Genomic DNA, 56,072 nt, shown 5'->3' with positions numbered 1-56,072 from the left:
TGATCGGGCTGCAGGCGGGCTTCGATATCCTGCGCACCAACCCCTATGCCGGCGGTCATCGCGACCATGCCGGCGTCTATGTCGCCTACACCGACTACAACGCGCCGAATGTCTCCGGCTTGGCGAGCGGCCGGCAGCAGCGCGTCGGCCGCCTGCTGATGAGCGGCCCTTCGGTCGGCGCCTATTGGACGCATTTCGGGCCGAGCGGCTGGTATGTCGACGCGGTGTTCCAGGCCAATTGGTTCGACGTGAAGGCGAGCTCGGATTTCGGCACCACGATGAACACCAACGGCGTGGGCTACACGGCGTCGCTGGAAGCGGGCTACCCGATCCGCTTCGGCGGCGGCTGGCAGGTGGAGCCGCAGGCGCAGGTGATCTGGCAGGGGGTCTCGGTCGACCGCGCGCGCGACCAGTTCTCGAGCGTCGACTGGGACGAGGATGACGCGGTGACGGGGCGCCTCGGCGCGCGGCTGCAATACACCGGGCGCGACGAACGCACCTTGTGGCAGCCCTATGCCAAGGTGAACCTGTGGCACGCCTTCTCGGGCAGCGACCGGATCCGCTTCGGCAGCAGCGCGCCGATCGAGAACCGGTTCGGGGAGACGGCGCTGGAGGTCGGCGCCGGCGTCACCGCGCGGGTCAACCAGACCACCAGCCTCTACGCGCATGCCGATTACCGCTGGTCGCTCGGCGGCGACAGCCGCCAGACCGCGACGCAAGGCAGCATCGGCATCCGCTTCAACTGGTAGCCGATGGCAAGGCTCGCGCGTCTGCGGCGCGCGAGCCGGCCCGTGCTGAACAAACAGGCCGCCGCCTAGCGCGCCCTGCTTTGGCTTGGCGACCGTTCGGGCGCGCCGGTCGCTCAGGTCATCGCATGAACAAGCGCCACATCCCGAAGAGAAAGCCGACGATGATGGTGGCAAACTTCAGCCAGCCCATGAACGACGGGTGACGGACCCCTACGGCCAGGAGACCGGCACCGATCCCGATCAGGACGACCTCAAGCACGTCTTCACCTCCGCGAACGGCGCGCGAGTAGCACGGCCTTGATGCGGAGGGAGCGACCTAAGTCACGCAGCGGATGGGCAGGCTCCGAAGGCGGTGGCTGGGGCATCCTTCAGCCCCGGGCGGCTAGGTTTGCTGAGTGCCGCTCGCGACCTCACGAACGAGCCGCGCCAATGTCTCCGCCTTGTCGAGCTGTTCGAGCGCTGCTTTGGCGAATTCGGCTTCATCTCTCGTCTGGTACCGGCAACTCAGGACGCTCTGGGACGAGCCCGCTTCACTGACTTCGGTTTGGACCAGCGTGAACGCGGATTTTCCCGCGACGCGCACGACGTCGACTCGGTAGATCCTCTTGGTCATCGGGGCTCCTCCGGGTGGAGACCGCACGGACAGTCCTGGGGGCGTTCGGGGGCGCTGGCAGCGCCAACGCGGCGGCTGATGGCCGCGGGGCAACGCAGCCCGCGAAAAGGCTGAAGCGCGACATCGAAACCTCCGTCACGATCAACGCAATTGAGCGCTCCCTTCGTGGGGATTCTGTGGCAACCGCGCTACAACCTCCGATGGCAGTCGCTCGGCGGTGACAGCCGGCAGACCGCGACGCAAGGCAGCATCGGCATCCGCTTCAACTGGTAGCGGCCCCGCTGTTTCGCGACCGCCACGCGGCGGCCCGCCCTGGGTGGTCTTGTTGCTGCAGCGCAACACCGTCGCGATTTCCCGAATATTGCGCCGTGTGATCGGCCTGGCCGGCTTGTTGCGCGGTTGCATCCCTGCAAGACCAGCAACTGAGAAGCGCAGCTTGTCAGGGAAGACTCATGGACGCGAGTGTCGTTGCCGGTTCTCCGGGTCCGTGGGTCACTCGCAGGGCAAGGCTGCTCGCCGGCGCCTCCGGCGCCGCGCTGGCCATCGCCTGCTGGCTCGCGCCGCCGGTAGCGGCCGCCGAGTACACGGCGGACAGCGACGCGACGCTGCGCGCCGCCATCGGCGCGGCGAATGCCGGCCCCGATGCAAGCTCGACCATCACCCTGACCGGCAGCTTCGCCGTCCTGTCGCAGCTCACCCCGCCATCCCGGGAAATCACCATCATCACGCAGGGCTTCACCCTGTCGGGGCTCGACAATGCGGCTGGCGCGGGCGTTAGCATCGCATTCGGCAATACCTTCCCAAGCGGCACCCTGACGGTTGCCGGGACGCTCGTCGGCGGCGCCGGGACCGGGGGGAGCGGCGGGGTTGGTCTGTTCGTGAATTCCGGGAGCCAGACCGCGACCGGCACCATCGTCAACAACGGCACGATCACCGGCGGCAGCAGCGCCGGCGGCGGCGGCGGCAACGGCGCTCAAACCAACAACGGCGTCACCCTGGTCAACAACGGCACGATCACCGGCGGCGCCTCGAGCACGGGAGGCGGAGGCGTTGGCGCGCAGATCGCCAATGCCGGCACGCTCGTCAACGCCGGGACGATCCGGGGCGGGATCGGCCAGACGGCCGGCGGCCAGGGTGTCTTCTTGTCCGGGACGACCAGAGCGGTCACGCTCCTCAACACCGGCACCATTCTCGGCGGTTCGGACGTGACCGGCACGGTCGGCGCCGCCGCGATCAGGGTGACCGCCCCCAACACGCTCACCAACGTCATCACCAACGCCGGCAGGATCGAAGGCGGGGCCGGCGCCGTGGCGATCTTCGCAAGCTCCATTGCGACGAACATCACCCTGGTCAACAGCGGCACGATCCGCGCCGGCACCGGTCAGGCCGACGCCATTCAGTTCGCAAGCACAGGCACCGGCACGCTGGAACTGCAGCCGGGATCGGTGATCGTCGGCAACGTCGTCGCGGGCTCCGGGGTCAATGACACGCTCCGCCTCGCCGGGACCGGCACCGCCATCCTCGACGGCGCCATCGGCGCCGGCGGGCAGTATCGCGGCTTCGACATCGTCCAGAAGACCGGCGCCGGCACCTGGATCCTGACCGGGGACAGCACCGTTACCAGCGCCTTCCAGCTCCAGGACGGCATGCTGCAGATCGGCAATGGCGGCACCAGCGGCAACCTAACCGGCGCCATCGCCAATGCCGGCACGCTCGTCTTCAATCGCAGCGACACCCTGACCCACGCGGGCCTCATCTCCGGCAGCGGCGCGGTGCAGCAGAGCGGCAGCGGCACCCTGATCCTGACCGGCGCCAACACCTACACCGGCGGCACCACGATCAATGCCGGCACGCTCGCCATCGCCCAGGACGCGGCGCTTGGTGCGGCGACCGGCGCGCTCGCCTTCAATGGCGGCGCGCTGCGCTTCGATGCCGGCTTCGACCTGGCGGCCACGCGCGCAATCAGCATCGCCGCGGGCGGTGGCGCCATCGACACCAACGGCTTCACCACGACGATCGCCCAGGGCATCACCGGCGCCGGCGCGCTGACCGTCACCGGCGCCGGCACCCTGATCCTGACCGGCGCGAACAGCCATGCCGGCGGCACCATCCTGACCGGGGGGACGCTGGCGATCGCCCAGGACGCGGCGCTCGGCGCCGCAAGCGGCCCGCTCACCTTCAATGGCGGCACGCTGCGCTTCGATGCCGGCTTCACCGTCGCTGCCTCCCGCGCGATCGGCATCACCGCGGCCGGCGGCACCATCAACACCAATGGCCAGACCGCCACCGTGGCCGGGTCCATCGCCGGGCCCGGTGGGCTGATCGTCACCGGCGGCGGCACCGTGATCCTGACCGGCGCGAACAGCTACACCGGCGGCACCACGATATCAGCCGGCACCGTGCAGCTCGGCGCCGGCGGCACAAGCGGCAGTATCACCGGCAATGTCCTGAACAACGGCACGCTGACCTTCAACCGCAGCGACGCGCTGGTCCTCGCGGGCGCCATCTCCGGCAGCGGCGCCGTCCGGCAGGAGGGCACCGGCACCACCATCCTGACCGGCGAGAACACCTACACCGGCGGCACCACCATCACCCAGGGCACGCTGCAGCTCGGCAATGGCGGCACGTCCGGCAGCATCCTCGGCAATGTCGTCAACAACAGCCTGCACAGCCTGGTCTTCAACCGCAGCGACACGCTGGTCTTCCCTGGCGTGATCTCCGGCGTGGGCGCCGTCCGGCAGGAAGGCACCGGCACCACCGTGCTCACCGGCGCCAACACCTATTCCGGCCCGACCTCCGTCAATGCCGGCGTGCTGCGCGCCGGCGGCACGAACACCTTCAGCCCGGCCTCCGCGGTGACGGTCGCATCCGCCGGCACGCTGGCGCTGGCCGGCTTCGACCAGACCATCGCGGGCCTCGCCAATGCCGGGCTGGTCACGCTCGGCGGCGCGCCGGGCACGCGGCTGACGGTTGCCGGCAACTATGTGGGGCAGGGCGGCATCCTCGCGCTCAACACCGTCCTCGGTGGCGACAGCTCCGCCACCGATCGGCTGGTGATCCAGGGCGGCACCGCCACCGGCAGCACCGGCCTCCGCGTCACCAATATCGGCGGGCCGGGCGCGCTGACCACCGAGGGCATCCAGGTCGTGCAGGTGGCGAGCGGCGGCACCACCGCGGCCGGCGCCTTCCGCCTCGACACCCGCGCCGCTGCCGGCGCCTTCGAGTACCAGCTCTTCCGCGGCGGCAATGCCAGCGCCGACGACTGGTATCTCCGCTCTTTCCTGACGGACACGCCGGTCTCGCCGGGCACGCCGGCGCTGCCGGGCTCCCCCGGCATTCCGCTGTACCGGCCGGAGGTGCCGCTCTATGCGCCGGTCGCGGCACTCGGGCGGCAGATGGGCCTGGCGACGCTCGCCTCGATCGGCAGCCTGCATGAGCGGGTTGGCGAGCAGGAGAATATCCGCGACCTCGCCGGCGCCAGCCCCTACGCCAACGGCGCCTGGGCCCGTGCCTTCGGGGAGCGTGCGCGCAGCCGCTGGGACGGCCCGGCGGCGTCCCGCGCCACCGGCAACCTGGTCGGGCTGCAGGCCGGCTTCGACATCCTGCGCACCAACCCCTATGCCGGCGGCCACCGCGACCATGCCGGCGTCTATGTCGCCTATACCGACTACAACGCGCCCAATGTCTCGGGCTTCGCGGTCGGCCGGCAGCAGCGGGTCGGGCGTCTCCTGATGAGCGGCCCCTCGGTTGGCGCCTATTGGACGCATTTCGGGCCGAGCGGCTGGTATGTCGATGCGGTGTTCCAGGCCAATTGGTTCGACGTGAAGGCGAGCTCGGATTTCGGTGCCGGGATCAGCACCAACGGCACGGGTTATGCGGCGTCGCTGGAAGCGGGCTACCCGATCCGCTTCGGCCAGGCCGGGCGCTGGCAGATCGAGCCGCAGGCGCAGGTGATCTGGCAGAGCGTCTCGGTCGACCGCGCGCGCGACCAGTTCTCGAGCGTCGACTGGGACGAGGATGACGCGGTGACGGGGCGCCTCGGCGCGCGGCTGCAATACACCGGCCGCGACGAGCGCACCTTGTGGCAGCCCTACGCCAAGGTGAACCTGTGGCACGCCTTCTCGGGCTCTGACCGGATCCGCTTCGGCAGCAGCGCGCCGATCGAGAGCAGCTTCGGGGAGACGGCGCTGGAGGTCGGCGCGGGGGTCACCGCGCGGGTGAACCAGACGACCAGCTTCTACGCGCATGCCGACTACCGCTGGTCGCTCGGCGGCGACAGCCGCCAGACCGCGACGCAAGGCAGCATCGGCATCCGCTTCAACTGGTAGCCGATGCGGCCAGGCTCGCGCGCCTGCGGCGCGCGGGCCGATCCGCGCCCCCTTCGCTCCACCGACGCGTGCGCGTTCACGCTTTCCCAGGCGATTGCCATCACCATGACAGACGAACGGGCCGAAGGCGGCGAGCCTCGGCACCACAGGAAACGCGACGCCTTCAAGATCGCGCCTGTCTTCCGGGAAGCGGCGCTGGTGGGCTACCAGCTCGTCGAGATCCGTGCCGACGGCTCGCGCGCGCCGCTGCGGATCGAGTTCCCGACGCGGTTCGAAGCCCTCGAAGCGCGCGAGGCCATGGAGAATCTGAACGCGGTTGCGCGGCTGCGCGAGGTGTTCGGGACGGCGTTGGAGCCTGAGGCCGAGGAAGTGCTGCGTCTCTGGCGCGTCCTCGGCGAGGCGGACCGGACCTCCGTGCTGGCGATGATGCGCGCCGCCGCATCCCGGCGTGCAGGTGACGCCGAAGCCGCGACGATCGCCGCCGCGGGCGTTGCACGCCCAGGACATGGCGGCGCATGAGAGCCCCCGAACGGCGAAGCTCCATGATCGCGCGCAGGACCGGCTGACCCGGAACGAAGCCGGGCGTTCGCCTGCGGGATTGACGGGCTACCTACTAGAAGGTAGGAAAGGGCATGACCAACCTCTCCAGCACTGCGGACGACATCCTCCGCTGCGCGCGCTCGCTGATCATCGCGGGCGGCTACAACGGTTTCAGCTATGCCGACATCGCCGAGGTGATCGGCATCCGCAAAGCCAGCATCCACCACCACTTCCCAACGAAATCGGATCTGGTCCGCACCCTGGTGTCCCGCTACCGCGACGAGGCTGCCGAAGGGATCGCGGCGCTGGAGCGGGAGGTCACTGACCCACTCGGGCAACTCCGCGCCTATGCAGGCTACTGGGAGGCATGCATCGCGGATGCGACGGCGCCGTTCTGCGTCTGCGCCCTGCTTGCGAGCCAGATCCCGGTTCTCCCCGAGCCGATCGCGCTGGAGGTCCGGGCGCATTTCCGTGCCTTGTCGGCCTGGCTGGCTTCGGTTCTGGAGCGCGGGGCCCGGCAAGGCACCTTCCGGTTGACGGGAGAGGCCAAGGCGGAAGCCGAGGTCTTCATGGCGTCCGTCCATGGCGGCATGCTGTCCGCCCGCGCCTACGGCGACCCCAGGATCTTCGGCGCCATCATCCGGCCGATGCTCGAGCGGCTGATCCCTGCCGGCGGCCCCGGCGAAACGGCCTGACCCTCATCCAGAAACCTACCGACCAATAGGTAGCCTCAACCGCGCTGCGACAGTCTGGCCGCGCGCCATGCAAAGGACATTCGGATGTTTGGAATCTCACCGCTCGGCTGGCTCCACACGCTCGGCAGCCTCCCGGCCATTCCCCTGGCCTTCTACATGTTCGCGCGCCATGGGCGGATCGTGCCGCGGTCGGTCCCGGGCATGGCCTATTTCGCTTTCATGCTGATCGGCGCCCTGACGGTGTTCCTCGTCGCGCATCAGCCGGTCAGCAATGTGATCGGCGCCGTCACGCTCCTGCTGCTGCTCGTCGGCTACGGCATCGGGCGCCTCCCCTCGCTGGGGCGCGCCGCCCGATACATCGAGACGATCTGCCTGAGCCTGACGGCCTTCCTGCTGATGGTTCCGACCGTCAGCGAGGTGCTGCGCCGCGTGCCGGACGGGCATCCCTTCGTCACGGACCCCAAGTCGCCGCTTCTCCTGGGATCCCAGGCCATCCTTCTCGTGGCGCTCGTCCTCGGTGTGACGGCCCAGATCATCTATCTGCGCCGGCATGGCAAAGCGGCCGGCGCAACGGCCTCCTGACGGGCAAGGTGACCGGCCCGCCTGGTGCGGGCAACCTCTGCGGCGAGTGCGACGTTGCCTTGGCGATGTGGCCTGTATCGGGCCACGCGATGGAGGAATGGAGCAATGCTGCGTGGTGGTCTGCTCTGGCTGATCGGCATTCCGCTGCCGATCATCCTGCTGCTCTGGCTCTTCGGCGCCTTGAACTGACATGCGGAGCGCTGCGCGGAAGCCCGCCATCCCCGTGGCTGGCGCGGCTTACGCCGGCGCCCTCGCGGTGAGCCTGCTGCTCTGGGCAGCGATCTATGCCGCGAGCAAGCTGGCCTTGGCCGCGCGCGCCAAACGCGCCTGATCCGCCCGGCCTAAACCTTCGCCCTAAACCTTCGTATGGTGTTCATCCGGCGCCGGGCGGCGCAGATAAGGGCTCCGGGCCATCGTCCGGCCCCCAACGCCCGCAAGGTGACGCGCAGTGCCCGATGCACCCGTGATCGGCATCGTCGATGATGACAGCAGCATGCGGGAGGCCCTGCAGGGCCTGGTGCAGTCGCTCGGCTGCCGCGCCGTGGCCTTCGCCTCGGCCGAGCATTTCCTGGCGGCGGCCGAGCCCGCCGCGCTGGCCTGCCTGATCCTCGATGTCCGCATGCCCGGCCTCGACGGCATCGCGCTGCAGGCGCTGCTCCGCGACCGCGGCCATCGCCTGCCGATCCTGTTCATGACCTCCTATGTCGATGCCCGGACGCGCGCGCGGGCGCTCGAAGGCGGCGCGATCGGCTTCCTCGGCAAGCCCGTCGATGACGACGCGCTGATCGCCTGCCTGCGCGGCGCGCTCGCGGCCCAGGAGGTCTAGGAGCGTGATGACTTGAGGCGGCCTCGCCGAAAAGTCTGAATCACGCGACCAAACGCTCAGGCACCCGCCGAGCCTGTGAGCCGCGCCTGCTGCAGCTCATTCAAGAGGCCCTGCAAGGCGCGCTCACCGAACGGCTTCGAAAGGAGCAGGCAGCGCGCAAACCGGTCCGGCAGGTCCTGCCGGCTGTAGGAGGTCACGAAGGCGAAGGGGATGCCGCGCCGCGCCAGTTCGTCGGCCACGGGGTAGCTGGTTTCCCGGCCAAGCTGGATGTCGAGGAGTGCCAGGTCAGGGCCGCCGTCGATCATATCCATCGCGACGCGGACGGTGGGAGCCTCCCCCAGCACCTCGTAACCGAGGCGGCGCAGGATGTGCGCGATCATCTCCGCGATCGGCCACTCATCCTCCACGACAAGGACTGCAGCTTTTTTTTCCAAGGCTCCCCCTCCGCTCAAGGCGAGCAGGTGAGAACCTCAAAGGCAGGAAACGGGGCGGAAGTTTAGGTCAAAGGACAGGGAGCCGGCGGACCAGCGGCAGGAAGATGTCGTCGACCCAGGCGGCCCGCAGCTCCGGCGGCGGCGCCGAGAAGGTCATGATGGCATGGTGCCGGAACAGGTCGCCCAGCAGCGTGCCGACCGGCGGCGCCAGCTTCGCCGGCGCGATCTCGCCACGCTGCACGGCACGGTCCAGGATCGCGGCGAGCGTCCCCCTGTTGCCGGCGGTCAGCAACGCCCGCAGGTCCTGCGGCGTCGACGCGGTCTCCCGGAAATACTCGCTGGTGAAGAGCGTGAAGATCGCGGCGGTCGCCATGGCCAGCGCGGAGGCACGCTCCAGGAATTCCAGCAGCTCGGCGCGCAGGTCGCCGCGATCGGCCACGTCGAGCGGATGCTTCTCCCGCTGCAGGCGGATCGCGGCGATCGCGAGCGCCGCCTTCCCCTCCCAACGGCGGGAGACCACCGGCCGGCTGGTGGCAGCCCGGGCGGCCACGCCCTCCATCGTCAGCCCCGCATAGCCATGCTCGACCAGCTCGGCCCAGGCGGCTTCCAGGATGGCCTCCTCCAGGGACGCGCCACGGCGGCGACTCTTCATGCGACCAACAGCTCCATAAGATGCATCGATGTATCTTGACTCGGGCATGTCCAGCCAATTAAGAAGCGGTCATGCATCTTATGGGCAGGGCCAGCCGATGATAACAGCTCCATCGCGGTATCGACTGGCGGGCATCGTCCTGGCCTGCGGGCTGCTGGGCGCCTGCGCGCAGGTCCCCGCCGACCCGGCGGCCCGCGCTGCCCATGCGGAGGCGAATGATCCGGCAGAGCCGACGAACCGCGCGATCTTCGCCGGCAACCAGTGGGTCGACCGCAATGCGATCCGGCCCGTCGCCCAGGTCTATACGGACCATGTGCCGCAGCGCGTCCGCAGCAGCGTGCGGAATTTCGCGCGCAACCTTCAGGGGCCGGGCACCCTCATCAACGATGCCCTGCAGGGGAATTTCGAACGCGCCTGGATCACCGCGCAGCGCTTCGCGGTGAACAGCACCCTGGGCGGCCTCGGCCTGTTCGACGTCGCCACGGATTGGGACCTGCCCGGCCACCAGTCCGATTTCGGCCAGACCTTCGGCGTCTGGGGCGCTGGCCCCGGGGCCAGCGTGCAGCTCCCGCTGTTCGGCGCCTCCAACCTGCGCGACACTGCGGGCAGGGTCGTGGGCATGGTCGCCAACCCCCTCGGCTTCGTCTCGGGCGAGACGTTCCAGACCGTCCAGGCCGTCGGCACCACCATGGGCATGGTCGGCCAGCGCGCGGATGCGCTGCCCATCACCAACGACCTGGAACGCAGCTCCCTCGATTACTACGCCGCGCTCCGCAGCCTCGCCGCGCAACGCCGGGCAGCGCTCGTCGCGGAAGGCAGGGCCGGCGTTCCGGCGCGGGCCGGCGCACCGGCCGCGCCGGAGAGCCTTGCGGAGGAGAGCCACCGATGACCCGGGACTGCAGCCATGCGGCGCCGCGGGCGGCGGCGGACCATGAGGGGGGCGAGGATGCGATCGACCTCGTCTGGATCGTCGTGTTGCTGGTCCTCGGCATGGTCCTTGCCCTCCGCCTGGTCTCCGCCTGGGCCGCCGAGGAGTTCCTCCTGCGCGGGACCTGGGGAGGTGCGCTCGATGCCGTGGCCTTGCCGTGGCCCGATCATGAGGGCGCGGATCGCCACGCCATGGATTGCATCGCTTCGGCTTATGGCACCTGGCTGGACGGCGTCCTGCTCCACTGGGCCGAGTGAGCCGGGGCGGGATGCGCACCCGCTGACCGCTCCCGGCGCAGCGCCGGATCCGCACCATGCCGAGCGCATCGACGAAGCGCCCCGCCCGGAAGGCGAAGTTGCGCCGGATGCCCTCGGCCTCCCCGGGGATCGGCCGGCTTTCGCCGGAGGGCCCGGCGCTCGGCGCCTATTGGGCGCATGGCGGGCCGGGCGGCTGGCGAAGAGTATCGGCACGCCGCGCCACAACTGTGACGAGCGGGCAACAGGCCGGCACAAACGTGTTTTCCTCGGAAACACGTGCATTGTCATTCCGAGTTTATAACATTGGACTGGCCCCCATCGGGTGTTGTTGTCAGGAATCGGGGCGGTCCATGGTCGAGGGAATTGCAGGGATGCGCCCGGGGCCGTGGCGGGCCGCGCGGCCCTGGCTGCTGGCCTCCGCCGCCGCGGTGGCGGTGCTGGCGGCCGTCAGCCGGCCGGCCTTGGCGGTCGATTGCGACCCGGTGCCGGTCGCCGGCACGGCCACCTGCAGCGCCGGCAGCCCTCCCCAACCCGGCGGCGAAATAACGTACAATTCCGCCGTTCCCATGACCCTGGTCCTGGACGGGACGACGCAAGGTCCCCTCATCATCGAAGCCCTTACACCGATCGGGCCGCCGACCGGCGCCATCACCCTGGTCACGGGCAGTGCCGCCGGTCCCAGCCAGATCATCACGACCGGCACGGTCGACATCAATGTCGCGGGCTACCAGAGCGCCCTCTTCATCAGCGGCAGCGCCGGCGCCGATGTCGGGATCACCGTGGCGAGTGGCACCACGATCACCTCCTCCTTCAGCTACGGCGCCTATGCCACCACCGACGGCGGCGGCTCGGCCACGGTGACGCTCACCGGAGGCAGCATCAGGACCACTGGCACCGGTTCCCAAGGCGCCTTCGCCGAGAGCGCCGGCGGCGCGGCGACGGTCACCGTCACCGGCAGCATCACGACCCAGGGCCTCGGCGCCGTCGGCGCCGTCGCCTCCGGCACGACCGGGGCTACGGTGACGCTCATCGGCGCCGGCATCGCCACCACCGGTCAGAACAGCTATGGCGGCTACGCCACCCTCCATGGCGCCGGGCTGGCGACCGTCTCGATCGATGCGGCCAGCACCATCGCGACCCAGGGCTTCGGTGCCCATGGCGCCTATGCCCTGGTCGATGCCGGGACCGGCAGCGCGCTGGTGGTCAATGCCGGCGGCGTCGCGACCACGGGCCTCGGTGCCGCCGGTCTCTACGCCTCCGTCCTGGCGAGCAGTGCCGAGATCCGCAACACCGGCAGCATCACGACCGCCGGCTCCGGCGCGCCCGGCATCCTGGCGGTGGCCAATGGCGCCGTGACCATCCTCAGCAGCGGCAGCATCGTGACATCAGGCGCCAGCGGCATCGGCGCCTTCGCCGCCAGCCTGGCGGCCGCCTCGGCAACGGCGTCCATCACGGTCTCCGGCAGCATCCTGACCGGGAACGCGGGCGCGGCCGCCGGCGCCTACGGCGCCTATGCCAGCCTGAACGGCGCGTCGTCGGGCCTGGCGAGCGTCACCCTGCTCGGCGGCGGCAGCATCGCGACGACCGGTCTCGGCGGCATCGCCGCCTTCGCGGACAGCCCGTCCGGCGGCGATGCGGAGGTGCGCAACGCCGGCACCATCACGACGCAGGGCGAAGAGGGCCGCGGCGCCTTCGCGCGGGTCTTCCTGGGCACTGGCAATGCGCTGGTGGTCAATGCCGGCAGCGTCGCAACCGCTGGCGCGGAGGCGCATGGGCTGGTGGCCTCTGTCGAGAGCGGCGCCATCGGCAGCGCCACGATCGTCAACAGCGGCAGCATCGCGACCTCAGGCGTCGGCGCGCATGGCATCCTGGTCGAGGCGAGCGGCGCCGCGACCATCACCAGCAGCGGCAGCATCACGGCCTCGGGCGCCGCCGCCTCCGGCATCCACATCAGGACCGCGGCGGGCGGTTACAGCATCGCCGTCACCGGCGGGACCATCACCGGCGGCAGCAGCTTCGACGCGACGCTCGGCACCGGCGCCGGCATCTCGATCGGCGGCGGCGCCAGCGGCACCATCGACATCGCGGCCGGCGCGACCGTGCAGGCGGCGTCCGGCGTCGCGATCCAGGACGGCGCCGGCGCCCTGGCGCTGACCAGCAGTGGCAGCATCCTCGGCAGCATCGCCGCGGGCGGCGGCAATGATCAGGTGACGCTCGCCGGCGGCAGCGTGACCCAGGGCCTGGCCGATGGTGGCCTTGGCACGGATCGGATCACCCTGGCCGGCGCGCGTTTCATCGGCAGCTTCGCGGGCTGGGAGAGCCTGGGGATCACCCAGGGCAGCCATGCCACCCTCAATGGCGACATCGTCATGGGCGACAGCGCGACGCTGACCGGCCCCGTCACCATCGACGCCACCAGCACCTTGGCGGCCCCCGGCAACCGCACCATCCGCGCCTTCGATGCGGCGAGCCTGGTCACCGTCACCAATGCCGGGCTGATCGCGATCGCCAGCGGCGGCATGGCGGGGAACACGCTGACCATCGCCGGCAACTATGTCGGCCAGGGCGGCACCATCGCGCTGAACACGATGCTCGCCGGCGACGGCAGCGCCTCCGACCGGCTGGTGATCAGCGGCGGGCGCGCCTCGGGCGACACCGCGCTTCGCATCACCAATGTGGGCGGCGCCGGCGCGCCGACCGTGCAGGGGATCCGGGTCGTCGAGACCACCAATGGCGGCACCACCGATGCCGGCGCCTTCCGGCTGAACACCCGCGTCACCGCCGGGGCCTTCGAATACCAGCTCTTCCGCGGCGGCAGCACGAGTGCCGAGGATTGGTATCTCCGTTCCTTCCTGATCCCGGAGGAGCCCGGCACGCCGGACCAGCCCGGCCCGGCGATCCCGCTCTATCGGCCGGAGGTGTCGCTCTACGCGCCGGTCGCCGCGGTGGCGCGGCAGATGGGGCTCGCGACGCTCGCGACGCTGCGCGACCGCCGCGGCGAGGAGGAGGGGATCGGGGATGGTGCCATCGTCGCCAAGGCCACCAGCCCCTATGCCAGCGGCGCCTGGGCGCGGGTGATCGGCGAACGCAGCCGCAGCCGCTGGGACGGCACCGTCGATGCGCGGGCCACCGGCAACCTGATCGGCTTGCAGGCCGGCTTCGACATCCTGCAGACCCAGCCCTACGCGGGCGGCCACCGCGACATCCTCGGCGTCTATGTCGCCTATACCGATTTCAACGCACCCAACGTCTCCGGCTTCGCGCTGGGACAGCGGAACCTCCGGGTGGGACGGCTGCTGATGAGCGGCCCCGCGGTCGGTGCCTATTGGACGCATTTCGGGCCGAGCGGCTGGTATGTCGATGCGGTGTTCCAGGCGAACTGGTTCGACGTGACGGCGCGGTCGGATTTCGGAGCCGGGCTCAGCACCAATGGCGTCGGCTACACGGCGTCACTGGAAGCGGGCTACCCGATCCGCCTCGCGCCGCGCTGGCAGATCGAGCCGTCGGCGCAGCTCGTCTGGCAGGGCGTCTCGGTGGACCGCGCGCGCGATCAGTTCTCGACGGTCGACTGGGACGAAGGCGACGCGGTGACCGGGCGCATCGGGGCGCGCCTCCAATACACGGGGCGCGATGCGCGGACGCTGTGGCAGCCCTATGCCAAGCTGAACCTCTGGCACGCTTTCTCGGGCAATGATCGGGTCAGCTTCGGCAGCGGCGCGCCGATCGAGAACCGGTTCGGGGAGACGGCGCTGGAAGTCGGCGCCGGCGTCACCGCGCGGGTGACGGAGGCGGCGAGCTTCTACGCCCATGCCGATTATCGCTGGTCGGTGGCCGGCGACAGCCGCCAGACCGCGGTCCAGGGCAGCATCGGCATCCGCGTCACCTGGTAGCGGCCCGCGCCGCGGATCGGGCCCTCGGCCGCCGGCGCGGCGCGACGTCGGCGAGGTCGATCCATGTCGGCGCGTGGTCGCTCGCCTTCTCCCAGCCGCGCACGGCGCGGTCGACATCGGCGGCGGCCAGGCGCTCCGCGAGGGCGGGGCTGAGCAGCAGGTGGTCGATCCTGAGGCCGGCGTTCCGCCCGAAGGCGTTCCGGAAATAATCCCAGAAGGTGTAGATGCGCTCCTCCGGATGCAGGGCGCGCAGCGCGTCTGTCCAGCCCTGTGCGACGAGTGCGCGGAAGGCCTCACGGACCTCCGGCCGGAACAGCGCATCGTCGCGCCATCGCTCGGGCTTGTAGACGTCGAGCTCGGTCGGCATGACGTTGTAGTCGCCCACCAGGGCGACCGGCACCTCGAGCGCGAGCAGCTCCGCGGCATAGGCGGCCAGGCGCGCGAACCATCGCAGCTTGTGGTCGAATTTCGGCCCCGGCGCCGGATTGCCGTTCGGGAGATAGAGGCAGCCGATCAGGACGCCGTCGATGACGGCTTCGATGTATCGGCTGTGGCTGTCATCGGGATCGCCCGGCAGGCCGCGCCGCGTCTCGAGGGGGACTTGGCCGCGGGCGAGGATGGCGACGCCGTTCCAGCTCTTCTGGCCGTGCCAGATCGCGCCATAGCCCGCCTCGCGCAGCGCGGCTTGCGGGAACTTCTCCTGCGGCGCCTTCAGCTCCTGAAGGCAGACCACATCGGGCGAAGCCTCCGCGAGCCAGCGCAGCAGGACCGGCAGGCGGCCGTTGATCCCGTTGACGTTGAAGGTCGCGAGTTTCACCGCGGTGCTTCTGAACGCCCTTGGGCATCACGGCGGACACGCCGCTGGCCGGTGCCGGGGTCGGGGTCGCGCTGCGGCATGATCGCCTCCTCCTGCCGGGCGTAACGCGACGGTTGGCAATTCGCTTCAGCTGGAAGAATCGTCGGCTCCATGCGGCGCCCGGTGCGGCAGGAGCCGCCGCGGGCCGGGCGCCGCGCCTCAATGGAAGATACGCCCGGCGTCGATAACGACGGTCTGCCCGGTCATGGTCTCGGTGCGGCACATGGTGACGACCATGTCGGCGCAATCGTCCTTGTCGGCGGGCTTCTTCAGGAGCGAGGCGGAGGCCGAGCGCTCCACCTGGTCGGGCTGCAGGTTGGCGGTCGCGCGCGTCCCTTCCAGCAGCCCGGGGGCGACGCAATTCACCAGCGTCTCCGGCGCCAGCGCGACCGCCATGCAGCGCGTCAGGTGGATCAGCCCCGCCTTCGACACCGCATAGGCGATGGAGGACCCGGTCGGCCCGAGCCCCGCGACGGAGGCGATGTTGACGATGCGCCCGCGCCCCTGCGCCTTCATGACGGGCGCCACCGCCTTGGTCAGCAGCATCGGCCCGGTGAGGTTGACGGCCATGATCTTCTCCCAGACCTCGGGCGTCAGGCCATCGAGGTCGGCGAAAGGGATCGCCTTGTTGTAGGCGGCGTCGTTGACGAGGATGTCGAGCCGGCCGAAGCGTCGCGTCACCGCACCGACCAGCGCCGCCACCGCCGCGCCATCGGTGATGTCGCAGGCGAAGGCCTCGGCCTGGACCTGGTAGGTCGAGGCCAGCTCCCGCGCGACGCCTTCCGCCTGGTCGCGGCTCTGCGCGTACATCACCGCGATATCAGCGCCTTCGCGCGCCAGCGCGTGTCCGATGCGCTGGCCGAGCCCACCATTGCCGCCGGTCACCAGCGCGACCGCACCCTTGAGCTCCATGCGCATCCTCCCTGCGGCGCGCGACTGCCGGCGCGCCTCTTCGCCCAGAGTGCTACCCGATCGCGGCGGCCGGCAAGCTGGCGCCCTCGCTGCGTTGCGCCAGGATGCCGGCGATGGTGGCGAGCCCGGTGGTGAGCTCCGCCATCGACGGCGCGCCGATGCAGAGCCGGACGCCCGCCCCCGCCACCTCCGGGGCGGCGGTCGTCGAGGCCGGCGGCGTGACCACGACGCCGAGCGCCCGCGCCACCGTCTCGAGCTGCTCCGCCTCCGGCTGCGGCATCGGCAGCCAGACATGGTGGCCATCCTGCCGCGCCGGCGCGATTGCGGCACCGAGGAAGGACCGGGCGAGGGCGTTGCGCCGCCGCGCCTCATCCTGGATCGCGCGGCGCACCGTCTCCGCGGTGCCGTCCAGCAGCCATTGCTGCATGACCGCGCAGCTCATGGAGGAGACCATGAGCGCGGTCGCCCGCAGCACCGCCTCGGCGCGGCCGCGCAGGCCCTCCGGCAGCAGCAGGGCACCGATGCGGAGCGCCGGGTTCAGCGTCTTCGAAAGGCCGTTGACGTAGATCGTGCGCTCCGGCGCCAGGGTGACCAGCGCGGGCAGCTCCGGCGCCGCGGCCAGCGTATAGACGTCATCCTCCACGATGACGGCGTCGCGGGCGCGGCAGATGGCGATGATTGCCTCGCGCCGCGCGCGGGTCATCGTGCTGGTGGTCGGGTTCTGCTGCGTCGGCATGAGGTAGACCGCGGCCTGGCCGCCGGCATGGCGCGCCAGCGCCCGGTCCAGCGCTTCCGGCAGCAGGCCTTCCGCATCCATCGCCAGCCCGGCCAGCCGCAAGCCCTGATGCCGCGCCAGCGCGATGGCGCCGGCATAGGTCTGCGCCTCGGTGTAGATCGCCCCGTCCCGGCCGCAGGCGGCGGAAAAGGCGACGGCGATCGCGTGCTGCGCGCCGACGGTCAGCAGCAGCCGCGCCGGGTCAGCCGCGATGCCCAGCCCCGCGAACCAGCGCGCCATCTGGCGCCGGTGCTCGTCATGGCCGCCGACCGGCGGATAGGCGTTGAACAGGCCGGAATCGACGCGCCGCGCGATCGCCGACAGGGTGCGGGAGAGCAGGCGTTCGCGTAGCACCGCCGCCGGCACGTTCTGCGACAGGTCGATCAGCGGCCCGCGCCGTGCCTCCGCCACCGCGACGAAGGTGCCGCTGCCCCGGACGCTCCGCACCAGGCCGCGCCGCTCCAGCACCGCATAGGCCTTGGTGACGGTGCCGACCCCGATGCCGAGGCGCCAGGCGAGGTCGCGATGCGCCGGCAGCCGCGCGCCGCTGCCGAGGCGCCCGTCGATGATGTCGGCCGACAGCGCCGCGACCAGCCGCTCTGACGGCGCGCCCGGCTCGGGCGCCAGGCGCGGCGCCCAGGGGGAGGGAAGGCGCATGGGAGGGTTCCGAAAAGTGTCGCGTGACACTTTAGCGCATGGCCCGAAGCGTCACAGGGCCTATCTTGCGCCGGCCCCTTTCCGCTGGGAGAGCCGAGCGATGCTCAAGGATTTCCTGCAGGTCGATGCCTTCTCCTCCCGCCCGCTCTTCGGCAATCCGGCGGCGGTGGTCTTCGATGCCGACGATATCCCGACGGCGCTCATGCAGAAGATCGCGCAGGAGATGAACCTCTCCGAGACGGTCTTCATCTGCACCCCGACCGTGCCGGGCGCCGATTACCGCGCCCGCATCTTCACGCCGCGGAGCGAGCTGCCCTTCGCGGGACACCCGACCATCGCCGCCGCCCATGCCGTGCTGGCCCGCGACTTGGGCAGGGGGCGCGGGCTGCTGCGCCAGGAATGCGGCATCGGCATCATCCCGGTCGAGGTGCTGGCCCATCCCGCCGGGCGGCTGCTGCGCATGACCCAGGGGGCGCCGAAGGCGCGCGACCCCGGGCTGCCGCGCGCGACCGTCGCGCGCATGCTGGGCTGCGCGGAAGCCGACCTCGCGGATGCGCCGATCGAGGTGGTCTCGACCGGCGCGTCCTGGCTGGTGGTCGAGCTCGCGAGCCAGGCTGCGCTCACCGCGCTTGAACCCGATCTCGGGCTGATCCAGCGGGAATGCGCGGCGATCGGGGCGCCCGGTGTCACGGCCTTTGCGGAGAAGCGGGATGGATCGCCGGTGCGGCTCCGGCTCCGCACCTTCGCGCCGGGCGAAGGCGTCGCGGAGGATCCGGTCTGCGGCTCCGGCAATGGCTCGGTGTGCGCCTTTCTCGCGCGGCACAGGCATGCCGGGGACGCCGCGGGCAGCTATATCGCCGAGCAGGGCATCGAGATCGGCCGCGACGGGGAGATCCATGCCTCCTGGCGGCGGGATGGCGAGGCGCTCCGCATCATGATCGCGGGCGATGCCGCGACAGTCGCCAGCGGGCAGCTCCATCTCTGAGCGGCCGCACCGCGGCGCGGAAATCCGGCGCGGCCTGAAGGATGTGCTGCCGGTGCTGATCGGCGTCCTGCCGCTCGGCCTGGCACTCGGTGCGCAGGCCTCGCACAAGGGGCTGGGCCCGGGCGCGGTCGCTGTCATGACCGGGCTGAATTTCGCGGGCGGCTCGGAATTCGCGGCGGTCGGGCTCTGGGCGAACCCGCTGCCGGTGGCGCTGATCGTGCTGATGACCGCGCTGGTCAACAGCCGGCATTTGCTGATGGGCGCGACCTTGGCGCCGCTCCTCGCGCATCTGCCGCGCTGGAAGGCCTTCGCGGCGCTCTTCTGGATGTGTGACGAATCCTGGGCGATGGCCTATGCGGATGCGCAGAAGCGCCGCGCCGCCGGCGCCCTCCGCGGCTTCAGCCTGCCCTACTACGCGGCGGTCGCGATCGGCGTCTGGATCGCCTGGATCGGGAGCTGCACGGCGGGTGCCGCGATCGGCCCCGCGATCGGCGACATCCGCGCCTTCGGCGTCGACATGGCGCTGCCGGCGGTGTTCCTCGCGATCATGAAGGGCCTCTGGACCGGCGCCCGCGCGGCGCGGCCCTGGCTGGTCAGCCTCGTCGTCGCGGCGCTCACCTACCTGCTGGTGCCGGGCGCCTGGTATGTCGCGGCCGGCGCGGTCGCGGGCCTCATCGCCGCCTGGTTCTGGGCGCCGCGGGCATGACCGACGCGACGACGGTGCTGACCATCCTGCTGATGGCGCTGGTCACCTACGCGACGCGGATCGGCGGTTATGTCGCGTTGCGCAACCGCAGCCTCAGCCCGCGCGCCAGGGCGATGCTGGAAGCGACGCCGGGCTGCGTGCTGATCTCGGTCATCGCGCCCTTCTTCGTCACGGGCGAGCCCGCCGGGCTGCTGGCGCTCGCGGTGACCTTGCTGGCGGCGACCCGCCTGCCGCTGCTGCCGACGGTGCTGGTCGGCGTCGGTGCCGCGGCGCTGCTGCGGGCGGTGATAGGCTGACCGGATCGAGAGCGGGAGAAGACATCATGCCGGATCGGAAAGGCGGCTGCCTATGCGGGGCAGTGCGCTACGTGCTGAAGGGTGAACCGCGGCTCATCGGAATATGTCATTGCACGCACTGCCAGAAGCAAAGCGGAAGCTTGTTCTCCTTCAACCTCCTCATCAGGGACGCTGACTATGAGCAGTCGGGCGAGACCATGGTCTATGTGGACAAGGGCGATAGCGGGCAACCAGTCCATCGCCATTTCTGCGGGCGCTGCGGGTCCCCTATCCTGGCGACGGTCGCGGCGGCGGCTGGAAAGGTCGTGGTGAAGGCCGGCACGCTCGATGACAAGGAGGGGTTACAGCCTCAGACCGAAGTCTATACCGATCATGCGGCGAAATGGCTCGCACCGGTCCCAGGCGCTGCGCGCTTTGCGCAGAATCAATGACCGCTCGGCTGTCGATAGGCTGACCGCCCTGGGTCGCGGCTGGTTCGCCTAGATCCGCATCCACGGGCCGATCGAGGCCGGGTCATCATCAGGCGTGGCGCCCATTGCGATGGCGCGGATCGGGCCGCCATCCCCGCAGAATTCAGCCCCTTTCAGAGCGCGCCCAAGGACGTTTCAGGCCGGCGATGCGCAGCATCGGCCATCGCCTCCTTCCGTCCCTGGAGCAGCCATGCCGCCGATCGAGCTCTTCACCGCGCCGCTCTGCCCCTTCGCGCACCGCGCGCGGCTCGTCATCGCCGAGAAGGGGCTCTCCGCGACGGAGGTCGACATCGACCTGCGGAACAAGCCGGCGTGGTTCCTCGACATCGCGCCCCGCGGCGAGGTTCCGCTGCTGCGCCACCGGGGGCACTGCGTCTGGGGTGCGGCCGCCATCGCCGAATACCTGGAGGAGGTCTTTCCCGAGCGCCCCCTGCTTCCCCAGGCACCGGCCGCGCGGGCCAAGGCCCGCGCCTGGATCAATGTCGCCGACACCAGCCTCTACGCCGCGACCAGGGCGATGCTGCACAGCGCGAATCCGGGCTTCCGGATGCAGTGCGCGCTGCGCCTGGAGGACGAGCTCCGCTTCATCCAGCACCGCGTGTTCGGCCAGGGGAAGCGGGATGGCAGGTACTGGTTCGGCGCGGAGCTGAGCCTGACCGACCTGGCCTTCTTTCCGTGGTTCGAGCAGCTCGCCGTGCTGGAACGGTTCTGCGGGTTCCGCTGGCCGCCCGAATGCCACGGCCTCCGCAACTGGGTGGAAGAAGTCGCGGCGCGCGACGCCGTCCAGGCCATTGCGACATCCGCGGAGGCTTATCTCGAGGCCTACGGCGGTCTGGCGGCGACCCTGGCGCGGGCATCGTAGCGCCTGCGTCTCTCCATGCCCGGCAAGGGCATTACGCTCCCGCAGCGCGCTCACATCCTCGGGCGCCTGGGCGGAGAGCAGGATCGCGCCCGGATGCCTGGGCCTAGAATGCCAGGGATGACCGCGGATTCCGACCTCAAGGATTTCATCGAACGCCATGCGCGCCTCTTCGTCCTGACGGGCGCCGGCTGCAGCACCAATTCCGGCATCCCCGACTACCGGGATGGCGATGGGCAGTGGAAGCGGACGCAGCCGGTGACCTACCAGGCCTTCATGGCCGGCGCCGCCACGCGGCAGCGCTACTGGGCGCGCAGCCTGGTGGGCTGGCGGCATATCGGCACCGCCCGGCCCAATCCGGCGCATCGCGCGCTCGCCAGGCTCGAGAGCGCGGGTCGCAGCGAGATGCTGGTCACCCAGAACGTCGATCGCCTGCATCAGGCGGCCGGCAGCGCTGATGTCATCGACCTGCATGGCCGGATCGACATCGTGCGCTGCATGGCCTGCGATCACGTCCTGCCGCGCGAGGCCATGCAGGATGCGCTGACCCGGCTGAACCCGGGCTGGACCGGGCGCGACGCGGCCCGCGCGCCGGACGGCGACGCGGATCTCGAAGCCGCTGACTTCGCCGATTTCGCCGTGCCCGACTGCGCGCGCTGCGGGGGATTGCTCAAGCCCGATGTCGTGTTCTTCGGGGAATCCGTGCCGCGCGACCGTGTGGAAGCGGCCTTCGCGCATCTCGCCCGGGCCGATGCGGTGCTGGTGGTGGGCACCTCGCTGATGGTGCGGTCCGGCTTCCGCTTCGTCGAGGCCGCGGTCGCCGCGGGCAAGCCGGTCGCCGCGGTCAATCTCGGCCGCACGCGGGCGGACGCGCTGCTGACCCTGAAGGTGGCGCAGCCCTGCGAGACGGCGCTGGCCTTCCTGCTGATGGAAGGAAAGTAAGCGCCGCCGGCGGCGCCGGCATGTGGACAGCCTTGCCCCGCGGGACCACGATCCCTGCCTGAGACCCGGCGCCAAGGACCGGGTCCAGGAGGAGACGGGCGTATGCAGAGCGGACGTCGTGCCGTGCTCGGCCTGTTGGCCGGCGCCATGCCAGCAGGGCGATCTCTGGCGCAGGCCTGGCCGGCGCGGCCGGTGCGGGTGATCGTGAACTTCCCGGCGGGCTCGGGCGTCGACATCCTGACGCGGCTGGTCACTGCGAAGCTCGCGGCCGGGCTCGGGCAGCCCTTCGTCATCGAGAACCGCGGCGGCGCGGCCGGCAATATCGGCGCGGCCGCCGTCGCGCGCGCCGCGCCGGATGGCTATACGCTGCTCGCGACGCCATCGGCCATCGCCACCAACCAGACGCTCTACCGCAACCTGCCCTACAGCATGGAGGAGCTGACGCCGGTCGCGCTGACCGGCTTCCTGCCCTTCATGCTGGTGGTCAACCCGGCGCTCGGCGCCGCGACGCTGCAGCAACTCGTCGCACTCGGGCGGGAGAAGCCGGGCGGGCTGACCTTCGCCTCCACCGGCAATGGCAGCACGCCGCATGTCCTCGGCGAGGAATTCCGGGCGCGTACGGGGATCGAGCTGCAGCACATCCCCTACCAGGCCTCTGGCCCCGCGCTGAACGACCTGGTCGCCGGGCGGACCGACATGATGTTCGCCAACCCGCTCTCGGTGCTGGCGCAGGTGCAGTCGGGCCGGCTGGTCGCGCTTGCCATCGCGACGCCGGCGCGGAGCCCCGCTTTGCCGGCGCTGCCGACCATGGGCGAGAGTGGCCTGCCGGGCTTCGAGACCGGCTCCTGGTACGCGCTCTTCGCGCCGCGCGGCACGCCGGAGGCCATCATCCAGCGCCTGAACGCCGCGGTCGCCGAGGCGTTGGAGGCGCCGGATGTCCGCCAGCAGCTCGCGGCCCAGGCGGCCGAGCCGCGCTCCGGCTCGCCGGAGCAGGTCGCGGCCTTCGTGCGCGCGGAGGTCGCGAAGCTCGGCCGGATTGTCGAGGCTTCCGGCCTCAGGGCAGATTGAGTCCATGAACAGCACCGACATCACCCGCCGCCTCGCCTGCTTCGTCGTGCGCTCCGAACCGGAGGACATCCCGGACGCCGTGCAGCACGAGGCCTGCCGCGCCATCTTGAACTGGCTCGGCTGCGCGATCGGCGGCGCCGGGCATGACACGGTGCGCTTCGCCGCGCAGGCGCTGCAGCCTTTCTTCGGGCCCGCGCAGGCGCAGGTGCTGGGACGGCCGGAGAGGGCGGATATCCTGCATGCCGCGCTGCTGAACGGCATCGCCTCCCATGTGCTTGATTTCGACGACACGCATCTGCGCGCCATCCACCCGAGCGCGCCGGTGCTGCCCGCGCTGCTGGCCCTCGCGGAGTGGCGCGGCCTCTCCGGGCGCGATCTGGTGCATGCCTTCGTCCTCGGCGTCGAGGTGGAGGAGCGCGTCGGCCTCTCCGTCTTCCCCGAGCATTACGACCGCGGCTACCACATCACCGGCACGGCGGGCGTCTTCGGCGCCGCGGCCGCGGCGGGGAAGCTGCTCGGCCTTGATGAGCAGCGCATGACCTGGGCGCTCGGCATCGCGGCGACGCAATCGGCGGGGCTGCGCGAGATGTTCGGCAGCATGTGCAAGAGCCTGCATCCCGGCAAGGCCGCGCAGAACGGCCTCTCCGCCGCCTTGATGGCCGAGCGCGGCTTCACCAGCGCCGCCGCCGCGATCGAAGGCAAGCGCGGCTTCGCGCATGTGCTGTCCACGCGCTTCGATCCGGCGGTGATCACCGACGGGCTCGGCGAGGGCTGGGAGCTTTCGCGCAACATGTACAAGCCCTTCGCCTGCGGGCTCGTCGTCCATGCGGCGATCACCGGCTGCCTGGAACTGCGGGAGGCGCATGGGCTGCGCGGGCCGGAGATCGCTGTTATCGCCGCCCGCGTGAACCCGCTGGTGCCGGAGCTGACCGGCAAACCGGAACCGCGGACCGGGCTGGAGAGCAAGTTCAGCATTTTCCACGCGATGGCCATCGCGATCCTCGACGGCGCGGCGGGGGAAGCGCAGTTCAGCGCGGAGGCGGCGAACCGCCCGGCCGCGGTCGCGCTCCGCCGGCGCGTCGAGATCACCGCCGATCCCACCATCGGGAAGCTGGAGAGCCATGTGCGGATCGAGCTGACCGACGGCCGCGTGCTGGAACGCCACGTTCCCCATGCGCTGGGCACGCTGGAGCGGCCGATGAGCGACCGCGACCTGGAGGCGAAGTTCCGCGGCCTCTGTGCGGAGCGCTTCGCGGAGGACCGGATCGCGGCGATGATCGAGGCCTGCTGGAGCATCCGCGCCGCCGCCGATGCCGGCGCGCTTGCGCGCCTCGCTGCGGGTTAGCGTTTGTCGCGGCGCGGCGAGCGACAACAGGTGAAGCCATGGCTTTCTGGATAGCGAGCGTGGCGGGACTGGCGATCGCCTATCTCCTCGGTTCCATGCCCACGGGCTATTGGGCGGGGAGGCTGCTCAAGGGCATCGACCTCCGGGAGCATGGCTCCCGATCCACCGGCGCGACGAATGTCCTGCGGATCCTGGGCCCATGGCCGGCCTTGGTGGTGCTGCTGGTCGATGTGCTGAAAGGTGCGGGGGCGATCCTCTTTGCCCGCTGGTTCTATCCTTCGCTCACGCCGCCGACCGCGCTTGATCCGCAAGGCTGGGTGCCCTGGGCTGTCGGACTGGCCGGGCTGGCCGTGTTGTTGGGACACAGCCGTTCGATCTGGTTGAATTTTACGGGCGGCAAATCCGCGGCGACGGGGCTGGGCCTGTTGCTCGCGATGTCCTGGCCCGTGGGCCTGGGTGCTGCGGCGGTGTTCGGCGTTGCGCTGGCTGTCGTCCGGATCGTTTCCCTGGGCTCGATGCTGGCGGCCTTGGCAGCGGTCGCCCTCATCTCTGTCCTGGAGCAACCCTTGCCCTATCGGTTGCTGGTGATCGCAGGCGGCGCTTATGTGCTTCTGCGCCATCGCGCGAACATCCAGCGGCTGCTCGCTGGGACGGAGCCGCGCCTGGGGAAGGCGAGCCGGAAACCGAAAGCAGGATTGACGGCAGGGTCGCGCATGGAGCGGGCGCCCTAGGCGCTGCCGCGACGGCGGCTCGCCGAGGCCAGGCGGGCCAGAGCGGCGAACCCGACCAATTCGGCGATTCCACCCCCGACGATCTGCTCTAGCGCTTCGGCGGCGGCTGAGCTCTGCCGGCATCGCCGATAGTCCTGATGTCGTGCAGTTTCTGCCGCATTGTTTCCAACTGCCCCTTGATTGTCTTAAGTTTTGTATGTTGGGTTGGGCTTATTATTGTGGGATCCAAGAGGCTATCCACATGCCGCATGGATTGGTGGATCATACCTTCAAATAGACCCTTGTAGTTGGCGTTCACCCGGCACGCCGCCTGTGCTGATATATGCAAGGATGATACAAAGTTTATGAGGTCATCCGGTGTAACAGCCACCCTGCTAAGATACTGATCCACATATCCTGTGAAATCAGTCGTTGCTTCATCCCGGTCCTCATTGCTGTAACGACTGTCATGGATCGCGCCAAGCAGGGCGGGAAGCTTGCTATAATTTTCCGGGCTTCCGGCCGCTACCAAGGAATTAGCGACGCGATCTTGTGCCTCCTTCTCGTACCCATCGACTTTCCGGCGGACGGCGCCGATCGTGTTGTACGTCTTGTTGACAGAGAGTAGGGCGAGGCGGGATTTCTGATCCAATTGGTCGCAGATGAGGCCGATGACGTCGCCCGGAAGCTTGGCGAACGTGGCCTCATTCCTGGCGATTTCCTGGACAGCGCCGGTCTTCCCGGGATCGCTGGTCTGGTCGCCGCCGGAGCCGCTGCTCCCGGAACCTTCGCTCGGGGGAGGCGCTGATCCAGTCTCGCTCATGGCTCGTTCCCACCGGATTGCCAGCGAAGACTATGGCCGAAATATTCGGGAAGCGAGTCGCGGCTGGCCCTCGCGAAGCCGGCGCCGGCGTCGCTGCTTGCAGGCCGGCCTGCGCGGCGGCCACCCTGGCGCGGCCGTCACCCCCAAGCGCAGGCCATGCCCGACGTCTCTCTCGTCCGCCCCTCCGCCGCCGAACTCCCGGCCTATCGGGACGCGCTCGCCCGCGGCTGGTCGCCGGCCAGCATCCGCGCGGCGGAGACCGCACGGGAGCATCTGGCGAAGATCGCCGCCGATGCCGCCGGCTTCCTCGCGGGGCTCGACGACGAAGACGCGAAGGGCGACCCGGTGCGGCTGCCGGACGGGTCGCTGGTGCCGCGCCTGCCGGGCTTCACGCGCTGGATCTGGGATGGCGATTTCTGCGGCTCGATCGGCTTCCGCTGGCAGCCCGGCACATCCGCTCTGCCGCCGCATGTGCTCGGGCATATCGGCTATGGGGTGGTCCCTTGGAAGCGCGGCGCCGGCCACGCGAAGCGGGCGCTGGCGCTGCTGCTGCCGGAAGCGCGGCGGCGCGGGCTCGATGCCGTCGCGCTGACGACCGACGCGGACAACATCGCCTCCCAGCGGGTGATCCTCGCCTGCGGCGGGACGCTGGTGGAGCGCTTCAGGAAGCCTGCAGCCTATGGCGATGCGGAGGGTTTGCGGTTCCGCATCGCGCTGGCCTAGAGCGTGATGACTTGAGGCGGGATCGCCGAGAAGTCTGAATCACGCGATCAAACAAGGCGCTGGAGCGTGATGCGTGAGCGTATGCGAGCGCATCCTGCCCTAATGAAGCGAACGGATGATCTCGCGGAAGGCATTCTCCGGGAAAGCCTTCAGCGTCTTCGTGCGCAGATTCCCGAGCCTGCCGAGCGCCAGGGTGAACCGCGCCGCCACGGCATCGTCCGGTGCTTCGTAGACGAGCAGCAGGTCGTATTCGCCCATGGTCATGTGGCAGTCCTTGAAGCGGCCGCCCATCTCCTCGAGCAGCGCCTTGGCGGCATCGAGGCGGCGGGGCGCATCCTCGATCGCCCGCATGCCCTGGTCGGTCCAGTTGGTGAGCGCGACATAGGTCGTCATGGATCGAGCCCTCCCTGCTTCCGGGGACGGGACGGACGCCCGTCCGTCCCGCCATCCTAGCACGGCGGTGCCGCGCCTACACTGCGCGCGCATCCGGAAGCACCGAGTCGCCCGTCCATGTCCCGCTTCGTCGCCGCCATCGTCACGGCCCAGATCCTCGCGCAGATCGGCGCCTTCACCTTGCCGGCGCTGCTGCCGGGCTTCATCGCGCGCTGGTCGCTGACGGCGACCGAGGCCGGCTGGCTGGTCGGCGCCTTCTTCGCCGCCTATGTCGCCGCGGTGCCGGTACTGGTCGCGCTGACCGACCGGGTGCCGGCGCGCCGCATCTACCTGTTCGGCACCGCTCTCACGGCATTCTCCCATCTCGGCTTCGCGCTGGCGGCGGAGGGGTTCTGGAGCGGGCTGGCGCTGCGCGCCGTCGCCGGCATCGGCTGGGCCGGCTGCTACATGCCGGGGCTCAAGGTGATCACGGATCGCCTGGAAGGCGCGGCGCAATCCCGCGCCGTCTCCTGGCACGCAGCGGGCGTCGGCATCGCAGGCGCCGCCTCCTTCGCGATCGCGGGCGCGCTGGATGCGGTGGCGGGCCCGTCGGCCGCCTTCCTGTTCGGTGCCATCGCAGCCGCCATCGCCTGCGCGATCGGCGCCGCGGTCATGCCGACCGCAGCGCCGCGGCCGGCGGGTGCGGCCCCGCCCGCGGCGCTGCTGGACTTCCGCCCGGTGCTGCGCAACCGCGCCGCCATGGCCTGGATCATCGGCTACACCACCCATACCTGGGAACTCGCGGCGCTGCGCGCCTGGGCGGTGACCTTTCTCGCCGCCGTCATCGCACAGCATGGCGCGCCCGCATGGCTGCCGGGGCCGACGGTGCTGTTCACCGCGGCCGGCCTTGCCGGCATCGCCGTCTCGGTCTCCGGCAACGAAGCCGCTGAGCGATTCGGCCGCGCGCGCGTGGTCGCGGCCGCGATGGGCGCGGCCGCGGCGCTGGCGCTGGCGACCGGCTGGTCGGGCCTCGTGTCGGTGCCGCTCGCGGCCCTCTGCGTGTTGCTCTGGAACGCCGCGATCTACCTCGACAGCTCGGCGCTGACCGCCGGCACGGTGCAGGCGGCCGCACCCGGGATGCGCGGCGCGACCATCGGGCTGCACAGCATGTGCGGCTACGCCGGCGGCTTCGTCGGGCCGCTCGGCGTCGGTATCGCGCTCGACATCGCGGGGCCCGGCCGCGACCTCGCCTGGGGCCTTGCCTTCGGGCATCTGGCGCTGGTCGGGCTGCTCGGCCTTGTCCTGCTGCGTCGCCTCGGCAGGCCCACCTGAGGCCATCTCAGGGCGGCGTCAGGCCGAGCTCCGCAAACAGCGTGAGCAGCCGCGCCCGTTCGCGCCCGATGAAGGCGCCGAGCTCCGCCGGGCCGAGATCCAGCACCTCCGCGCCGGTCGCGTGCAGCCGCGCGGCGAAGCCCGGGGCGGCCAGCGCAGGCCGGATGGCCGCCTCCAGATGGGCGACCGTCAGCTCCGGCGTCCCGCGCGGCGCGACCAGGCCCCACCAGGAGGCGAGCGTGACCGCCGGCAGCCCGGACTCCGCCATGGTCGGCACCTCCGGCAGCGCGGGCAGGCGGGCGCCCGAGGTGACGCCGAGCCCGGTCAGCCGGCCTTCCCGTACCAGTGCGACCGCGGTCGGCGCCAGCACGAAGGCCGCACCGATTTGGCCCGACAGCAGCGCGGTGAAGATCTCCGGGTCGCCGCGGAAGGCGACGGGCGTCGGCGCGATCCCGGCCGTGCGTGCGAGGAGCGCCATCGCCAGATGGGGCGAGGCGCCGAGCCCGGACATGCCATAGGCGAGCCGGTCGCCGCGGGCACGGGCGAGCGCCAGGAAGTCGGCGACGCTCCGCAGGCCGAGCGCGGGGTCGGCGACCAGCAGCAGCGGCGCCGCGGCCATGCCGGCGACCGGCACGAAATCGGCGACGGGGTCGAAGGGCAGGTCGCGGCGCAGGGCCGGCAGCACCAGGACGGAATGCGGCATCAGCAGCAGCGTGCTGCCATCCGGCGCCGCGCGGGCGGCCGCCTCCGCGGCGATGGCCCCGACCGCACCCGGCCGGTTCTCGACGAGGACGGGCCGCCCGAGCCGTTCGGACACGCCTTCGGCCAGCATGCGCATGATGACGTCCGGCGTGCTGCCGGCCGTGAAGCCGAACAGCACGCGGACCGGGCGGCGCGGGTCCGGCTGGCCGCCGGCGGGACGGGGCAGCGCACCGGCGAGTGCGACGCCGACGACGCGGCGGCGGCGCAGGTAATGCAGCGCGGCCCTTGGCCGCGCAGGAGATGGCTGGGGAACGGGCATGCGGCGTGGGGACACGACCATGGCGATACACTCCGGTGTGGGAGGGTTCGGGGGCGTGCTCCGCGCCTGTTGGTTATCGCTTGCGAAGCGGCGGCAACCATCACCGATCCGGCGGGGCCTTGTCCACCAGATCAGTGGGGCCACGGCAGCCGGCGTCGCCGGTCGAAGGCGCGGCCTTCCGCCCCGCCCTGGCCTGGGCGAGGATCGCCGCCGCGCGAGACCGGAAGCGAGGATCCCCGATGTTCTATGAACCACGACTGGGCCACGGCCTGCCGCATGACCCCTTCAAGGCGATCATCGCGCCGCGGCCGATCGGCTGGATCTCGACCCTGGATGCCGAGGGGCGGCCCAACCTGGCGCCCTACAGCTTCTTCAACGCGGTCCATTCGCGCCCGCCGATGCTGGCCTTCACCAGCGAGACGATGAAGCACAGCGCGGCCAATGCCATTGCGCGCGGCGAGTTCGTGTTCAACCTCTGCAGCCGCGCGCTGTTCGAGGCCATGAACATCTCCTCCGGGGCGCTGCCCGAGGGCGAGAGCGAGTTCGCGGCCGCGGGGCTCGAGACGGCCCCCTCCCGGATCGTCAAGGCGCCCCGCGTCGCCGCCTCCCCGGCGGCGCTCGAATGCCGCGTCGCGCAGTCCATGCAGTTGCGGGACGCGGATGGCGAGCCGTTGCAGGGCTGGCTCATCATCGGCCAGGTGGTCGGCGTGCATATCGACGAGCGCTTCCTGCGCGACGGACGCTTCGACACCGCCGCCGCGCAGCCGGTGGCCCGCTGCGGCTATCGCGACTATGCCGCGGTGACCGAGTTGTTCGACGCGCTGCGCCCGACCGATGGCGGCGCCTACGCCCTCGGCCAGCGGGACCGCTGAAGCGCGGAACTCACAACAACGGACTGGTCGCTTGACCGGTCCGAGGCCGCGAATGCGGCCCGCCGGTAGTCCGGCGAAGCCAAGCAAACCAGAGGTTTGCGCGTCACGCCGAAGGCGTGCCTCCGGCACGACGCGTTTGAGGGGGCCTCAATCGTGTCAACGATTGAGGCCGCTGGTATCAAGCCAGCGGCGCGGTTCGGAACAGGGTGACGCGCAGCCCGCCATGCGGCACCGGCGCGCCGGGCGGCAGGAAGGGCAGCGCGGTCGCCTGCGCCAGCGCGGGCTCGCCGGTGACGATGCCGACGCGCCAGCCCGCGAAACGCTGCCGCAGCACCTGGCCGAGCGCGCGGTACAGCGGGAACAGCGTCGCCCTGTCCCCGATGCGGGTGCCGTAGGGCGGGTTGACGATGACCAGCCCCGGCGGACCCGCGGGCGGCAGGATGTCGCTGATCGCGCAGTGCCGGAATTCGGTGTGGCCGGTGACGCCGGCGCGTTCGGCATTCGCGCGGCTCATCGCGATCGCGCCGGCATCCCGGTCGCTGCCGTAGCAGCGGGCGGCCGGCACGCGGGCGCTCTTCACCGCGCGCATGCGCTGCCAGGCGTCGGCGTCGAATGTCGCGAGCTGCTCGAAGGCGAAGTGGCGGGACCGGCCGGGATTGAGGCGTGCCGCGATCTCCGCCGCCTCGATGACGAAGGTGCCGGACCCGCACATCGGATCGAGCATGGGCTCGCTGCCGTCGTAGCCGCATTGCTGCAGGAAGAGCGATGCCATGGTCTCCCGCATCGGCGCCCGGTTGACGGCTTCCTTATGCCCGCGCTTGTGCAGCAGCTCGCCCGAGGTATCGAGGCTGATGGTGCAGACATCGTGCTCGATCCGCGCCATCACGACGATCTCGGCCTCCGGCGCCTGCGGCGCGCCGAGGGTTTCCCGGATCGCGGTTTCGATCCGCTCGGCCGCGGCACCGCTGTGGTAGATGCGCGATCCCGTGCAGGACGCCTCGACCCGGAACGGGATGTCGGGGCGCAGCACGCTGCCCCAGGGGACGCGACGGGCGCGGCCATCGAGCTGCGCGAGATGCAGGACGCGAAACGCGTCGATGCGCGCGAGGACGCGTCCGGCGCCGCGGATCCAGAGGTTCGCGCGCCAGACCTCCGGCCAGCCGCCTTTGAAGACGACGCCGCCGGGGACGGGCTTCGTCTGCTTGAATCCCTTGCCGCGCACCTCCGCGCACAGCACCGGTTCCAGGCCCGGCGCGGTCGCCAGAAAGATCTCGAAATCCTTGCCTTGCGTCACGGTCGGAGGGTGCGTGGCATCGCGGGAATGCGGTCGAGCTCTTGCGGCGGCGGATCGGGCGAGAAGTGCAGCGTCATGACGGTCGCCCCGGCAATGGTGAGCAGTGCCCCCGCGAGGATGAGGAAGGCCACGCCATAGGCGCGCGGCGTCGTGCCTGGCCTGCTGGGCGGGCGTGCGGCAACGGGGGGCGCCGTCGCGACGGCGACGACGGGTGCCGCGGCAGGCGTCGCGGGCTTCTTCCGCAGCACGCTGCCGAGCGCGAAGCCGATGAGGCAGGCGAGCAGCCAGGGCAGGGCGAGGATGGATCCGATGAGGGCCAGCCCATAGAGGAGCTTGCCCAGATCGGCCTCCGCCGGGTCGCGCGCGGCTTCGATCCCGCCGAGCACCAGCAGCACGATCACGGGGCTGAGCACCCAAAGGATCAGCGCCGCCACGCGCCAGCGACGCGGCATCGCGATCGCGATCAAGGCCGGGATGCCGAGCGCCAGCAGGATCGACAGGAGGTTCAGTCCGGCCGTCACCCGGCAAGGCTCCGCCGCACCCGCGCGATGGCGCCGGGCAGGCCGCGCACCTTCAGCACCCGGCCCTTCTCGTCGTAATCCTCCGACATCACCCGCAGGCTTTCGTAGACCTCGCCGATCAGCCCCTGCTTCGCATAGGGCAGCGCCAGCACATCCTCCACCATCGCCGCCTCGAAGAAGGCGATGATGGTGTCGCGCAGCGCGCTCACATCCCCGGGCGCATGGGCGGAGAGCAGGATCGCGTCCGGACGCTTCTCGATCAGGGCGGCGCGCCCGGCAGCGTCCACCCGGTCCAGCTTGTTGAGCACCAGGCGGGACGGCACGACATCCGCGCCGATCTCGCGCAGCACGCTGCGGCTCACCTCGAGCTGCGCCTCGTAGGTCGGGTCCGACGCGTCGACCACGTAGAGCAGCAGCGAGGCCTCCAGCGCCTCCGTCAGGGTGGAGCGGAAGGAGGCGACGAGGTCGTGCGGCAACTGCTTGATGAAGCCGACTGTGTCGGAGACCAGCACGCGGGGCCGGGTCTCCGGCTGCAGGATGCGGACGGTGGTGTCGAGCGTCGCGAAGAGCTTGTCCTCCACCAGCACCTGGCTGCCGGTCAGCGCCCGCATCAGGGAGGACTTGCCCGCATTGGTGTAGCCGACGAGCGCCACCCGCAACTGGTCCCGCCTGGCGGAGCGGCGGTGATCGCTGTCGCGCTGCACCGCTTCGAGCTGGTCTTTCAGCTCCGCCAGCCGGTCGCGGATCTTGCGGCGATCGAGGTCGAGGGTGGTCTCGCCGGCGCCCGGCCCTTGCTGCCGCCCGCCGCCGCCCGTGGATTCACGTAGGCGGGGTGCGACGTATTTCAGGCGCGCCATCTCCACCTGCAGCTTCGCCTCACGCGTGTTGGCGTGGCGGTGGAAGATCTCGACGATGACGCCGGTGCGGTCCAGCACCTCGGCGCCGGTGGCGCGCTCCAGGTTGCGGATCTGGCTGGGCGAAAGCTCATGGTCGACGATGACGAATTCGGGCTTGCGGGCGGGTTCCGCATCGGCTTCCGCGTCCGGCTCCGCCGCGTCGGCGGTCCCGGCCGCGCCTTCGAAGCGTTGCCGTGCCTTGGATTTCGGGGTCGGCGCCATCGAGCCGACCACGCCGGTGCCCCCGGTCATCGCCGCGAGTTCCGCCAGCTTGCCGCTGCCGAGCAGGGATGCGGCGCCGGTACCCTCCCGCCGCTGCGACACCCGGCCGACCACCTCGTAGCCGAGCGTCTTTACCAGGCGCCCCAGCTCCTCGAGGCTGGCGTCATGCGCGACGTCATCGACATCCGGCGTCTGGATGCCAACAAGGACGGCGCGCGGGGTGGGGGCTTTGGTCTCCATGGCGGTCCAGTAGCACGGGTCGGGCGGCACCCGCATCCCGGGGCCGTATGTCGATCCGCCAGCAGTCGTGGAAAGGCAATGGCTTGATCGGCATCGCGATCTCCGCGGTCGAGCGCGTGGCGCCGCAGCCATTGCTGCCGCGGCAGCAGGTCTACGCGTCTCCGCCCGGTCGCTCGCTGGCGGCCTGGTCGAGCAGCCATTGGTAGACGGTCTCGACGGCGGAGGGCGCCCGCGTTTCCTTGAGCGGCAGCAGCCAATAAGACGCCGCGACGACGCCCGATCCCGGAAACGGGGTGACGAGCCTGCCCGATGCCAGGTCCTCCCGCGTCAGGATGTCGCTCTCCAGGATCACGCCCAATCCGTTGACCGCCGCATCGATCGCGAGGTGGGATGGGTTGAATTGAATCGGTTTCAGGCCAGCCTGATCGAGCTCGACCTTCTGGCGCTGAAACCAGTCATCCCAGGACAGGGACGTCACCCTGGTGCTGATGAGCGGCAGCAGCAGCAGGTCGCCCGGCTTCCGGATCTGCCCGCCCGCCAGCAGGGCCGGCGCGCAGAGTGGTTGGGTCGTCTCCAGCAGAAAGAGCCTGGCCTGATGTTGCCACCGTTCGGCATCGCCGAACGCGATCACGACATCCGCCTCATCGCTGAGGCTCGGGTCTGAATTCACCCGGATATCGATGCCCGGAAAATCGGACAGGAACCGTGGCAGGCGCGGCAGGAGCCAGCGGCTCGCCAGCGACGGCGGGGTGTGGATCTTGACGAGGTTGTTGATCTCCGCCCGTCCGCTGCGCCGGGCGATATCGTGCGTCGCCTTCCGCAGACGCTGAAAGAGCGGCCGGACGCTGCGCGCGTAGTCGACGCCATCGGCGGAAAGCGAGACGCCGCGTCCTTCCCGGACGAACAGGCTGACGCCGAGGATGAGCTCGAGCAGCCTGATCTGGTGGCTGACGGCCGAAGGCGTGAGGCGGAGTTCGGCAGCCGCGGCCCGAAAGCTGCCGAGGCGCGCGGCAGCCTCGAAGATCGCGATGCCGCGGAGGGGTAACCTCGATCCTACCATGATACCGGCCAGCTCTCGGCGCGCCCGACGCCACCGCGCCATCGGAGCCCCATTGGTTGATCGGTTTTCCCCCCGAGTCCAGCCGCCGTCGGGATGATCGGACCCGGGCCGGAGGCGCGGACCAGGCATGGCCAAAGGTGAAATTACCTCACCTGTTCGGCGAGTTTATTGCGGCTTTTTCTTTCGGCCCTGGATTTCTAGGAATCGGGGCACGAAGGCAAGCGCTTGCCCGAGAGAGCTGGCCATCGATTTCGGAGAGCGACGATGACGATGACAGACGCCGGCCGGCAATTCTGGGCCCGGGCCAATCGGCACCTGCTGCACTACGGATGCGATTTCGCCCGCTTCGTTCCGGCGCGCGCCGAGGGCTGCTGGCTCTATGATGCCGCCGGCACTCCGATGCTCGATTTCACCTCGGGCCAGATGAGTTCGATCCTCGGCCATTCCCATCCGGAAATCCTGGCAAGGATCCGGGAAGCCGCCGGAACGCTCGACCACCTCTTCTCCGCCATGGTTTCCGAGCCTGTCGTGCGGCTCGCCGAACAGCTCGCGGCGCAGGTCCCGGCACTTCCCAAAGTGCTGCTGCTCTCGACCGGCGGCGAAGCCAATGAGGCGGCGATCAAGCTCGCGAAGACGGTCACCAGGAAATGGGAGGTCGTCGCATTCACGCGCGGCTATCATGGCGTCACGGCAGGATCGGCCGCGGCCACCTTCAAGGTCGGGCGAACCGGCGTCGGGCCGCTTCCGCAAGGCTACTACGCCATTCCGGCGCCCAATGCGTACAGGCCCCGGTTTCCCGGCCTGGACTGGCGCCGCGAACTCGACGACGCCTTCGAGCAGGTCGACAGGCAATGCACCGGCAATCTGGCGGCCTTCATCGCCGAGCCGATCCTGAGCAGCGGCGGCGTGATCGATCTGCCATTGGGCTATCTCGCGGCGTTGAAGGGGCATTGCGAGGCGCGCGGCATGCTGCTGATCCTGGACGAGTCCCAGACGGGGCTCGGCCGCACCGGGACAATGTTCGCATTTGAACGGGATGGCGTCGTCCCGGACATCCTGACCCTGTCGAAGACACTCGGCGCCGGCATGGCGCTTTCGGCGGTGATGACGAGCGACGAAATCGCCGCAGCGGCCGACAGGAACGACTTCTTTTTCTACACGACCCATGTGAACGATCCGCTTCCGGCGGCCGTCGGATCGAAGGTGTTGGAGATCGTCCTGCGCGACGATCTGGCCGACCGGGCGAAAATCGCCGGCGAACGGCTTGCGCGCGGCCTTCTCGACCTCAAGCAACGCTATCCCGCGATCGGCGATGTGCGTGGACGCGGCCTGATGCGTGGCCTGGAATTCACGGATTCCGGCTCCCAGGACGCGACGGCCATTGCCAATGCCGTCACCGCCGCCGCCCTCGAGCTGGGGCTTGCGGCGAACATCGTGCGTTCGGGAACCTCCGGCGGCGTCATGCGGATCGCGCCGCCGCTCATCGTCAAGGACGAAGAAATCGACCAGGGGATCGCATTGCTCGGCCGCGCCATCGGCCTGGTCGTCGAGCGCTGATCGCGGCTTCACCGAAACGCCGCCGCCGTCGCATCACCCGCGGCCTGCATGCGGCATCACACCCGAACCGGCGAGGACGGCATGGACAAGGCCCACAGGCGCGTGCTCGATCGGGCTCTTGGCTACCTCTGCAACGGGGCCGACGCGGTCTGCGACGATCTGGAGCGATGCGGCGGCGTACCGCGCCTGAATTCCATGACCGGGGGATATGGCTGGGACGACGACTATGTCTGGGACAGTTGGGCCGATTTCCAATGGGTCGGCTTTCTCGCCGGCCGTCTCTGGCTGCTGCATCTGCTGACGCGCCGGCAGCGCTACGGCGACGCCGCCTTGCGGCTGTGCGAGCGGATCGGCCCCGTTCTCGCGAGACATCCGACGGTGTTCTCCTCCACCGGCATCGACATGTACTACGCGCTGACGCTGGGCCACCAGATCACCGGACGCGACGATCTGAAGGCATGGGCATTCGCCGGCGGCGATAATTTCGCGAATATCTTTGACCCCAAGGCGAAGGCATTCCTGCAGATCGCCGGGGCCGATCGCATCGTCATCGATACCGGGCTCAACCTGCCTTCCATGCTCTGGGCCTCGCAATGGGAACCCGAGCGCGCCGCGCTCGCCTATCGCCATCTCGACACTGTCCTCGAGGTCGGCCTGATCCGCTCGGACGGCTCGAACTGCCACGCGGCGGCGCTCGATCCGCAGACCCGCGCCGTGACCGGGCTGTTCAGCCTCCAGGGCTGGAGCAATGACAGCACCTGGGCGCGGGGGCAGGGTTGGGCCATGCTCGGCTTCGCCCATGCGTATGAGGCAAGCCGTGATCCGCGTTACCTGGACGCGGCGCGGCGGGCGGCGGATTGGTATGTCGATCACGCGCCCCGGGGCTGGGTGCCGCGCTATGACTACGACGATCCGGATCGCGAGACGCTTCCCTACGATTCCTGTGCCGCCTGCATCGCGACGGCCGTCCTGATGCGCCTGGCGCGGTGGCTGCCGGATCGTGCCGAGCGCTATCGAAGCGTGGCCCGCGAAACCCTGCAGGCACTCCTTTCCAACTTCCTCACCACAGGCGGCGTCGTGCTTCACGGAAGCTGGGGCCGCATGCGGCATATCGAGACGGGCAAGCCCCGGCTCGGCCGCTTTCCGCAGGAAGATGTCATGCCCTACGGCAATTACTGGATCGCCGAATGCCTCTACCGCGAGCTCTCGGACGACTGGTCGGTTCTCTCGCTCGATGGGCACGCCTGATCATCAAACGTTGAAAGGAAGGGAAGGCCATGACCTTCATCCCCCGAGGCATTCATACGGCGATCGTCACCCCCTTCACGGAAGCCGATGCGTTCGACGAGGCGGTCTTTCGGACGCTGATCGACTTCCAGATCGCCTCGGGCGCGGCCGGGCTGCTGGTGATCGGCGGGAGCGGCGAGTTCGTCAGCCTGACCCCGTCCGAGCGGCAACGGGTGATCGACGTCGCGATCGACCACGCGGCGCGGCGGATTCCGATTATCGTCGGTGCGCTGGCACCAGGCACGAAGGAAGTGCAGGAGACGGTTCGCCATGCCGCGAGGGCCGGCGCCGACGCGGTGCTGGTGCTGCCGCCCTACTACATCAAGGCCAGCGCCGATGGCATTCATGAGCACTTCGCACGCGTCGCGGACGCCGCATCCATCCCCATCATCGCCTACAACAACACGTCCCGGACCGGGATCACCCTCGACATACCCATGCTGGAGAAGCTCGCCGGGATTCCTGCGGTCGTCGCGCTCAAGGAATGCGAACGCGATCTGGCCATCGTCGCCGCCAAGATCCGCGCTGTCGGCGAGCGGATCGCGATCTTGTCCGGAGATGACGATCTCGGCTTTCCGACATTCCTTCTGGGCAGTCCCGGCGGGATATTCATGACCGCGAATCTGGTCCCTGCGTTCCACCGCAAGCTCTTCGAAGCGACGGTGAACGGAGACCTGGCCATCGCCCGCCGAGCCCACGACGCGCTTCTTCCGCTGGTGGAGGCTCTCTACACGGCAAACCATCCGGGGCCGCTGAAGGACGCCATGGGCCTTATCGGATACCCGGTCGGTACCGCCCGCGCACCCCTGCAAAGGGCAAGCGCGGACAATCTGAAGCGCGCCGCCATCGCGCTGAAGGCCCTGGCCGCTGTGGGATTCGACTGAACGCCGTGGCTGCCTGATTGGGCCGCCTACAGCCCCAGCCGGTCGCGGATCCGCCCCTCCAGCACCTTCGCCATGACGCCCACCCGCCAGAAGCCATGGAACGGCATTGGCTTGATCGGCGTCACCGGCATCGCGATTTCCGCGGCCGGCGTGCCCGTCGCCAGCCGCGCGATCTCGTCGCCCATGGCGGTCGAGAGCGCGATGCCGCGGCCGTTGTAGCCGAGGCAGCAGATCAGCCCCGGCGCGGGCTGGTGGATATGCGGGTAGTGGTCGGGCGTCATCGCGAGCTGGCCGTTCCAGCCATGCGTCCATTCGGCACCGGCGAGCGCGGGCCAGAGCCGCTCCGCATAGCGCATGAGATAGGCGACGGGGGAGGGATCGCCGATCGGGCGCTGCGGGCCGCGGCCGCCCATCAGCAGCCGGTTCTTCTGGTCGACGCGGAGATAGACGGTGATGTGCCCGCTCTCGTAAAGCGAGGCGCGCATCGGCATGATGTCCCGCACCACATCCTCCGCCAGCGGCGCGGTCGCGGCGATGGAGCTGAACACCGGCACCACGCTGCGCCGGAGCCCCGGCTGCAGGTCATCCGTATAGCCATTGGTGCCGAGGATCACGGTCTCCGCCGTCACCGTGCCGGTCGGCGTCGCGACCTGCCAGCGGCCGTCGGCGCGGCTGAGCGCGGTGACGCGGGTGCCGCCATGCACCGCCGCACCCGCCTGCATCGCGGCGCGCGCCAGGCCGCGGGCGTAATCCAGCGGCTGCACGTCGCCGCCGCTCGCATCGCGCATCACTGCGACATAGCGGTCGGTGCCCGTCGCCATCAGCGCCGCCTCGCGCTCCAGCAGGGTCACCGGCAGGCCACGGCGCATGCCCTGCTCGGCGGAGCGGCGGACGGCGGCGGCATGCCCCGGCTGATAGGCGGCGCGGAGCGTGCCGCCCTGGCGCGCATCGCAGGCGATCTGCCAGCGTCGGATCAGCGCGAAGGTGGTCTCCGGCGCGCCCCAGGCGAAGCGGACCATGCGGGCGCCGAGCTCCGGCCCGAAATCCGCCTCCACCTGGTCGGGGTCGGGCTTCAGCCCGGGATTGACCTGGCCGCCATTGCGGCCGGAGGCGCCCCAGCCCGGTTCATTCGCCTCCAGCACCACGGTGTCGACGCCGCGTTCCACCAGATGCAGCGCGGTGGAAAGGCCGGTGAAGCCGGCGCCGATCACGACGACATCCGCCCGCCGGTCGCCCGGCAACGGCGGCGTCGGCGGCGCCGGGCGGGCGGTCGCGGCATAGAGGCTCGGCGGCAGCGGCAGCATCGGTCGGTGTCCTCGTCAGCCCTTCCGCAGATTGTAGAACAGCGGCATGCCCGTCAGCATGCCAGTGACGTTGCGGCGATAGGCGGTCAGGTCGCGCCAGCGCCCGGTCGGGACATAGGGCACCTCCTGGAAGGCCTGTTCCTGGATCCGCCGCGCGACCGCCTGGCGCGCCGGCAGCTCGGGTGCGGCGATCCATTCGTCGCGCAGCGCCTCCAGCCCCGGCGCCGTCGGCCAGCCGAACCAGGCCGAGAGCCCATTGCCGCGCAGCGGCAGATGCGAGGTCGGGTCCCAGAGGTCGAGGCCCGGCAGCAGCGTCGTCGTGCAGTTCCAGCCGCCCTGCGCCACCGGCGCGCGGTTGGCGCGGCGCTGCAGCCAGACGCCGAAATCGACCGGGATGATCTCCACATTCATCCCCGCGCGCCGCATCTGGTCGGCGGTGACGTCGACCTGCTGGCTCATGGTGTAGAAATTCGCGGCCTGGAGGAACGCCACCTTCTCGCCGCGATAGCCGGCCGCCGCCAGCTCCCGCCGCGTCCTATCGTAGTCGCGCGGCGCCGTCATCGCCGCGATTCCGGCATCGGAGGCCATCGGCGAATCCGGGCAGAAATAACCAACGCCGGTATTCCAGAGGGCGCGGTCGGTGCCGGCGACCGCGGTCATCACCTCCGACTGGTCGATGGCGCCGAGCATGGCGCGGCGGATCGCCGGGTTGTCGAAGGGCGGATGCAGGTGATTGATGGCGAGGATGCCCATGTTGCCGGCCGGGTTGTAGCTGCCGAGCACCACGTTGCGGTCGCGCCGCAGCAGCGGCACCAGGTCGAGCAGCACATCCTCGTACCAGTCGATCTCGCCGCTGATGACGGCGGCGGCCGCGGTCGGCGCGTCCGGGATGATCATCCACTCGACGCGGTCGAGATGCGCGATCTTGGGCCCCGACGTGAATTCGGTGACGCCGTCCGGCCGCGGCACATAACCCGCGAATTTCTCCCAGACCGACCGCGCGCCGTTCACCCGCTCATTCGCGAGGTATCGGAAGGGGCCGCTGCCCACCACCTCCGTCACCTGCTTGGCGGGATCGGTGATCAGCCGCTCCGGCATGATCACCGGGATGAAGCTGGTGCTTTTCGCGAGGGCATTGGGCAGCAGCGCGAAGGGGCGCTTGAGGCGGAAGACGATCTCCTTGTCCGATGCGGCGGAAAGCTCGTCGGTCACGCTCATCAGCAACTGGCCCATGGCATCGACCCGGCCCCAGCGGCGGATGCTGGCGACGCAGTCCCGCGCCAGCACCGGCGCCCCGTCATGGAAGCGGAGACCCTCACGGAGCGTCAGGCGCCAGCGCTTGCCGTCATCCTCGATCACATGGCCCGCAACCATCTGCGGATGCGGGTTCAGCGCATTGTCCATGCCGTAGAGCGTGTCGTAGCTCATCAGCGCGAGGTAGCGGGTCGAGAAGGCGGTGGTGAAGACCGGGTCGAGGATGGTCGCATCCGCGTTCGGCTTGAACCGGAACACCCTGGCACCCTGCGCCTGCGTGAGCGATGGGGCCACGAGGGCGGCGGCACCGGCCGCGCCGGCCTGGAGGAAACGCCTGCGGTCCATACTCGAAGCTCCTGTCGCGTTGAATGCGTGTCCGGTGTCAACCTGCCCAGTTGGCCGCGCGTTCCGCGCTGATGATCCCGTCCTCCAGGTCGCGCTGGATCAGCGCGGCCGGGCGTTCTGCCGGCTGGCCGTAGCCGCCGCCGCCGCCGAGGCTGATCGTCACGACGTCGCCGCGCTTCAGCGCGAAGGCATCCTTGCTGCGGAGGTGGATCGCTTCCCCGTCGCGCAGCACCGCGCAGGTGCCGCTGGCGCCGGGGCCGCCGCCGAACAATCCGGCGGCCTGGCCGGTGAAGCGGTCGCTGTAGAAGGCGAGCTGCGCGCCATCCGTCTCGATCGCATAGCTGCGGCTGAAGCCTGCGCCACCGCGCCGCGCGCCGCTGCCGCAACTGTCGGCGCGGAGCGCGTAATCGGTCACGCGGAAGAAGCTGAAATCCTGATCCATCGCCTCGACCGGCGTGTTCGAGCAATTCGACAGCGGGTTGTCGACCGCGTCGCACCCGTCATTGCCGATGCCCGCGCCATAGCCGCCGCCATAGACCTCGAGATAGACCGACCATCCCTGGGGCCCGAGCCAGGAGAGGCAGAAGGCGGTGGTGGTGTCGTAGCCCTGTGCGATCGCCTTCTCCGGCGCGGCCTGCGCCACCGCCTGCATGACAGCGTTCCAGGCGCGGGAGACCGAGATCATGCGCGCACGCACCGGCGCCGGATGGTTCGGGTTGAGCAGGCTGCCCTTCGGCGCGATCACGGTGATCGGCCGCAGCGAGCCGTCATTGAAGGGGATGTCCGGGCTGGTCAGCGCGCCCTTGAGGCAGGAGACGGCGGCCGAGATGACGGAGGCGAAGGGCGCGTTGAGGTTGCTGCCGACCTGCGGTGCGGTGCCGGCGAAATCGACGGTGATGGAATCGCCCGCGATAGTGACCGCGGCCCGCACCGGCAGCGGCCCGCTGCCGAGCCCGTCATCATCCAGCATCGCCTCGCCGTGATAGGTGCCGTCGGGGACGGCGGCGATCGCCGCCCGCATCCGGCGCTCGGAGTAATCCTGCAGCCCGGCCATGGCGGCCCTGACCTTGGCGACGCCGTAGCGGCGCGCGAGTTCCTGGATGCGCAGCACGCCGATATTGTTGGCGGCGATCTGCGCGTCGAAATCGCCCATGGTCTGGTGCGGCACCCGCACATTGGCGCGCAGCAGCCGCTGGAAGCCGCCGCCATGCCAGTCGCGCGCGGTGTTGACCTTCATCGGCGGGATGATCAGCCCCTCCGCATAGAGGTCCCGCGCACCCGCGTTCAGGCCCGGGCTGCCGCCGCCGAGGTCGAGGTGATGCGCGACGGAGGCCGCGTAGCCGATCACCGCGCCCTCGTGGAAGACCGGGTGGAAGAAGAAGACGTCCTGCAGGTGCTGGCCGCCGGAATAGGGGTCGTTGATGACCAGGAAGTCGCCGTCCTCCAGCGTCTCCGGCGGGTAGAGCGCGGCGCAGGCCTGGAAGATGCGGCCGATGCTGCCGAGCTGCATCGGGATCAGCTCCGCCTGGGCAACGGTGTTGCCCTCGGCATCCAGCAGCGCGGCGGACCCGTCCCGCGCCTCGCGCAGGATGGTCGAATAGGCGGAGCGGACGAGCTTCACGCCCATCTCCCGCGCCGCCGCGATCACCGACTGGCTGAGGATGGCGTATTCGACGGGATCGAGTTGGGTCATCGATCAGCCCTCCCTTTGCAGCAGCATGTTGCCGGCGGCGTCGCGCGCCGCGCGCCAGCCGGGCGGCACCCAGGTGGTGGAGGAATAGCCCTCGATCAGCGCCGGCCCCGCCACCGCGTCGCCCGCCCCGAGCGCCGCCGCATCCGCGAGCCGGGCGCGCACCGCGGCACCGCCGGTCACGACCGCCGCGTCCGCGGGGCGGGCGAGGCCGGCTGGGCGCTCCGCGACCTCCGGCAGCGCATCCAGGCGCCGGCGCAGGCCGAAGCGCAGCCCGACCAGCTCGACCTTCCGCCCGGGCTCGCCGCCATGCAGGTAGACGCGGCGATGCGCTTGCGCGAAGCGCTCCCCGAGATCGGCGGCGCCGAGCCGCGGCAGCTCCGCAGGGTCGACCGCCACCGGGATCTCGAAGGCCTGGCCGACGAAGCGCATGTCGAGCTCGAGTGAGGGTTCGAGCGGCCCGGTGAGGCCGAGGGCCGCGAATTCCGCCTCCGCCGCGGCGCGGAGCCGCGCGCAATCGGCGGCGACCAGGGCCGGCGTCTCCGCGTCGAGCGTCATCCGCCGGGTGACGCCGCGGAGCTTCACGTAATCGGCCGAGAGCAGGCCAAGCGCGGAGATCACGCCGGGATTGGGCGGCACCAGGATCTCGCGGATGCCGAGCTCCTCCGCGATCTCGGCCGCGAGCAGCGGGCCGGCGCCGCCGAAGGGCAGCAGCGCGTAGTCGCGGGGGTCGCGGCCGCGCTCGGTCGAGACGAGCTGGATCGCGCGCACGATATTGGCGACCGCGAGCCGGATCGCGGCCGCCGCCGCGCCCCGGACATCGGTGCCGAGCCGGGCCGCGATGCCCTCGAAGGCGCGGTGCGCGGCATCGGCATCGAGCGTCATGCCGCCGCCGAGGAAGGCCTCCGGCCGGATGGTGCCGCGCACCACATGCGCGTCCGTCACCGTGGGCAGCGTGCCGCCGCGGCCGTAGCAGGCCGGGCCGGGCTCCGCGCCGGCGCTGCGCGGCCCGACCCGGAGCATGCCGCCATCATCGATCCAGACCAGGCTGCCGCCGCCGGCGCCGACGGTGACGATATCCAGCACCGGCGTCCGGATCGGCAGCCCGTCCACCTCGGTCTCCGCGGCCAGCGCCGCCTCCCCATCCTGCACCAGCGCGACGTCGGTGGAGGTGCCGCCCATGTCGAAGGTGATGAGGTCGCCGCGGCCGGACCGCGCGGCCTGGCGGATGGCGCCGACCACGCCCGCCGCGGGGCCGCTCAGCAGCGCGCTGATCGCGTTGCGCCGCATGGCCGTGGCTGGCATGCGCCCGCCATTCGACTGCATGACGCTGAAATGCCCGCGGAAGCCGGCTGCCCCGAGCGTTGCCTCGAAGCGGTCGAGGTAGCCGTCGATCACTGGCTGCACATAGGCCGAGAGGCTGGTGGTGGACGCCCGCTCGAACTCGCGGAATTCCGGCGCCACCGCATGGCTCGCGGCGATGGAGAGGCCGGGCAGGGCGGCCGCGATCATCTCCATCAGCCGCATCTCGTGGAGCGGCGAGGCATAGGCCGAGAGCAGGCAGATCGCGACCGCCTGGTAGCCGCCGGCGGCCAGCGCCGGCAGCAGGTCGCGCGCCACCGCCGCCTCGTCCAGCGGGGCGATGACGGTGCCGTCCGGGCCGATGCGCTCGGCCACCTCGAAGCAGTCGCGGCGGCGCACCGGCGGCGCCGGCTTCGCGTAATGCAGATCGTAGATATTGCGCCGGTCGTGGCGCTGCATGAACAGGATGTCGCGGAAGCCTTTGGTCGCGACGAAGGCGATCGTGGCGCCGCGCCGCTCCAGGATCGCGTTGGTGGCGACGGTCGAGCCATGCACGAGGTCGGTGACATCAGCCGCCTCGATCCCGGCGGCGCCGAGCGCGTTGAAGGCGCCGATATCCGGGCTGCGCGGCGTCGACGGCACCTTGACGACGCGCACCTGCCCCCGGTCGACCGAGACCAGATCCGTGAAGGTGCCGCCTACCTCGATCCCGACGCGCATCTTTGCTTTCCGCCCCTGCCTGAGGCTAGCTTAGCGTGTCATCTAGACTCTGCAACCAGATTGAAAAACCCTAGGCGATTTTTTCAATGATCGAGGAAAGCCCTGGGGCCGCGGCGATGGCCGATGCCCCCTTGCCCGACCCCGCGGCGACCGCCGCGCCGGAGCGGGAGCCCGTGCTGGGCCAGCGGCTGCGCGGCATGCGCCAGCGCCGGGAATGGACCCTGCAGGAGGTCTCGGCGCGCAGTGGCCTCTCGGTCGGCATGTTAAGCCAGATTGAACGTGGGGTTTCCGCGCCCTCGATCCGGTCGCTGCAGAAGCTGGCCGAGATCTTCGCGGTGCCGATCGGCTGGTTCTTCAGCGACCCCGGTGCCGCGGCGCAGGGCCCGGCCTGGGTGCAGCGCCGCGCCCAGCGCCGGGTGCTGGACCTCTCCGCCAAGGGCATCACCAAGGAGCTGCTGAGCCCGGAAGGCGACGGCAGGATCGAGCTGATGCTGATCACCGTCGAGGCCGGCGGCTCCTCCGGCGAGGCGCCCTACCAGCATGCGGGGGAGGATGCCGGGACGGTGCTGGAAGGAGTGCTGGAGCTGGAGGTGGATGGCGTCGCCAGCCGCCTGCAGGCGGGTGATTCCTTCCGCTTCCTCAGCACCCTGCCGCATCGCTTCGCCAATCCCGGCCCGCTCCGCTGCGTGGTGGTCTGGGCGGTGACGCCGCCGCTCTATTGAGGGCCTCAGGCGCCGGCGGCCGCATACGCGGCCTTGGCTTGCGCGCTGTCAGGGCGCGCTGGCGGCGGCTGTTGGTCGCGCGCGGGGCCGCATGCGCGGCCCCGGAGCATCGGCTTCGCCTCGCTCCGCCGAAACCAATGGCGGCCTGCGGCCGCGGGGCTCTGTGGGCCGATGTCGCAGGAGGCCTTCGCCGTCCGCCTCACGGCCAGGGAACCTTCCGTCGCCGTCGGGCGCTCAGTCGCCGCCCACCTCCGCGATGGGCAGGGCAGTCGGCCGGTCGTCATAGGTGCCGCGCACCTGCCCGATGCATGTCCCGTGCGGCGCCCGATGCCCCCCATCCAGCAGGTCGGAGAGGAAGGCGTCGCCCGACACGGGCCGGCCGAAGTAATAGCCCTGCGCCTCATGGCAGCCTTCGTTCATCAGGAAGGATGCCTGTTCGGCCGTTTCCACGCCTTCCGCGACCACCCGCACCCTGAATGCGCGGGCCATGCCGAGAATCGCGCGCACGATCGCTTCGGAGCTCTCGCTCTGCCCGAGCTTGGCGATGAAGGACCGGTCGATCTTGATCTTGTCGCAGGGGAAGCTGTGCAGGTAGCCGAGGCTGGAGAAGCCGGTCCCGAAATCGTCCATCGCGATGCGCACGCCGAGGGCGCGGATCTCCCGGAACTGACGCTGCGCGTCCTCGGTGTTGTTGAACAGCACGCCTTCCGTGATCTCGAGCTCCAGCCGGCCGGGCGGCAGCCCTGAAGCCTCCAGCGCGGACCGCACCGTGCGCGCGAGGTTGCCCAGGCGAAACTGCGCCGGCGAGACATTGACCGCCACCGAGACCATGGACGGCCAGGCGGCCGCCTGCCGGCATGCCTCCTCCAGCACCCAGGCGCCGATGCCGGTGATGAGGCCGGACTCCTCCGCGACTTCGACGAACAGCGCGGGCGGAACCGGGCCATGGCCGGGCCGGTCCCAGCGCAGCAGCGCCTCCGCGCCGATCAGCCGGCCGCGGAACAGGTCGACCTGCGGCTGGAAATGCAGCCGGAAGTCGCTCTCCGCCAGAGCCAGGCGAAGGTCCTGCTCCAGCTCCCGCCGCAGCCGTGCCTCCTGATTCATTTCCGGCTCGAAGAAGCGCCAGGCGCCGCGCCCGACGAGCTTCGCCCGATAGAGCGCAAGGTCGGCGTCGACCAGGAGCTGGTCCGCATCGAGCGGCCGGCCGGATTCGTCCCGCGCCAGCGCTATGCCGATCGTCGTGCCGACGGAGGCCAGAGACCCGCCGAGGTCGATCGGCGGCGCCAGCGCCTCGATCATGCGCTGCGCGAGCGCCTGCGCGTCCCGGGGCTGCTGCGCACCGATCTGCACGACCGCGAACTCGTCGCCGCCGAGCCTTGCCAGAACGTCGGATTCGCGGAGGCACCCGACGAGGCGGACCGCGACTTCCTTGAGCAGGCGGTCCCCGGCAGGATGGCCGAAAGTGTCGTTGATGTCCTTGAAGCGATCGAGGTCGAGGCAGAGCACGGCCAGGCTGTGATCCCGCCGGCGCGCCAGCGCGACGCCCTGCCGAAGCCGCTCGTTGAAGCTTACGCGATTGGGCAGGCCGGTGAGTGGATCATGCGCGGCGAAATAGGCGGCGCGGCCGAGGGCATGCTGCAGAAGCCGCAACGGAACCGTGCGCAGGACCAGGAGGACGAGGATGCCGAGCAACCCTGATCCCAGCAGGATCGCCATCGTGGTGGCGACCGCGGGATAGAGCGAGCGCGACGCCTCGGTCTCGCCGACGATGGCGTCGCCCTCGCGGAGTGGCGCGCGCTGGGACAGGACGGGCGATCGCAGCGCTTCCGCGGCGCCGGAGACCAGGATCAGTCGTCCCTCGGCATCGAAGACGCTCAGCCGCTCCTCCACGGCGGATCCCGCGGCGCCACCGAGCGGCGCGTCCACGCGCAGTTCGCGGAAGTCCCAGAATTCCGGATTGCGCCTGGCGAGATCGCCGATCTCGGCCGCATGCAGCCTGGCGCTCGCCTCGAGCGCACCCTGCAGCCGTGCGCGCGCGCCGAAGAAATACGCGGCCGGGGGGGCAGCCGCGACGATGATGGCGCCGAGGATCGCGAGGACGCTGAGCAGCCGCACGATGCGGCGGCCGGGCAAGCCGCCGAGCGTCGCTAGCGGCCCCTGCTGCGCTGCCATCCGGAAAAGGGGGGGGAATGGTCCGGGCACATTGCGTTTCCGATGCCCGACGTTCTTTTAACGCCGCCCGGTAACCATACGGCGAGGAGGTTTAACAAAGCCATTACGGTTCAGCCCCTAGAACCACGGCTTCGGTGGCAGCGCGTGCCTGGTGCCAGGCGCCGCCCATGCTGACCGCTTCGGAACGAAGTTCACCGCCTGAATGGGTGCCGCAGTCGACATCGCCAGGAGAGTGCAGGGGGGATTGGGGCGCACCAAGGTGTTCTCCCGGTCGCTGTCCCGCCGCTGCGCCTGCCAATGCCTCGTCATGCTGCTGCTGCTGCCCGGCATGCCCCGGGCGGAGGCGAGCATGCGCGACATGACCGTCATGGCCCGGGCCATGGCGTTCCTGGAGACGCCGCCGTCGGGCCTGGCCGTGGTGGGCATCGTGTTTCCGCGCGCTTCGGAGGAAGGGCAGCGGGAGGCAAACCGGCTCGCCGCCGCTTTCGGGGACGGGCTGCGGTCCGGCCGCGCGATCCTGGTCGGCCGCCCCGTCTCGATCGAGGATCTGTCCGGGCAGCGCTTCGTCGCGGTGCTGCTGACCACCGCCGCACTACCCTATGCCCGTGAAGCGGCGGCCCTGGCGGGGCAGGGTGTCCTGACGGTGGCGACCGAACGCGCGCCCGTCGACGCGGGCGTCGTCATGCTCGCCGTTCGCGCTGCGCCGCAGGTCGAGATCATTGCCAATCGTGCCGCCGCCGCGGCGGCCGGAATCCGTTTCGCGACGGCGTTCCGCATGCTGATCCAGGAACGCTGAGGCGCGCATGACCAACCGTGCCCTTCCCATCCGCGCTTTCCTGATCGCCCTGGCGCTGGCACCTGGAAGCGCCAGGGCCACGAGCGATATCGGCCATGCCGAGCTGGAAGCGCTCTTTGGCGAGCCCGTGACGACGAGCGCCACCGGCGGGCCGCAGCGCGCCTCCCAGGTGCCGGCCTCGATGGAGATCATCACCGCCGAGCAGATCCGGCGCTCCGGCGCCCATGATATTCCCGCCGTGCTCGCGCGCTACACCTCGCTCGATGTGCAGCAGTACAATGCCCATGACTACACGGTCGGCGTGCGCGGCTACGCGACGGCGATGTCGCCGCGCCTTCTGGTGCTGGTCAATGGCCGGCAGGTCTATCTGGACCACTATGGCTATGTCGCCTGGGACTCGCTGCCCGTGCAACTCGCCGAGATCCGCCAGATCGAGGTGATCAAGGGTCCGAACGCGGCGCTCTTCGGCTTCAACGCCGCCGGCGGCGTGATCAACATCATCACGCTGGATCCGCTGCATGACCGGCAGAGCACGGGAACGCTGCGCGTCGGCACCGGCCGGTACCGCGAGGCGTCCGTGACCCATGTCGGGCCGATCGGCGACAATCTGGGCATCCGGCTGTCGGCCGGTCTCCGGGGCGAGCAGGCGTGGCGGAGCGGCCATACCGAGTTCGAGCTGGCGCAACTGGACTCGCGGCGATCCCCCACCCGGCAGCAAGTGGCGGGCGAATTCGCGGCGCGGCTGTCGGACCGGGTCCGCGTGGGGATCGAAGCGAGCTACAACCGCGCGATCGCCGGCGACTTCTTCGACTACGGGCAGTTCTGGCGGCAGGACCGCCGGATCTGGAACCTGCGTGGCCGCGTCTCGGCCGATATCGGCTTCGGCCTCCTCGCGGCCTCCGTCTACCACACCGGCTACCGCGAGACCTTTGCGGTCGGGGCGTCGCCGACGGATCACGACCTGACCGTCGCCGAGATCAGCCACACCTTCAAGCTCGGCGCCAGCCACACTCTGCGCCACATGCTGGAAGTTCGGCGCAGCGTCATGTCGGCCTTCCCGGGATCCGAGGTCGGCTACACCAACGTCGCGGTCGGCGCGATGTGGAACTGGGCGATCAGCGACACCGTGGAATCCACCGTGGCCTTGCGCGGGGACTATCTGCGGCTCAATGGGCGCGGCTTCGACGACCCGAATTTCCCGGATGGCGACAGCGCCTATCGCCGGCGGTTCCACGACGCCTCCTGGAATCTCGGCCTGGTCTGGCACCCGACACCGGTGGAAACCTGGCGCATCGGCGCCTCGCGCGGCGTCAGCCTGCCGAGCCTCTACGACCTCGGCTACCGGGACAGCTTCCCGGCCTTCGGCTATCAGGACACGGGCAATCCGCGCCTGCAGCCGACGGTGGTGCACGACTTCCAGATCGAGTACCGCCGGAACATCGAGGCCATCGCCGGCCGGATCGCCGTCACCGGCTTCTACCAGATCAACAGGGGCTTCAGCAGCGGGCTCTCCGTCCCGGTGCTCGAGCCGCCTCAGGTTCCCTACACCACCTTCATGCCGCTGAACCTCGGCACCTCGCGGGTCTATGGCGTCGACCTTGCCGCGCAGGGCCGCTTCGGCACCGGCTTCACCTGGGGCTTCGCCTACCGGCTCGCGGCGACCGAAGCCGAATTCCGCCCCGCGCTGATCGATTTCAAGCGTGCCTCGCCGCGGCACCTCGCGACCGCGCGCCTCGGCTGGGCGGGCGGGCGCTGGGAGCTGGACGGGTTCCTGCGCTATGCCGGGGAGGCGCAGGGCTGGCGCGTCGTGGATGAAAGCAATGCGGTCCTGGTGCAGGTGCATGACCAGGTCTCCGCCGCGCTCCGCATCGCCTATCAGGTGACGCCGAACCTGACGGTCGCGCTCGAGGGCGAGAATGTGCTGCAGGAGCGGCAGCGGCAGACCATCGCCGCGCAGGCGCCGCGCCGCTTCTATCTCTCCCTGCGATCCTCCTTCTGAGGTTCCGCGCCGCTTTTAGTGAAGGCGGCGAGGTTCGCGGGCGTCGAGGCCGAGCCCGCCGCGTGAGACACTCGCGCATCATGCTCCTGTCCCTTGTTTGATCGCCTGATTCGGCGATGCCGCCTCAAGCCATCCCGCTCTAGGATAGCCGCGGATCGCCAGGGGACCCCAGGATGACGCCGCCGCTGCCGGAGATCGCCGATGCCGGGCGCCTGACCGAAGCGCTGCGGCGATCCGGCGCGCTCGGCGAAGGGCAGGTCGCAGAGGTCACGGTGGAGAACGCCTTCTCGACCCTGCTGTCCCGCATCACCCGGCTGCGCCTGACCTATGACGGCGCGGCCGATGGCGCCCCCGCCGCGCTGGTCGTGAAGGCGGGCCTGCCGGATGCGCCGGGCCGCCTCTGGGAAGCCGGGCGGCGGGAGGTCGCCTTCTACCGGGAGGTCGCGGCCGCGACGCCGCCGGGTCTCGTCCCGCGCTGCTTCGACGCCGCCTGGGAGCAGGAGAGTGGCGCCTGGCACCTGCTGCTGGAGGACCTGACGGCGACGCATGAGGTCGCGACGCGCTGGCCGCTGCCGCCGACCTTGGTCCAGTCCGAGGCCATCATCCGGGCGCGGGCACGCTTCCAGGCAGCCTGGTGGGACGATCCCCGTCTCGGCGCCGGCATCGGCGCCTGGCAGGACGCAGCGGCGACGGAACAGGCCACGCAGCGGCTGGCGGCCCAGTATGCGAGCTTCGCGGAGGTGCTCGGCGACCGGCTGCCGGTGGCGCGGCGCGACCTCTATGCACGGCTGCTCGATGCCGCGCCGCGCCTCGGCGCGCGCTACCACGCGCATCGCCAGATGACGATCGTCCAAGGCGACGCGCATGTCTGGAACTGCTTCCTGCCGCGCGACGGGACCGGCGAGGGCGCCAGGCTCTTCGACTGGGATGGCTGGCGGATCGATGTGGGGACCGACGATCTCGCCTACATGATGGCGGTGCACTGGTATCCGGAGCTGCGGCGTGGGGCGGAGCGGCACCTGCTCGACTGCCACCATGCAGAGCTGCTGGCGGCCGGCGTCGCGGGCTATGACCGCGGCGCGCTGCAGGACGACTATCGCCTCTCGGTGCTGTGGCAGATCACGACGCCGGTCTGGCAGCAGGCGAACGGCATCCCGCCGGTGATCTGGTGGAACAACCTGGAACGCGTCCATCTCGCCGCCGAGGATCTCGGCTGTCGTGACCTGCTGGACGGATGAGGCGAACGGATCAGCGCGCGAGCGCCGGGGTCTCCTTCCGCACCATCGGCAGCGCGAGCGTCGTGGCCCAGCTCGCGGCCAGCATCAGGCCGGAGCCGACCAGACAAGCGATCAGGCCGCCCCAGCCATAGAGCAGGCCGGAGAGCAGCGTGCCGGCGAAGCGGCCGGCAGCATTGGCGGCGTAGTAGAAGCCCACATCCTCCGCTGCCTTGGCCGATCCCGCATAGGCGAGGATCAGATAGGAGTGCAGGGAGGAATTCACCGCGAAGGCCACGCCGAAGACCGCGAGCCCCAGCACCACGACGAGGTCCGGCCGGCCGAGACCCGCTGCCAGCAGCAGGCAGAGCGCCGCCGGCACTAGCGCGAGCGCCAGCGCCCAGAGCCGCGCCGCCGGCACCTCGGCCGTGAGCCCGTCCGTGCTTCGCCGCACCAGCGCGGGCGCCGCCGCCTGCACCAGCCCATAGCCGATGGTCCAGAGCGCCAGGAAGCCGCCCACCATCGTGAAGCTCCAGCCCTGCGCATAGAGGAAGACCGGGAGGCCGACGACGAACCACACGTCGCGCGCGCCGAACAGCGCGATGCGCGCGCCGGCCAGCAGGTTGACGCCGGCGGTCTTGGCGAACAGCTCCTTCACGGATTTCGATGCGCGCGCCTTGCCCATCAGCGGCGGCAGCGACAGCAGCACGCCGGCGAGCACCAAGGCCAGCACCGCCGCCATGGCCCAGAGCGCGGCCCGGAAGCCGATCGCTTCCAGCAGCAGCCCGCCCAGGAAGAAGCCGACACCCTTCATCGCGTTCTTGCTGCCGGTGAACCAGGCGACCCAGCGGAACAGGGTGGAGGCGCCATCCGGCGCGGTCAGCTTGATCGCCGATTTGCTGGCGGTCTTGGTCAGGTCCTTGGCGACGCCGCAGATCCCCTGCGCCACCACCACCCAGACGACCGAAAGCGCCGCGCTCCAGGATGGTGACAGCGCCGAGAGCAGGCAGAAGCCCAGGATCTGGGTGGCGAGGCCGACCGCCAGCATGCGCCGGATGCCGTGCCGGGTCGCCAGCCAGCCGCCGATCAGGTTCGCGCCGATCCCCGCCGCCTCATAGAGCAGGAAGAGGAAGGCCAGGGTGAAGGGGCTGTAGCCCAGCCGGTAGAAATGCAGCAGCACCAGCATGCGCAGCGCGCCATCGCTGAGCGTGAAGCCCCAATAGGCCGCGGTGACGATGGCGTAGTTGCGCATCAGATTCCGACCGCCTCCACGTGGCAGGCGAGGTCGACCATGCGGCAGGCATAGCCCATCTCATTGTCGTACCAGGCATAGACCTTCAGCAGCGTGCCGTCGGTGACCATGGTCGACGGCGCATCGACGATGCTGCTCCGCGTGTCGCGTGCATAATCGGCCGAGACCAGCGGTCGCGCCTCGTAGCCGAGAATGCCGGCGAGCGGCCCGGTCGCGGCGGCGCGGAACAGGGCATTCACCTCCTCCGCGCTGGTTTCGCGCGTGAGCTCGAAGACGCAGTCGGTGAGCGAGGCGTTGAGCACCGGTGCCCGCACCGCGTGCCCGTTCAGCTTGCCCTTCAGCTCCGGATAGATCAGCGCGATCGCGGTCGCGCTGCCGGTCGTGGTCGGCTGCAGCGACAGCATGGCGCTGCGCGCGCGCCGCAAGTCGCGGTGCGGTGCGTCGGTCACGACATTGGTGTTGGTCGGGTCGTGGATGGTGGTGATCTGGCCGTGACGGATGCCGATCGCCTCATGCACCACCTTCACCACCGGCGCGAGGCAATTGGTGGTGCAGGATGCGGCGGTGACGATCGGATGCGCGGCCGGGTCATAGAGCCGCTCGTTCACGCCGATCACGACGTTCAGCACCGAAGGGTCCTTCACCGGCGCCGCCACGACGACACGCTTCGCGCCGCGGTCGAGATGGCCGCGCAGCACCTCCGGCGTCAGGAACTTCCCCGTGCATTCCAGCACCAGGTCGACGCCGAGATCGCCCCAGGGGATCTCGGCGGGATGCGCATGCTCGGTAAAGGAGAGGCGCTGCTTGCCGATGGTGACGGCATGCTCGCCCTCGGCGGCGATCGCCGCGCGCCAGCGGCCCTGCACGCTGTCGAATTCCAGCAGATGCGCGCAGGTCGCAGCGCCACCCCTGATCTCGTTCAGGTGCACGATGTCGAGGTGGTTGCCGGCGCGCGGATCCTCGATCTGCCGCTCGGCCGCACCCATCGCGGCGCGGAGCGCGAGCCGCCCGATGCGGCCCATGCCGTTGATCCCGACCCTCATCGCGCGGGCGCCGCCTGGGTGGCGTGCGCGAGTTCGTCGATGCGCGCCTTCAGCGCCATGCGGTCCAGCGCCTGGAAGGGCAGGCTCGCGAAGATGGCGAGCCGCCGGTACAGAGAGGCGTAGAGCTCGTTCAGCATCGTCGCATGCTCGGCGACGCTGCCGCCGAACTTCGCGGGATCGGGCAGCGGCCAGGCGGCGGTGACGGTGGTGTCGCCGAAATCCGGGCAGACCTGGCTGTCGAGCGTGTCGCAGAGCGCGATGACGAAATCCAGGCGTGGCGCATCCGGGCCGGTGAAGACGTCCCAGCTTTTCGAGCGCAGGCCGGAAACATCGTGGCCGAGCGCCTTGAGCTGGCCGATCACCGCCGGCATCGGTCCCTCCGGCGCCGGATCCGAGCCGGCGGAGTGGCTGATGAAGCGCCCGGGCGCGAGCTTGGCGAGAATCGCCTCCGCCATGATCGAGCGCGCGGAATTGCGCGTGCAGAGGAACAGCACATGGAAGGGGGCGGGCATCGCAGGAAACTCCCTAGTCGGGTCGAGAAGGCGCGCGAGGTCGCCGCAGCGCGTGGGATCGCCGTCGCAGCAGGCATCGGCGAGGAAACCCATCAGGTCGCGCAGCCGCGCGATTTGCGGGGCGTAGATCAGGCTGCGCCCGCGCCGGGTCGCGGCGATCAGCCCGACCTGGTCGAGGGCACGCAGATGGAAGGAGAGGGTGGAGCCGGGCACGCCGAGCCGCTCGACCAGTTCGCCGGGCGCGAGGCCACTGGGCCCGGCGGCGAGCAACGCGCGCATCAGCTCCAGCCTTGTGACCTGGCCGAGCGCGGTGAAGGCTTGGGCGGCGTCCTGGAGTTCCATGATTCCAATGTAATGGAAATGTCTGCGGGTATCATGAAACCTCCGTGACGAATCCATGGCAGGCATCCCCGGCGATACCGGGCAGCGGGGCGACGCCGCCGGCGCGGGGGTGCTAGCGTCCGCGCATGATCCGCGCGGCCGCCGATACCGACCTTCCAGGCATTCTCGACATCTACAACGACGTGATCGTCACCTCGACGGCCGTCTATTCCGATGAACCCGTGTCCCTCGACAACCGCCGGGCCTGGCTGCGGGGCCGGCAGCAGCAAGGCTACCCGGTCCTTGTCGCCGCCGAAGGAGATGCCGTCGTCGGCTTCGCCTCCTTCGGCGATTTCCGGAGTTCACCCGGCTACCGCTACACCGTGGAGCACACCGTGCACGTGCATCCGGAGCGGCGCGGAACCGGCATTGGCCGGCAACTGATCGAGAGCTTGATCCCTCTCGCCGTCGCACAGGGAAAGCATGTGATGATTGCCGGTGTGGACGCCGCGAATAGCGGCTCCATTCGCTTCCATGAGCGTCTCGGCTTCGTCCAGGTCGCCCGCTTCGAAGAGGTCGGCTTCAAGTTCGGCCGCTGGCTCGATCTCGTGTTCCTGCAGCGCAGGCTTGGCGGCTGAGGTGCCGGTGGTCAGGCCTTGGCCACTCGCGGCGCGGCCGGGCGCAGCGCCAGCAGCGCCGCGCAGGCGGAGAGCGACAGAGCCGCCGTGACCGCGAGCGCGGCGGCGACGCCCGCGAGTTCCAGCAGCAGGCCGAAGGCGAAGGGGGCGGCCGCCTGCACCATGCGTGCCGGCGCCGAGAGCAGCCCCTGCCGCGCGCCATATCCCGCCGGCCCGAACACCGCGAGCGGCAGCGTGCCCTTGGCGATGGTCAGGATGCCGTTGCCCATGCCGTGCAGGATCGCGAAGCCCGCTGCCGCCGGCGCGCCGAGGATCGCGAGCACGGCGACGCCGAGCGGATGGCCGATGGTCGCGAGCCTGGCCGAGACGATGGGGTCGAAGCGCCGCAGCAGGCCGAACTCCGCGAGGCGGGCCATGACCTGCGCCGGCCCGACCAGGGCGGCGGCGCCGATCGCCAGTGCCGGCGTGGCGCCGGCCGCCTGCAGCAGCGCCGGCAGATGCGCCGCCATCGCCCCGGTGACGAACCATGTCGCGGCGAAGACGAAGGCGAGCAGCGGCATCGCGAAGCGCGGCGGCGGCGGCCCGCCGGAATCGGCCGCGGCGGGGCTG

General features: G+C 70.4%; 51 protein-coding genes and 1 pseudogene (1 of these 52 running past the window's edge). 29 read left to right on the top strand and 23 right to left on the bottom strand.

Annotated features, from left to right (window positions below; all coding sequences use genetic code 11):
- The coding region annotated (locus GXW71_RS25650) for an autotransporter family protein (protein WP_211855546.1) crosses the window boundary (this coding region is incomplete at its 5' end): on the top strand, nt 1–749 show 749 of its 1,799 nt. The annotated region extends 1,050 nt beyond the left edge of the window.
- A gap of 118 nt (nt 750–867) precedes the next feature.
- Here the strand turns inward: GXW71_RS25650 and GXW71_RS25645 are convergent.
- Complete coding sequence (locus GXW71_RS25645; RefSeq protein ID WP_211855545.1) at nt 868–1,008, bottom strand: hypothetical protein; 141 nt, start codon at nt 1,006–1,008, stop codon at nt 868–870.
- A gap of 123 nt (nt 1,009–1,131) precedes the next feature.
- Entirely contained in the window at nt 1,132–1,362 is a 231-nt protein-coding gene (locus GXW71_RS25640; RefSeq protein WP_211855544.1) for a hypothetical protein, read from the bottom strand.
- A gap of 452 nt (nt 1,363–1,814) precedes the next feature.
- On the opposite strand from GXW71_RS25640, the gene GXW71_RS25635 reads away from it, so the two are divergent.
- The 5 genes from GXW71_RS25635 to GXW71_RS25615 all read left to right on the top strand — a co-directional run bounded on the left by GXW71_RS25635 (nt 1,815) and on the right by GXW71_RS25615 (nt 8,333).
- Nucleotides 1,815–5,690, top strand: a complete 3,876-nt coding sequence (locus GXW71_RS25635) for an autotransporter outer membrane beta-barrel domain-containing protein (RefSeq protein WP_211855543.1) — start codon at nt 1,815–1,817, stop codon at nt 5,688–5,690.
- A 3-nt stretch (nt 5,691–5,693) separates the two neighbouring features.
- On the top strand, nt 5,694–6,209 hold the full coding sequence (locus GXW71_RS25630; RefSeq protein ID WP_211855542.1) for a hypothetical protein: 516 nt from the start codon (nt 5,694–5,696) through the stop codon (nt 6,207–6,209).
- A gap of 113 nt (nt 6,210–6,322) precedes the next feature.
- Nucleotides 6,323–6,925, top strand: coding sequence for a TetR/AcrR family transcriptional regulator (locus GXW71_RS25625; protein WP_211855541.1), 603 nt, complete (start codon nt 6,323–6,325; stop codon nt 6,923–6,925).
- A gap of 84 nt (nt 6,926–7,009) precedes the next feature.
- Nucleotides 7,010–7,507, top strand: a complete 498-nt coding sequence (locus GXW71_RS25620) for a hypothetical protein (RefSeq protein WP_211855540.1) — start codon at nt 7,010–7,012, stop codon at nt 7,505–7,507.
- A gap of 448 nt (nt 7,508–7,955) precedes the next feature.
- The gene (locus GXW71_RS25615; RefSeq protein ID WP_367617369.1) at nt 7,956–8,333 is read left to right on the top strand and encodes a response regulator transcription factor; all 378 of its coding nucleotides are present in this window, start codon (nt 7,956–7,958) and stop codon (nt 8,331–8,333) included.
- 56 nt (nt 8,334–8,389) lie between these two features.
- Here the strand turns inward: GXW71_RS25615 and GXW71_RS25610 are convergent, their stop codons facing one another.
- Nucleotides 8,390–8,740 (bottom strand): response regulator, encoded by a 351-nt coding sequence (locus GXW71_RS25610; RefSeq protein ID WP_367617370.1) that lies wholly within the window; start codon nt 8,738–8,740, stop codon nt 8,390–8,392.
- 94 nt (nt 8,741–8,834) lie between these two features.
- Entirely contained in the window at nt 8,835–9,419 is a 585-nt protein-coding gene (locus GXW71_RS25605) for a TetR/AcrR family transcriptional regulator (RefSeq protein WP_211855538.1), read from the bottom strand.
- Nucleotides 9,420–9,516: 97 nt separating this feature from the next.
- Here GXW71_RS25605 and GXW71_RS25600 point away from each other — a divergent pair, with 97 nt between their 5' ends.
- From GXW71_RS25600 to GXW71_RS25590, 3 genes are all read left to right on the top strand, one after another.
- Nucleotides 9,517–10,308 (top strand): MlaA family lipoprotein, encoded by a 792-nt coding sequence (locus GXW71_RS25600; RefSeq protein ID WP_211855537.1) that lies wholly within the window; start codon nt 9,517–9,519, stop codon nt 10,306–10,308.
- On the top strand, nt 10,305–10,604 hold the full coding sequence (locus tag GXW71_RS25595) for a hypothetical protein (RefSeq protein ID WP_211855536.1): 300 nt from the start codon (nt 10,305–10,307) through the stop codon (nt 10,602–10,604). Before GXW71_RS25600 ends, GXW71_RS25595 begins: the two co-directional genes overlap by 4 nt.
- A gap of 371 nt (nt 10,605–10,975) precedes the next feature.
- Complete coding sequence (locus GXW71_RS25590) at nt 10,976–14,494, top strand: autotransporter outer membrane beta-barrel domain-containing protein (RefSeq protein ID WP_211855535.1); 3,519 nt, start codon at nt 10,976–10,978, stop codon at nt 14,492–14,494.
- Here the strand turns inward: GXW71_RS25590 and xth are convergent.
- The 3 genes from xth to GXW71_RS25575 form a co-directional block, all read right to left on the bottom strand.
- The gene (gene xth, locus GXW71_RS25585) at nt 14,484–15,311 is read right to left on the bottom strand and encodes an exodeoxyribonuclease III (RefSeq protein ID WP_211855534.1); all 828 of its coding nucleotides are present in this window, start codon (nt 15,309–15,311) and stop codon (nt 14,484–14,486) included. The two genes, GXW71_RS25590 and xth, sit on opposite strands and share 11 nt — an antisense overlap.
- Nucleotides 15,312–15,509: 198 nt before the next feature.
- Nucleotides 15,510–16,262 carry an SDR family NAD(P)-dependent oxidoreductase gene (locus tag GXW71_RS25580; protein WP_211855533.1) on the bottom strand — a complete coding sequence of 251 codons (753 nt, stop codon included), beginning with the start codon at nt 16,260–16,262 and terminating at the stop codon, nt 15,510–15,512.
- A 52-nt stretch (nt 16,263–16,314) separates the two neighbouring features.
- Nucleotides 16,315–17,694 carry an aminotransferase-like domain-containing protein gene (locus GXW71_RS25575; RefSeq protein ID WP_211855532.1) on the bottom strand — a complete coding sequence of 460 codons (1,380 nt, stop codon included), beginning with the start codon at nt 17,692–17,694 and terminating at the stop codon, nt 16,315–16,317.
- A gap of 100 nt (nt 17,695–17,794) precedes the next feature.
- Here GXW71_RS25575 and GXW71_RS25570 point away from each other — a divergent pair, with 100 nt between their 5' ends.
- The 9 genes from GXW71_RS25570 (at nt 17,795) to plsY (ending at nt 25,096) form a co-directional block, all read left to right on the top strand.
- Entirely contained in the window at nt 17,795–18,679 is an 885-nt protein-coding gene (locus tag GXW71_RS25570) for a PhzF family phenazine biosynthesis protein (RefSeq protein WP_211855531.1), read from the top strand.
- On the top strand, nt 18,642–19,385 hold the full coding sequence (locus tag GXW71_RS25565; RefSeq protein ID WP_246526883.1) for an AzlC family ABC transporter permease: 744 nt from the start codon (nt 18,642–18,644) through the stop codon (nt 19,383–19,385). The genes GXW71_RS25570 and GXW71_RS25565 overlap by 38 nt, the downstream gene beginning before the upstream one ends.
- A complete protein-coding gene (locus tag GXW71_RS25560; protein WP_211855529.1) occupies nt 19,382–19,681 on the top strand; it encodes an AzlD family protein in 300 nt (99 codons plus the stop codon). Before GXW71_RS25565 ends, GXW71_RS25560 begins: the two co-directional genes overlap by 4 nt.
- A 26-nt stretch (nt 19,682–19,707) precedes the next feature.
- Nucleotides 19,708–20,112, top strand: coding sequence for a GFA family protein (locus tag GXW71_RS25555; protein WP_211855528.1), 405 nt, complete (start codon nt 19,708–19,710; stop codon nt 20,110–20,112).
- 229 nt (nt 20,113–20,341) lie between these two features.
- Nucleotides 20,342–21,013 (top strand): glutathione S-transferase family protein, encoded by a 672-nt coding sequence (locus GXW71_RS25550; protein ID WP_211855527.1) that lies wholly within the window; start codon nt 20,342–20,344, stop codon nt 21,011–21,013.
- 117 nt (nt 21,014–21,130) lie between these two features.
- Nucleotides 21,131–21,952 carry an NAD-dependent protein deacetylase gene (locus GXW71_RS25545; RefSeq protein WP_211855526.1) on the top strand — a complete coding sequence of 274 codons (822 nt, stop codon included), beginning with the start codon at nt 21,131–21,133 and terminating at the stop codon, nt 21,950–21,952.
- A 102-nt stretch (nt 21,953–22,054) separates the two neighbouring features.
- Nucleotides 22,055–23,020, top strand: a complete 966-nt coding sequence (locus GXW71_RS25540) for a Bug family tripartite tricarboxylate transporter substrate binding protein (RefSeq protein ID WP_211855525.1) — start codon at nt 22,055–22,057, stop codon at nt 23,018–23,020.
- A gap of 4 nt (nt 23,021–23,024) precedes the next feature.
- Nucleotides 23,025–24,365: an MmgE/PrpD family protein gene (locus tag GXW71_RS25535; RefSeq protein WP_211855524.1), complete on the top strand. Its 1,341-nt coding sequence runs from the start codon at nt 23,025–23,027 to the stop codon at nt 24,363–24,365.
- Nucleotides 24,366–24,403: 38 nt separating this feature from the next.
- Nucleotides 24,404–25,096, top strand: a complete 693-nt coding sequence (plsY, locus tag GXW71_RS25530; protein WP_211855523.1) for a glycerol-3-phosphate 1-O-acyltransferase PlsY — start codon at nt 24,404–24,406, stop codon at nt 25,094–25,096.
- Nucleotides 25,097–25,184: 88 nt separating this feature from the next.
- Here the strand turns inward: plsY and GXW71_RS25525 are convergent, their stop codons facing one another.
- Entirely contained in the window at nt 25,185–25,898 is a 714-nt protein-coding gene (locus GXW71_RS25525) for a hypothetical protein (RefSeq protein ID WP_211855522.1), read from the bottom strand.
- A gap of 156 nt (nt 25,899–26,054) precedes the next feature.
- On the opposite strand from GXW71_RS25525, the gene GXW71_RS25520 reads away from it, so the two are divergent.
- A complete protein-coding gene (locus GXW71_RS25520; RefSeq protein ID WP_211855521.1) occupies nt 26,055–26,621 on the top strand; it encodes a GNAT family N-acetyltransferase in 567 nt (188 codons plus the stop codon).
- Nucleotides 26,622–26,720: 99 nt separating this feature from the next.
- On the opposite strand, the gene GXW71_RS25515 is transcribed toward GXW71_RS25520, so the two are convergent.
- Nucleotides 26,721–27,014: a GYD domain-containing protein gene (locus GXW71_RS25515; RefSeq protein WP_211855520.1), complete on the bottom strand. Its 294-nt coding sequence runs from the start codon at nt 27,012–27,014 to the stop codon at nt 26,721–26,723.
- A 117-nt stretch (nt 27,015–27,131) separates the two neighbouring features.
- On the opposite strand from GXW71_RS25515, the gene GXW71_RS25510 reads away from it, so the two are divergent.
- Entirely contained in the window at nt 27,132–28,325 is a 1,194-nt protein-coding gene (locus tag GXW71_RS25510; protein ID WP_211855519.1) for an MFS transporter, read from the top strand.
- Nucleotides 28,326–28,332: 7 nt separating this feature from the next.
- Here the strand turns inward: GXW71_RS25510 and GXW71_RS25505 are convergent, their stop codons facing one another.
- Nucleotides 28,333–29,367: a Bug family tripartite tricarboxylate transporter substrate binding protein gene (locus tag GXW71_RS25505; protein WP_211855518.1), complete on the bottom strand. Its 1,035-nt coding sequence runs from the start codon at nt 29,365–29,367 to the stop codon at nt 28,333–28,335.
- Between the two features lie 218 nt (nt 29,368–29,585).
- Here GXW71_RS25505 and GXW71_RS25500 point away from each other — a divergent pair, with 218 nt between their 5' ends.
- Nucleotides 29,586–30,218 (top strand): flavin reductase family protein, encoded by a 633-nt coding sequence (locus tag GXW71_RS25500; RefSeq protein WP_211855517.1) that lies wholly within the window; start codon nt 29,586–29,588, stop codon nt 30,216–30,218.
- Between the two features lie 178 nt (nt 30,219–30,396).
- Here the strand turns inward: GXW71_RS25500 and GXW71_RS25495 are convergent, their stop codons facing one another.
- From GXW71_RS25495 to GXW71_RS25480, 4 genes are all read right to left on the bottom strand, one after another.
- Nucleotides 30,397–31,512 carry a THUMP domain-containing class I SAM-dependent RNA methyltransferase gene (locus GXW71_RS25495; RefSeq protein ID WP_211855516.1) on the bottom strand — a complete coding sequence of 372 codons (1,116 nt, stop codon included), beginning with the start codon at nt 31,510–31,512 and terminating at the stop codon, nt 30,397–30,399.
- Nucleotides 31,509–32,033 (bottom strand): hypothetical protein, encoded by a 525-nt coding sequence (locus GXW71_RS25490; protein WP_211855515.1) that lies wholly within the window; start codon nt 32,031–32,033, stop codon nt 31,509–31,511. Before GXW71_RS25490 ends, GXW71_RS25495 begins: the two co-directional genes overlap by 4 nt.
- On the bottom strand, nt 32,030–33,391 hold the full coding sequence (gene hflX, locus GXW71_RS25485; RefSeq protein ID WP_211855547.1) for a GTPase HflX: 1,362 nt from the start codon (nt 33,389–33,391) through the stop codon (nt 32,030–32,032). Before hflX ends, GXW71_RS25490 begins: the two co-directional genes overlap by 4 nt.
- A 151-nt stretch (nt 33,392–33,542) precedes the next feature.
- Nucleotides 33,543–34,580 (bottom strand): LysR substrate-binding domain-containing protein, encoded by a 1,038-nt coding sequence (locus GXW71_RS25480; protein ID WP_211855514.1) that lies wholly within the window; start codon nt 34,578–34,580, stop codon nt 33,543–33,545.
- Nucleotides 34,581–34,721: 141 nt separating this feature from the next.
- Here GXW71_RS25480 and GXW71_RS25475 point away from each other — a divergent pair, with 141 nt between their 5' ends.
- From GXW71_RS25475 to dapA, 3 genes are all read left to right on the top strand, one after another.
- A complete protein-coding gene (locus GXW71_RS25475; RefSeq protein WP_211855513.1) occupies nt 34,722–36,008 on the top strand; it encodes an aspartate aminotransferase family protein in 1,287 nt (428 codons plus the stop codon).
- An 81-nt stretch (nt 36,009–36,089) separates the two neighbouring features.
- The gene (locus GXW71_RS25470; RefSeq protein ID WP_211855512.1) at nt 36,090–37,256 is read left to right on the top strand and encodes a glycoside hydrolase family protein; all 1,167 of its coding nucleotides are present in this window, start codon (nt 36,090–36,092) and stop codon (nt 37,254–37,256) included.
- 29 nt (nt 37,257–37,285) lie between these two features.
- A complete protein-coding gene (gene dapA / locus GXW71_RS25465) occupies nt 37,286–38,179 on the top strand; it encodes a 4-hydroxy-tetrahydrodipicolinate synthase (protein ID WP_211855511.1) in 894 nt (297 codons plus the stop codon).
- 26 nt (nt 38,180–38,205) lie between these two features.
- Here the strand turns inward: dapA and GXW71_RS25460 are convergent, their stop codons facing one another.
- Genes GXW71_RS25460 through GXW71_RS25445 form a run of 4 tightly spaced genes read right to left on the bottom strand, consistent with a single transcriptional unit; the run spans nt 38,206 to nt 44,794 of the window.
- Entirely contained in the window at nt 38,206–39,483 is a 1,278-nt protein-coding gene (locus tag GXW71_RS25460; RefSeq protein WP_211855510.1) for an NAD(P)/FAD-dependent oxidoreductase, read from the bottom strand.
- A 15-nt stretch (nt 39,484–39,498) separates the two neighbouring features.
- Nucleotides 39,499–41,082, bottom strand: coding sequence for an ABC transporter substrate-binding protein (locus tag GXW71_RS25455; RefSeq protein WP_211855509.1), 1,584 nt, complete (start codon nt 41,080–41,082; stop codon nt 39,499–39,501).
- 37 nt (nt 41,083–41,119) lie between these two features.
- Nucleotides 41,120–42,775: a hydantoinase B/oxoprolinase family protein gene (locus GXW71_RS25450; RefSeq protein ID WP_211855508.1), complete on the bottom strand. Its 1,656-nt coding sequence runs from the start codon at nt 42,773–42,775 to the stop codon at nt 41,120–41,122.
- 3 nt (nt 42,776–42,778) lie between these two features.
- Nucleotides 42,779–44,794: a hydantoinase/oxoprolinase family protein gene (locus GXW71_RS25445; RefSeq protein ID WP_211855507.1), complete on the bottom strand. Its 2,016-nt coding sequence runs from the start codon at nt 44,792–44,794 to the stop codon at nt 42,779–42,781.
- Nucleotides 44,795–44,880: 86 nt separating this feature from the next.
- Between GXW71_RS25445 and GXW71_RS25440 the strand changes: the two genes are divergently transcribed.
- Nucleotides 44,881–45,516 (top strand): helix-turn-helix domain-containing protein, encoded by a 636-nt coding sequence (locus GXW71_RS25440; RefSeq protein ID WP_211855506.1) that lies wholly within the window; start codon nt 44,881–44,883, stop codon nt 45,514–45,516.
- A gap of 234 nt (nt 45,517–45,750) precedes the next feature.
- Here the strand turns inward: GXW71_RS25440 and GXW71_RS25435 are convergent, their stop codons facing one another.
- On the bottom strand, nt 45,751–47,718 hold the full coding sequence (locus GXW71_RS25435; protein ID WP_211855505.1) for a putative bifunctional diguanylate cyclase/phosphodiesterase: 1,968 nt from the start codon (nt 47,716–47,718) through the stop codon (nt 45,751–45,753).
- 172 nt (nt 47,719–47,890) lie between these two features.
- Between GXW71_RS25435 and GXW71_RS25430 the strand changes: the two genes are divergently transcribed.
- The 3 genes from GXW71_RS25430 to GXW71_RS25420 all read left to right on the top strand — a co-directional run bounded on the left by GXW71_RS25430 (nt 47,891) and on the right by GXW71_RS25420 (nt 51,721).
- The gene (locus GXW71_RS25430) at nt 47,891–48,484 is read left to right on the top strand and encodes a hypothetical protein (RefSeq protein WP_211855504.1); all 594 of its coding nucleotides are present in this window, start codon (nt 47,891–47,893) and stop codon (nt 48,482–48,484) included.
- A gap of 7 nt (nt 48,485–48,491) precedes the next feature.
- Nucleotides 48,492–50,483 (top strand): TonB-dependent receptor plug domain-containing protein, encoded by a 1,992-nt coding sequence (locus GXW71_RS25425; protein WP_211855503.1) that lies wholly within the window; start codon nt 48,492–48,494, stop codon nt 50,481–50,483.
- A 173-nt stretch (nt 50,484–50,656) separates the two neighbouring features.
- The gene (locus tag GXW71_RS25420) at nt 50,657–51,721 is read left to right on the top strand and encodes an aminoglycoside phosphotransferase family protein (RefSeq protein WP_211855502.1); all 1,065 of its coding nucleotides are present in this window, start codon (nt 50,657–50,659) and stop codon (nt 51,719–51,721) included.
- Between the two features lie 10 nt (nt 51,722–51,731).
- On the opposite strand, the gene arsJ is transcribed toward GXW71_RS25420, so the two are convergent.
- The 3 genes from arsJ to GXW71_RS25405 are packed head-to-tail and all read right to left on the bottom strand — an operon-like array spanning nt 51,732 to nt 54,846.
- Entirely contained in the window at nt 51,732–52,949 is a 1,218-nt protein-coding gene (gene arsJ / locus GXW71_RS25415) for an organoarsenical effux MFS transporter ArsJ (protein WP_211855501.1), read from the bottom strand.
- Nucleotides 52,949–53,992 (bottom strand): ArsJ-associated glyceraldehyde-3-phosphate dehydrogenase, encoded by a 1,044-nt coding sequence (locus tag GXW71_RS25410; RefSeq protein WP_211855500.1) that lies wholly within the window; start codon nt 53,990–53,992, stop codon nt 52,949–52,951. The genes arsJ and GXW71_RS25410 overlap by 1 nt, the downstream gene beginning before the upstream one ends.
- A complete protein-coding gene (locus GXW71_RS25405; RefSeq protein ID WP_211855499.1) occupies nt 53,989–54,846 on the bottom strand; it encodes a helix-turn-helix domain-containing protein in 858 nt (285 codons plus the stop codon). The genes GXW71_RS25410 and GXW71_RS25405 overlap by 4 nt, the downstream gene beginning before the upstream one ends.
- 125 nt (nt 54,847–54,971) lie before the next feature.
- Here GXW71_RS25405 and GXW71_RS25400 point away from each other — a divergent pair, with 125 nt between their 5' ends.
- A complete protein-coding gene (locus GXW71_RS25400; protein WP_211855498.1) occupies nt 54,972–55,463 on the top strand; it encodes a GNAT family N-acetyltransferase in 492 nt (163 codons plus the stop codon).
- A gap of 11 nt (nt 55,464–55,474) precedes the next feature.
- Here GXW71_RS25400 and GXW71_RS25395 read toward each other — a convergent pair.
- Nucleotides 55,475–56,072: pseudogene (locus tag GXW71_RS25395) on the bottom strand (MFS transporter); the annotation flags it as partial.

The organism is Plastoroseomonas hellenica (genome assembly GCF_018129085.1).
Taxonomy (GTDB): domain Bacteria; phylum Pseudomonadota; class Alphaproteobacteria; order Acetobacterales; family Acetobacteraceae; genus Plastoroseomonas; species Plastoroseomonas hellenica.
This window is presented reverse-complemented; position numbering and strand designations above follow the sequence as displayed.

Bases quoted from the DNA above. Each gene is read 5' to 3' on its own strand.
- GXW71_RS25640 (WP_211855544.1), bottom strand. From the start codon at position 1,362: ATGACCAAGAGGATCTACCGAGTCGACGTCGTGCGCGTCGCGGGAAAA.
- GXW71_RS25635 (WP_211855543.1), top strand. From the start codon at position 1,815: ATGGACGCGAGTGTCGTTGCCGGTTCTCCGGGTCCGTGGGTCACTCGC.
- GXW71_RS25630 (WP_211855542.1), top strand. From the start codon at position 5,694: ATGCGGCCAGGCTCGCGCGCCTGCGGCGCGCGGGCCGATCCGCGCCCC.
- GXW71_RS25625 (WP_211855541.1), top strand. From the start codon at position 6,323: ATGACCAACCTCTCCAGCACTGCGGACGACATCCTCCGCTGCGCGCGC.
- GXW71_RS25620 (WP_211855540.1), top strand. From the start codon at position 7,010: ATGTTTGGAATCTCACCGCTCGGCTGGCTCCACACGCTCGGCAGCCTC.
- GXW71_RS25605 (WP_211855538.1), bottom strand. From the start codon at position 9,419: ATGAAGAGTCGCCGCCGTGGCGCGTCCCTGGAGGAGGCCATCCTGGAA.
- GXW71_RS25600 (WP_211855537.1), top strand. From the start codon at position 9,517: ATGATAACAGCTCCATCGCGGTATCGACTGGCGGGCATCGTCCTGGCC.
- GXW71_RS25595 (WP_211855536.1), top strand. From the start codon at position 10,305: ATGACCCGGGACTGCAGCCATGCGGCGCCGCGGGCGGCGGCGGACCAT.
- GXW71_RS25590 (WP_211855535.1), top strand. From the start codon at position 10,976: ATGCGCCCGGGGCCGTGGCGGGCCGCGCGGCCCTGGCTGCTGGCCTCC.
- GXW71_RS25580 (WP_211855533.1), bottom strand. From the start codon at position 16,262: ATGGAGCTCAAGGGTGCGGTCGCGCTGGTGACCGGCGGCAATGGTGGG.
- GXW71_RS25575 (WP_211855532.1), bottom strand. From the start codon at position 17,694: ATGCGCCTTCCCTCCCCCTGGGCGCCGCGCCTGGCGCCCGAGCCGGGC.
- GXW71_RS25570 (WP_211855531.1), top strand. From the start codon at position 17,795: ATGCTCAAGGATTTCCTGCAGGTCGATGCCTTCTCCTCCCGCCCGCTC.
- GXW71_RS25565 (WP_246526883.1), top strand. From the start codon at position 18,642: ATGCCGCGACAGTCGCCAGCGGGCAGCTCCATCTCTGAGCGGCCGCAC.
- GXW71_RS25560 (WP_211855529.1), top strand. From the start codon at position 19,382: ATGACCGACGCGACGACGGTGCTGACCATCCTGCTGATGGCGCTGGTC.
- GXW71_RS25555 (WP_211855528.1), top strand. From the start codon at position 19,708: ATGCCGGATCGGAAAGGCGGCTGCCTATGCGGGGCAGTGCGCTACGTG.
- GXW71_RS25550 (WP_211855527.1), top strand. From the start codon at position 20,342: ATGCCGCCGATCGAGCTCTTCACCGCGCCGCTCTGCCCCTTCGCGCAC.
- GXW71_RS25545 (WP_211855526.1), top strand. From the start codon at position 21,131: ATGACCGCGGATTCCGACCTCAAGGATTTCATCGAACGCCATGCGCGC.
- GXW71_RS25540 (WP_211855525.1), top strand. From the start codon at position 22,055: ATGCAGAGCGGACGTCGTGCCGTGCTCGGCCTGTTGGCCGGCGCCATG.
- GXW71_RS25535 (WP_211855524.1), top strand. From the start codon at position 23,025: ATGAACAGCACCGACATCACCCGCCGCCTCGCCTGCTTCGTCGTGCGC.
- plsY (WP_211855523.1), top strand. From the start codon at position 24,404: ATGGCTTTCTGGATAGCGAGCGTGGCGGGACTGGCGATCGCCTATCTC.
- GXW71_RS25525 (WP_211855522.1), bottom strand. From the start codon at position 25,898: ATGAGCGAGACTGGATCAGCGCCTCCCCCGAGCGAAGGTTCCGGGAGC.
- GXW71_RS25520 (WP_211855521.1), top strand. From the start codon at position 26,055: ATGCCCGACGTCTCTCTCGTCCGCCCCTCCGCCGCCGAACTCCCGGCC.
- GXW71_RS25515 (WP_211855520.1), bottom strand. From the start codon at position 27,014: ATGACGACCTATGTCGCGCTCACCAACTGGACCGACCAGGGCATGCGG.
- GXW71_RS25510 (WP_211855519.1), top strand. From the start codon at position 27,132: ATGTCCCGCTTCGTCGCCGCCATCGTCACGGCCCAGATCCTCGCGCAG.
- GXW71_RS25505 (WP_211855518.1), bottom strand. From the start codon at position 29,367: ATGGTCGTGTCCCCACGCCGCATGCCCGTTCCCCAGCCATCTCCTGCG.
- GXW71_RS25500 (WP_211855517.1), top strand. From the start codon at position 29,586: ATGTTCTATGAACCACGACTGGGCCACGGCCTGCCGCATGACCCCTTC.
- hflX (WP_211855547.1), bottom strand. From the start codon at position 33,391: ATGGAGACCAAAGCCCCCACCCCGCGCGCCGTCCTTGTTGGCATCCAG.
- GXW71_RS25480 (WP_211855514.1), bottom strand. From the start codon at position 34,580: ATGCCTGGTCCGCGCCTCCGGCCCGGGTCCGATCATCCCGACGGCGGC.
- GXW71_RS25475 (WP_211855513.1), top strand. From the start codon at position 34,722: ATGACAGACGCCGGCCGGCAATTCTGGGCCCGGGCCAATCGGCACCTG.
- GXW71_RS25470 (WP_211855512.1), top strand. From the start codon at position 36,090: ATGGACAAGGCCCACAGGCGCGTGCTCGATCGGGCTCTTGGCTACCTC.
- dapA (WP_211855511.1), top strand. From the start codon at position 37,286: ATGACCTTCATCCCCCGAGGCATTCATACGGCGATCGTCACCCCCTTC.
- GXW71_RS25460 (WP_211855510.1), bottom strand. From the start codon at position 39,483: ATGCTGCCGCTGCCGCCGAGCCTCTATGCCGCGACCGCCCGCCCGGCG.
- GXW71_RS25455 (WP_211855509.1), bottom strand. From the start codon at position 41,082: ATGGACCGCAGGCGTTTCCTCCAGGCCGGCGCGGCCGGTGCCGCCGCC.
- GXW71_RS25450 (WP_211855508.1), bottom strand. From the start codon at position 42,775: ATGACCCAACTCGATCCCGTCGAATACGCCATCCTCAGCCAGTCGGTG.
- GXW71_RS25445 (WP_211855507.1), bottom strand. From the start codon at position 44,794: ATGCGCGTCGGGATCGAGGTAGGCGGCACCTTCACGGATCTGGTCTCG.
- GXW71_RS25440 (WP_211855506.1), top strand. From the start codon at position 44,881: ATGATCGAGGAAAGCCCTGGGGCCGCGGCGATGGCCGATGCCCCCTTG.
- GXW71_RS25430 (WP_211855504.1), top strand. From the start codon at position 47,891: ATGGGTGCCGCAGTCGACATCGCCAGGAGAGTGCAGGGGGGATTGGGG.
- GXW71_RS25425 (WP_211855503.1), top strand. From the start codon at position 48,492: ATGACCAACCGTGCCCTTCCCATCCGCGCTTTCCTGATCGCCCTGGCG.
- GXW71_RS25420 (WP_211855502.1), top strand. From the start codon at position 50,657: ATGACGCCGCCGCTGCCGGAGATCGCCGATGCCGGGCGCCTGACCGAA.
- arsJ (WP_211855501.1), bottom strand. From the start codon at position 52,949: ATGCGCAACTACGCCATCGTCACCGCGGCCTATTGGGGCTTCACGCTC.
- GXW71_RS25410 (WP_211855500.1), bottom strand. From the start codon at position 53,992: ATGAGGGTCGGGATCAACGGCATGGGCCGCATCGGGCGGCTCGCGCTC.
- GXW71_RS25405 (WP_211855499.1), bottom strand. From the start codon at position 54,846: ATGGAACTCCAGGACGCCGCCCAAGCCTTCACCGCGCTCGGCCAGGTC.
- GXW71_RS25400 (WP_211855498.1), top strand. From the start codon at position 54,972: ATGATCCGCGCGGCCGCCGATACCGACCTTCCAGGCATTCTCGACATC.